This window comes from Agrobacterium leguminum (assembly GCF_005144435.2).
Lineage (GTDB): Bacteria > Pseudomonadota > Alphaproteobacteria > Rhizobiales > Rhizobiaceae > Agrobacterium > Agrobacterium leguminum.
In genome coordinates this window covers 2,310,332-2,368,002 of sequence record NZ_CP120211.1, presented here as the reverse complement: position 1 = coordinate 2,368,002, position 57,671 = coordinate 2,310,332, and the positions used below count along the sequence as shown (strand labels likewise).

General features: G+C 57.2%; 41 protein-coding genes and 1 pseudogene (2 of these 42 running past the window's edge). 21 read left to right on the top strand and 21 right to left on the bottom strand.

Annotated elements, in window-relative coordinates:
• Both CFBP4996_RS11460 and CFBP4996_RS11455 read left to right on the top strand, forming a co-directional pair.
• A protein-coding gene (locus CFBP4996_RS11460; protein ID WP_080850781.1) for an ATP-dependent helicase crosses the window boundary here: on the top strand, positions 1-247 show its 3' portion. The gene continues 1,544 nt to the left of window position 1, outside the view; the window shows 247 of its 1,791 coding nt (coding positions 1,545-1,791); its start codon lies beyond the left edge, outside the window; it ends in the stop codon at positions 245-247.
• Between the two features lie 154 nt (positions 248-401).
• On the top strand, positions 402-1,427 hold the full coding sequence (locus CFBP4996_RS11455; RefSeq protein WP_080853078.1) for a putative phage abortive infection protein: 1,026 nt from the start codon (positions 402-404) through the stop codon (positions 1,425-1,427).
• Positions 1,428-1,492: 65 nt separating this feature from the next.
• Here CFBP4996_RS11455 and CFBP4996_RS11450 read toward each other — a convergent pair whose 3' ends face one another.
• Both CFBP4996_RS11450 and CFBP4996_RS11445 read right to left on the bottom strand, forming a co-directional pair.
• Positions 1,493-2,653 carry a M20 metallopeptidase family protein gene (locus tag CFBP4996_RS11450; RefSeq protein WP_233282811.1) on the bottom strand — a complete coding sequence of 387 codons (1,161 nt, stop codon included), beginning with the start codon at positions 2,651-2,653 and terminating at the stop codon, positions 1,493-1,495.
• 126 nt (positions 2,654-2,779) lie between these two features.
• Entirely contained in the window at positions 2,780-3,673 is an 894-nt protein-coding gene (locus CFBP4996_RS11445; protein ID WP_162935804.1) for a LysR family transcriptional regulator, read from the bottom strand.
• Between the two features lie 192 nt (positions 3,674-3,865).
• On the opposite strand from CFBP4996_RS11445, the gene CFBP4996_RS11440 reads away from it, so the two are divergent.
• The 5 genes from CFBP4996_RS11440 to CFBP4996_RS11420 all read left to right on the top strand — a co-directional run bounded on the left by CFBP4996_RS11440 (position 3,866) and on the right by CFBP4996_RS11420 (position 10,966).
• The gene (locus CFBP4996_RS11440; protein WP_080850783.1) at positions 3,866-5,461 is read left to right on the top strand and encodes an ABC transporter substrate-binding protein; all 1,596 of its coding nucleotides are present in this window, start codon (positions 3,866-3,868) and stop codon (positions 5,459-5,461) included.
• 176 nt (positions 5,462-5,637) lie between these two features.
• Complete coding sequence (locus tag CFBP4996_RS11435) at positions 5,638-7,026, top strand: MmgE/PrpD family protein (protein WP_080850784.1); 1,389 nt, start codon at positions 5,638-5,640, stop codon at positions 7,024-7,026.
• A gap of 174 nt (positions 7,027-7,200) precedes the next feature.
• Positions 7,201-8,181: an ABC transporter permease gene (locus CFBP4996_RS11430; protein WP_080850785.1), complete on the top strand. Its 981-nt coding sequence runs from the start codon at positions 7,201-7,203 to the stop codon at positions 8,179-8,181.
• 101 nt (positions 8,182-8,282) lie between these two features.
• A complete protein-coding gene (locus tag CFBP4996_RS11425; RefSeq protein ID WP_233282830.1) occupies positions 8,283-9,104 on the top strand; it encodes an ABC transporter permease in 822 nt (273 codons plus the stop codon).
• Positions 9,104-10,966, top strand: coding sequence for an ABC transporter ATP-binding protein (locus tag CFBP4996_RS11420; RefSeq protein ID WP_080850787.1), 1,863 nt, complete (start codon positions 9,104-9,106; stop codon positions 10,964-10,966). Before CFBP4996_RS11425 ends, CFBP4996_RS11420 begins: the two co-directional genes overlap by 1 nt.
• 291 nt (positions 10,967-11,257) lie before the next feature.
• Here the strand turns inward: CFBP4996_RS11420 and CFBP4996_RS11415 are convergent, their stop codons facing one another.
• The 4 genes from CFBP4996_RS11415 to CFBP4996_RS11400 all read right to left on the bottom strand — a co-directional run bounded on the left by CFBP4996_RS11415 (position 11,258) and on the right by CFBP4996_RS11400 (position 14,533).
• Positions 11,258-12,451, bottom strand: a complete 1,194-nt coding sequence (locus CFBP4996_RS11415; RefSeq protein WP_080850788.1) for an MFS transporter — start codon at positions 12,449-12,451, stop codon at positions 11,258-11,260.
• A gap of 72 nt (positions 12,452-12,523) precedes the next feature.
• Complete coding sequence (locus tag CFBP4996_RS11410; RefSeq protein ID WP_080850789.1) at positions 12,524-13,123, bottom strand: NADPH-dependent F420 reductase; 600 nt, start codon at positions 13,121-13,123, stop codon at positions 12,524-12,526.
• Positions 13,124-13,183: 60 nt separating this feature from the next.
• Positions 13,184-13,933 (bottom strand): 3-oxoacyl-ACP reductase family protein, encoded by a 750-nt coding sequence (locus tag CFBP4996_RS11405; protein ID WP_080850790.1) that lies wholly within the window; start codon positions 13,931-13,933, stop codon positions 13,184-13,186.
• Positions 13,934-14,002: 69 nt separating this feature from the next.
• Complete coding sequence (locus CFBP4996_RS11400) at positions 14,003-14,533, bottom strand: ester cyclase (protein ID WP_205529273.1); 531 nt, start codon at positions 14,531-14,533, stop codon at positions 14,003-14,005.
• A gap of 108 nt (positions 14,534-14,641) precedes the next feature.
• Between CFBP4996_RS11400 and CFBP4996_RS11395 the strand changes: the two genes are divergently transcribed.
• On the top strand, positions 14,642-15,571 hold the full coding sequence (locus tag CFBP4996_RS11395) for a LysR family transcriptional regulator (RefSeq protein WP_080850791.1): 930 nt from the start codon (positions 14,642-14,644) through the stop codon (positions 15,569-15,571).
• Positions 15,572-15,657: 86 nt separating this feature from the next.
• Here the strand turns inward: CFBP4996_RS11395 and CFBP4996_RS11390 are convergent.
• The 5 genes and pseudogenes from CFBP4996_RS11390 to CFBP4996_RS11370 form a co-directional block, all read right to left on the bottom strand.
• Positions 15,658-16,260: pseudogene (locus tag CFBP4996_RS11390) on the bottom strand (IS6 family transposase); the annotation flags it as partial.
• 157 nt (positions 16,261-16,417) lie between these two features.
• Entirely contained in the window at positions 16,418-17,734 is a 1,317-nt protein-coding gene (locus CFBP4996_RS11385) for an HlyD family type I secretion periplasmic adaptor subunit (protein WP_080850792.1), read from the bottom strand.
• 41 nt (positions 17,735-17,775) lie between these two features.
• Entirely contained in the window at positions 17,776-20,127 is a 2,352-nt protein-coding gene (locus tag CFBP4996_RS11380; protein ID WP_162935805.1) for a calcium-binding protein, read from the bottom strand.
• 46 nt (positions 20,128-20,173) lie between these two features.
• On the bottom strand, positions 20,174-21,913 hold the full coding sequence (locus CFBP4996_RS11375; RefSeq protein WP_080850793.1) for a type I secretion system permease/ATPase: 1,740 nt from the start codon (positions 21,911-21,913) through the stop codon (positions 20,174-20,176).
• 174 nt (positions 21,914-22,087) lie between these two features.
• Complete coding sequence (locus CFBP4996_RS11370) at positions 22,088-30,565, bottom strand: peroxidase family protein (RefSeq protein ID WP_080850794.1); 8,478 nt, start codon at positions 30,563-30,565, stop codon at positions 22,088-22,090.
• 417 nt (positions 30,566-30,982) lie between these two features.
• Here CFBP4996_RS11370 and CFBP4996_RS11365 point away from each other — a divergent pair, with 417 nt between their 5' ends.
• Entirely contained in the window at positions 30,983-32,467 is a 1,485-nt protein-coding gene (locus CFBP4996_RS11365) for a sensor histidine kinase (RefSeq protein ID WP_162935806.1), read from the top strand.
• 42 nt (positions 32,468-32,509) lie between these two features.
• Here CFBP4996_RS11365 and CFBP4996_RS11360 read toward each other — a convergent pair whose 3' ends face one another.
• The 3 genes from CFBP4996_RS11360 to CFBP4996_RS11350 all read right to left on the bottom strand — a co-directional run bounded on the left by CFBP4996_RS11360 (position 32,510) and on the right by CFBP4996_RS11350 (position 36,086).
• Positions 32,510-33,181, bottom strand: coding sequence for a response regulator (locus CFBP4996_RS11360; protein ID WP_080850796.1), 672 nt, complete (start codon positions 33,179-33,181; stop codon positions 32,510-32,512).
• A 393-nt stretch (positions 33,182-33,574) separates the two neighbouring features.
• Complete coding sequence (locus CFBP4996_RS11355; RefSeq protein ID WP_080850797.1) at positions 33,575-34,195, bottom strand: response regulator transcription factor; 621 nt, start codon at positions 34,193-34,195, stop codon at positions 33,575-33,577.
• Positions 34,185-36,086: a PAS domain-containing sensor histidine kinase gene (locus CFBP4996_RS11350; protein ID WP_080850798.1), complete on the bottom strand. Its 1,902-nt coding sequence runs from the start codon at positions 36,084-36,086 to the stop codon at positions 34,185-34,187. Before CFBP4996_RS11350 ends, CFBP4996_RS11355 begins: the two co-directional genes overlap by 11 nt.
• A gap of 303 nt (positions 36,087-36,389) precedes the next feature.
• Between CFBP4996_RS11350 and CFBP4996_RS11345 the strand changes: the two genes are divergently transcribed.
• Both CFBP4996_RS11345 and CFBP4996_RS11340 read left to right on the top strand, forming a co-directional pair.
• Complete coding sequence (locus CFBP4996_RS11345; protein WP_080850799.1) at positions 36,390-37,373, top strand: MBL fold metallo-hydrolase; 984 nt, start codon at positions 36,390-36,392, stop codon at positions 37,371-37,373.
• Positions 37,374-37,496: 123 nt separating this feature from the next.
• Entirely contained in the window at positions 37,497-38,120 is a 624-nt protein-coding gene (locus CFBP4996_RS11340) for a pyridoxamine 5'-phosphate oxidase family protein (protein ID WP_080850800.1), read from the top strand.
• Positions 38,121-38,237: 117 nt separating this feature from the next.
• Here the strand turns inward: CFBP4996_RS11340 and CFBP4996_RS11335 are convergent, their stop codons facing one another.
• Together CFBP4996_RS11335 and CFBP4996_RS11330 are read right to left on the bottom strand one after the other, a co-directional pair.
• Entirely contained in the window at positions 38,238-39,935 is a 1,698-nt protein-coding gene (locus CFBP4996_RS11335; protein WP_233283548.1) for a recombinase family protein, read from the bottom strand.
• Positions 39,847-41,232, bottom strand: coding sequence for an MATE family efflux transporter (locus CFBP4996_RS11330; protein WP_080850803.1), 1,386 nt, complete (start codon positions 41,230-41,232; stop codon positions 39,847-39,849). Before CFBP4996_RS11330 ends, CFBP4996_RS11335 begins: the two co-directional genes overlap by 89 nt.
• Before the next feature lie 165 nt (positions 41,233-41,397).
• Between CFBP4996_RS11330 and CFBP4996_RS11325 the strand changes: the two genes are divergently transcribed.
• A complete protein-coding gene (locus tag CFBP4996_RS11325) occupies positions 41,398-41,874 on the top strand; it encodes a MarR family winged helix-turn-helix transcriptional regulator (RefSeq protein WP_137396244.1) in 477 nt (158 codons plus the stop codon).
• Positions 41,875-41,909: 35 nt separating this feature from the next.
• On the opposite strand, the gene CFBP4996_RS11320 is transcribed toward CFBP4996_RS11325, so the two are convergent.
• The 4 genes from CFBP4996_RS11320 to CFBP4996_RS11305 all read right to left on the bottom strand — a co-directional run bounded on the left by CFBP4996_RS11320 (position 41,910) and on the right by CFBP4996_RS11305 (position 45,272).
• Complete coding sequence (locus CFBP4996_RS11320; protein WP_020808437.1) at positions 41,910-42,098, bottom strand: hypothetical protein; 189 nt, start codon at positions 42,096-42,098, stop codon at positions 41,910-41,912.
• A gap of 65 nt (positions 42,099-42,163) precedes the next feature.
• Entirely contained in the window at positions 42,164-43,171 is a 1,008-nt protein-coding gene (gene ftsZ, locus CFBP4996_RS11315; protein ID WP_080850804.1) for a cell division protein FtsZ, read from the bottom strand.
• A gap of 51 nt (positions 43,172-43,222) precedes the next feature.
• The gene (fabF, locus tag CFBP4996_RS11310) at positions 43,223-44,518 is read right to left on the bottom strand and encodes a beta-ketoacyl-ACP synthase II (RefSeq protein ID WP_080850806.1); all 1,296 of its coding nucleotides are present in this window, start codon (positions 44,516-44,518) and stop codon (positions 43,223-43,225) included.
• Between the two features lie 166 nt (positions 44,519-44,684).
• Positions 44,685-45,272, bottom strand: coding sequence for a TetR/AcrR family transcriptional regulator (locus CFBP4996_RS11305; RefSeq protein WP_080853082.1), 588 nt, complete (start codon positions 45,270-45,272; stop codon positions 44,685-44,687).
• 98 nt (positions 45,273-45,370) lie between these two features.
• Between CFBP4996_RS11305 and CFBP4996_RS11300 the strand changes: the two genes are divergently transcribed.
• From CFBP4996_RS11300 to CFBP4996_RS11285, 4 genes are all read left to right on the top strand, one after another.
• Positions 45,371-46,480 (top strand): efflux RND transporter periplasmic adaptor subunit, encoded by a 1,110-nt coding sequence (locus CFBP4996_RS11300; protein WP_080850808.1) that lies wholly within the window; start codon positions 45,371-45,373, stop codon positions 46,478-46,480.
• Complete coding sequence (locus tag CFBP4996_RS11295; protein WP_080850810.1) at positions 46,480-49,593, top strand: efflux RND transporter permease subunit; 3,114 nt, start codon at positions 46,480-46,482, stop codon at positions 49,591-49,593. The genes CFBP4996_RS11300 and CFBP4996_RS11295 overlap by 1 nt, the downstream gene beginning before the upstream one ends.
• Before the next feature lie 143 nt (positions 49,594-49,736).
• Complete coding sequence (locus tag CFBP4996_RS11290) at positions 49,737-50,324, top strand: glutathione S-transferase family protein (protein WP_080850812.1); 588 nt, start codon at positions 49,737-49,739, stop codon at positions 50,322-50,324.
• Positions 50,325-50,556: 232 nt separating this feature from the next.
• Complete coding sequence (locus tag CFBP4996_RS11285; RefSeq protein WP_020808430.1) at positions 50,557-51,369, top strand: oxidoreductase; 813 nt, start codon at positions 50,557-50,559, stop codon at positions 51,367-51,369.
• Positions 51,370-51,665: 296 nt separating this feature from the next.
• On the opposite strand, the gene CFBP4996_RS11280 is transcribed toward CFBP4996_RS11285, so the two are convergent.
• Complete coding sequence (locus CFBP4996_RS11280; RefSeq protein ID WP_080850814.1) at positions 51,666-52,700, bottom strand: LacI family DNA-binding transcriptional regulator; 1,035 nt, start codon at positions 52,698-52,700, stop codon at positions 51,666-51,668.
• Positions 52,701-52,862: 162 nt separating this feature from the next.
• Here CFBP4996_RS11280 and CFBP4996_RS11275 point away from each other — a divergent pair, with 162 nt between their 5' ends.
• The 5 genes from CFBP4996_RS11275 to CFBP4996_RS11255 all read left to right on the top strand — a co-directional run.
• Positions 52,863-54,434, top strand: a complete 1,572-nt coding sequence (locus tag CFBP4996_RS11275) for a sugar ABC transporter ATP-binding protein (RefSeq protein ID WP_080850816.1) — start codon at positions 52,863-52,865, stop codon at positions 54,432-54,434.
• A complete protein-coding gene (locus tag CFBP4996_RS11270) occupies positions 54,434-55,444 on the top strand; it encodes an ABC transporter permease (protein WP_031233325.1) in 1,011 nt (336 codons plus the stop codon). The genes CFBP4996_RS11275 and CFBP4996_RS11270 overlap by 1 nt, the downstream gene beginning before the upstream one ends.
• A gap of 90 nt (positions 55,445-55,534) precedes the next feature.
• Positions 55,535-56,485 carry a sugar ABC transporter substrate-binding protein gene (locus tag CFBP4996_RS11265; RefSeq protein ID WP_080850817.1) on the top strand — a complete coding sequence of 317 codons (951 nt, stop codon included), beginning with the start codon at positions 55,535-55,537 and terminating at the stop codon, positions 56,483-56,485.
• A gap of 110 nt (positions 56,486-56,595) precedes the next feature.
• The gene (locus CFBP4996_RS11260; protein ID WP_080850819.1) at positions 56,596-57,600 is read left to right on the top strand and encodes a Gfo/Idh/MocA family oxidoreductase; all 1,005 of its coding nucleotides are present in this window, start codon (positions 56,596-56,598) and stop codon (positions 57,598-57,600) included.
• Positions 57,597-57,671, top strand: partial view of a sugar phosphate isomerase/epimerase family protein gene (locus tag CFBP4996_RS11255; RefSeq protein ID WP_080850820.1) — the 5' end (the start) only. It continues 885 nt past the right edge of the window; the window shows 75 of its 960 coding nt (coding positions 1-75); its start codon is at positions 57,597-57,599; its stop codon lies beyond the right edge, outside the window. Before CFBP4996_RS11260 ends, CFBP4996_RS11255 begins: the two co-directional genes overlap by 4 nt.

Below are 57,671 nucleotides of genomic sequence, written 5' to 3'. Positions count from 1 at the left end.
TCGCATTAATCTCAGCACCTTGCACAGCTCGAAGGGCCGAGAGTTCGATGTCGTAGTGATGTTCGGTATCGACGAAGGCCGGATCCCTCGATCCAATCCGACACCAAGGGACATCATCGAACAGCGTCGTCTTTTCTACGTGGGATTCACTCGCGCACGCTCGGAGGTTCACCTAACATTCTCGTCCACCCGCCCATCGAGATTCGTCCTCGAAGTAGATGAGCGCATTCAGGCGGAGAATAATTAAGTGTCAGAGATCGATCGATTGCTCCCATGCGATCCTGCCTAGTGGCGAACGGCAGACAGTAAGTGTCAATCCCCTTTGCAAGGGAAGCGCGTGCAGAGGAAAATCCGTCCGAGGCGGCAGTCGCAGAAATTCGGAGTACACAATGAGGGAACTAATGCAGAAATATGTGACTGCTTTCAGGGGGCATTTCGACCAATTCATAGGGGTCGAAAAGGCTCAGAAAAGTCCCACTGGACTGTTTTACCTTTTCATCATCGCGATAACTATATCGCTTTCCATTTTTCTAATGGCAATCGCAGTCGAAGCCTTCGGAAAGGATCTTGGAACCTTCGGCGATTTCATTGGGGGCACGTTGAACCCCGTCCTAACGTTCTTAACGTTCATGGGTCTGCTTATTACCATTGTTTTGCAGCAAACCGAATTGCGCGAATCTCGTATGGAGCTTGGCCGATCGGCAACGGCTCTCGAAAGCCAGCTCGCCGCCACCGATCGACAGAATTTCGAGTCAACCTTTTTCCAGATGCTCACGCTGCACAACACAATCGTAAACTCGATTGATCTCTATTATGGCGGGCGGGAGCGCGCCATGGGCCTCGACATCAACAAGGCGGCACGAGAAACCAAGGGCCGTGATTGTTTCGAGCAGTTCTTCCGCAATTTCGAGGCCGCTTATGCTCAAGCGGTGGGGCTCCCCGATCGCGATCGCCTGCAGCAGGCCTACGATAGCTTCTGGAGCGACCGACAGCAGGACCTCGCGCACTATTACCGATATCTGTACAACGTCCTCAGGTTTGTCCACGAGGCTAAGGGCATTAAGGACAGGGGGCCTTACGTAAAACTTTTGAGAGCACAGCTTTCCGATTATGAGCTCGTTATGCTGTTCTACACGGCCCTGAACAAACACGGTATCAACTACTGGCTATACATTCATGAGTACCAGTTGTTTGATAATCTTCCCGAAGGGATGCTCATCGAGGGCAATCACCGCGCATTCTATTCTGAAAGGTCATTTGGTGAACCTAAACGAACACCACCTGCTGAATGGCCTCCCGCGATCCTTGCTTTCCACTTCGATGCGGACAGAGAGAAAAAGAAGCAACGGGCGGCGGCAGGCTTTCCCGAGGTCGAAGAACCGACGTCTGACGAAATTCTGGAGGCGGAATTAAAGCGCGACCTCTAGGTCGCGCGCAATCCTGCTGCAGAAGGTCAATGCTTTCGTACAAGATCGCGCTGCGAAGCGTGAAACTAGGCCGCTTGAAGCCGACTGGCAGCGATCGCGACAAACATGCCGCCGGCGATCGGCAAGATATGATCGCGGAAATCATATTTTGGATCGTGCAGATACGCGCTGTCCTCGCCGTTGCCGACAAAAAAGAAGCACCCTGGAACTTGTTCGAGATAAAATGCGAAGTCCTCGGCGCCCATCGTCGGAAGTACCTCGATAGTCCCGGCGCGATCCTTGCCGAAAGTGTCGATAGCAATCCGCACAACCATGTCGGTTTCCGCTGCGCCGTTTACCACTGATGGGATTCGCATAGTTTGCTCTACACCTGCTTGCGCACCGTGGGCAGCGCAGATATTCTCGATCACTCGCCTCATCTCGCGATCGAGCAACATAAAAACGTCAGGCGAGCCGTCGCGTAAGCTTATCTTGAGCTTGACGGCGGTCGGTATAACATTTCCGCCGCTATTGCCTTCAAAACTGGTCACCGTTAGTACGCCGGACTCAAGAGGCGACAATCGCCTCGAGATAAGGCTTTGCAACCCCTGCACTACCGCGGACCCAACGAAAATTGGATCGATTGCCAAGTCCGGGCGTGCCGCATGCCCGCCATGGCCGGTCACGGTGACTTCATAGCGCGTGCTGCCCCCCATCGCAGGACCAGCTTTCGCGAAAACGCGGCCAAGTGGAAAGCCGGGCCGATTGTGGAAGCCATATATGCCTTCAACGCCGTCGAGGGCGCCGCCGGCGATCATGCCGACCGCTCCGAGTCCACCCTCTTCTGCAGGCTGAAATAGCAGCTTGACCCGACCAGAGAGATGGTCGTGCTCCTCGGCGAGTTTGCGGGCAGCTAGAAGCAAACTGGCCGTGTGGCCGTCATGCCCGCATGCATGCATCTTTCCACTGTTTCGCGACGCGTAAGGAAGCCCTGTCTGCTCCTCGATCGGCAGTGCATCCATATCAGCGCGGAACGCTATGGTCGGCCCAGGCCGACCAGTATCCAGGACGCCAACAACTCCTGTCGTAGCGATGCCTTCGGTCACGTCATAACCGAGTGTCCGGAGCCGGCTAGCCACCAAATCTGCAGTCCCAAACTCTTCGTAACGTAACTCAGGATTGGCGTGCAGATGCTGCCTTGTCTCCACAGCCTCGTCGATAGACGCCTTCGAAAATACTGACACCATGTTTCCTGAAACCCTCTGGCTGATCCGTGTTGGTCTCCATGGTAACTTGCAGGAACAGATGCCACAATTATCAATAACTGCATCCATCATTGCCAAAATAGCAACTAATCACAATCGTGATGTAGATCAGTCTCCGCTCCGAAGTGCACTGACGACCAACTCAAGAAACTCCCGGGCCGCGGAGGGAAGCGTTCGCCTTTCCATGACAATGACGTGAATCACCGATTGCGTGATCCCGTCGTCATGGATGGGTACGACCATGAGCCCTTCGGCATAGGCCTCGTCCTCCTTGCGAGATGAACTCAACACGATGGCCCCAGAGCTTTTCGCAAACTGCCTCATGGCCGAGACCGAATTGCTTGAGAGAACCGGCTCAATGGAGATGGCGTGCATTGCAAAGGCGGTGTCAATCATCTGCCGCTGAGTTCTCGACTTGTTCGGCAGGGCGAGGGGATATCGTGCTACGTCCTTCAACGACACGCTTGATCGTGTTGCAAGCGGATGCTTCATAGGAACGACGATACTTACCTGTCGGCGGCTGACATGTACGACCTCGACACCACGGGGTGCCGGATGATTGAAGATCACTCCGATATCCGTTTCACCATCCTTTACTTGCCGCGAAATCTCGAAAGAATCGCCCAGCCACAGATCGAAAGTCACTTGCGGATGAGCGCTCCGAAACTCGGTCATCAGGCTTGGCAACGGATCAAGGGCAAAGCCGTCAAAGGCCGCTATCCGCACATGCCCTCGATGTGGCCCACGCAACTCATTGATTTCGTGGATAGTACGAGCTGCTTCCAATTCCGATCTCCGGGCATGGGCTACGAAGATTTCACCTGCCGCGCTCGGAACCATGCCGCGAGAGCGCCTTTCAAACAGCTCGACACCGAGCTGCTCTTCGATCTTTACGATCTGACGGCTGATTGCTGACCCGGCAACGTTCAGCCGAGAAGCTGCTTCGGCAATTGATCCATACCGGGCTACGGCCAAGACGTACTTCATAGTAATGGGTTGCATTGTTACCTCCATTCATTGCCAAATTGGCAATGGCTTCTGCGAAATTCGATAATTGTAGCACTTCATCGGAATTGGTATCAATGGACAGGGAACAAAACCGATCGTGAGAACAGAAATCAGGGACGTGCGATAGCTTCCGGAAGAGGGGCGCACAGACGGACCTGTTCTTGCCAACCAAAAGGGAGAACCAGAATGCAAGAATTTATCTCTAGCCGTCGCGCAGTACTGAAATACGGTTTGGGAGTTGCGGCCGCGCTTCCGCTGCTAGGCGCCGCCCGAACTGCATTTGCTCAAAATACAACGCTTCGGATTGCCTTATCGGGTCCTCCGACGTCGCTCGACCCGCATCTCTACAACGCAATTCCCAACAACGCGTTGGCGCGGCACATTTTTGATCCGCTCGTACTGACGGACGAGAAGGTTAAGTCCATCCCTGGCCTTGCTAGTTCGTGGCGCGAAGTTGATGCCACCCACTGGGAGTTTGACCTTCGGCAGGATGCCAAGTTCAGCGATGGATCGCCGCTAACCGGTGAAGATATCGTGGCGTCGATCGAGCGTGCGTCGAGCATTTCGAGCCCAGGCAACTTCCAGATCTACACGCGCTCGATCAAGTCGATTACGCCCGACGGCAACAAATTGCTCATCGAAACCACGCGTCGGGACCCATTGCTCCCAAACTCGTTCAGCCGGATCGGAATTATCAAAGCTCAGTTCAGGAACGCCACGACAGCCGATTTCAACAATAGATCGGCCGCTATCGGCACAGGCCCTTTCATAATTGCTGACTATGTGCCGGGTGACCGCATCAACCTGGTCCGGAACGATAGCTACTGGGGCCCAAAGCCGGCCTTCGAGCGCGTTGAAATGAAGATCGTATCCGACGATGCGGCACGCATTGCGGCTTTGCTGTCAGGCGACTACGACCTCGTGGAGGATTTGCCCCACACCGGGATTGAACGTGTGGAAGCGTCGCCCGACCTTCAAGTCATTCGCGGCATGTCAGGTCGGCTCATCTATCTGGCAATGGACCAGCACAGCGAGATATCTCCCTTTGTTAAGGACAAGGCCGGTCAACCGCTTAAGTCGAACCCCTTTAAAGACCTGCGAGTGCGCAAAGCGCTCTCGCTGGCGATCAACCGTGAAGCGATCGTTAAGCAGGTAATGGCTGGCGAGGCGGAGGTGGCGTCGCAATTTCTGCCAGTCGGGCAGCCGGGAACGTCACCGGATATTGAGTCCGATCGCTACGATACCAAAGCGGCACAAGCGTTGCTCGCGGAGGCGGGATATCCCGACGGCTTCCGATTGACGCTTCATGGTCCGAACGACCGCTACATCAACGATGCAAAGATCGTCCAGGCGGTAGCACAAATGTTTTCTCGCATCGGTATCGCGACGGCCGTAGAGGTAATGCCGTGGTCCGTCTATTCAAAGCGCAACAATAGCGCCGAGTTCAGTGTATCTTTGTCCTCGTGGGGAACCAATACAGGGGAGACGTCGAACCCTTTGTCGGCTACTATCGCCACAACGAACGCTGAAAAAGGATTTGGTGGATCCAACCCTGGCCGCTATTCGAATCCGGGCGTCGATGAGAACCTCGAAAAAGCGGCGGCTGCCAAGAACGACACTGAGCGTTACGCCATACTTGCCGAGACGTCCAAGATTGCTTTTGAGGACAAAGCGATCCTCCCGCTCCATCGTGAAGGAATCGTGGTCGGCGCCAGAAAGACCATTCAGTACACCCCACGATCAGACCAGTTTATCTCGGTCGCGGGTGCCAAACCCATCTAGGCCCCCAGGCTCATGGTCCAGCCTCCGCGTTGCTGCCGAACATAAAGCGGTAGCAACGCGGTGAAGTCACTATCTGGACAGTTGCGCTCTGCAATGGCGCGCGGGTCGCGAGGCTAAAAGCGGCACAGGGCAGCTATGTACACGTCAAGTAAGCGAAGAACAAAAGGAGACGCCACTTGTCTCAAAAGAACGCCGGGGCGACTGAAGCCCTAGGCCACTGGACCGCCTTGACTTCGGGCCAATGGCAACCCGGTGATCTGGTCGCCGCCGGCCAACTCCTGATCGACACCATCGCATGCATCGCGAGCGGAGGTTCATTGCGCCAAACAGCCAAAGTGCTCAAACCCTACCAGGGACGCGGCCCTGCCCGCATCGTCGGCACGAACCACACCGCCAGCAACGAGGCCGCTGCGCTGGTCATGGGAACCTGGGGCCATTGGGAAGAACTGGACGAAATGCACTACGGTGCGGGTTTGCACGCAGCGGTCGGGACCGTACCCGCACTCCTGGCGATCTGCCAGGGACGGAACGCAACTAGCCGCGATCTGCTGGACGCCCTCATCGTGGGCGTGGAGGTCAACACCCAGATAGGCATCGCCATGGGGCTGGCTCACGTCAACAAGGGTTGGCATTCCACGCAGTCCATCGGAATCTTCGGAGCGACGGCCGCTTGCGCCCGTCTACTGCGCCTCAGCCCAGAGGCTTGCGTCAACGCCTTGGCCCTCGCGGCATCGATGGCTGCCGGTCCTAAAGGCCAGTTCGGTACGGAGGCGAAGCCGTTCCATGCTGGTGTGGCGGCGCAGGGCGCAGTCAACGCGGTCTATCTGGCTCAGGCCGGTCTCCAGGCCAGCTGTACCATCCTCGAAAAGAAAGACGGCTTCGGCGAGTTGTACGGTGGAGCACAGCCTCCGGATTGGACACTCATAGACCTGCCCGCGGACGGTGCGTCGACGGCCATCAGCGGTTCAGGGCTGGCAATCAAGTGGCACGCAAACTGCGGCAGCACCCATCGCGCAGTGGACGCGGTGCACGACCTCCTGCTGGAGCACGACATCTCCGTCGATATGGTGACCCGCGTCGAAACGTTTGTCGGCATGACCAACACGGTGAACTTGAAATACCCCGACCCCAAGACACCCAAGGAAGCCCAGTTCTCCATGAATTGGGCGGTGGCTCGCGCGTTGCGCGGTAGCCACCAGCAGCTCACTCCGAACGATTTCACAGAAGAGGCGCTAGCGGATGCACCGGCGCGGGCCCTCGCGCGCCTGGTGTCGATGAACCTCTTGGAAGACTGGGAGGACGAGAGGATGACAAATAGGCTGGCGCACAAGGTGGTCATCCACCTAGCCGACGGGCGCAGTCTCGCCAGGGACATGCTCTGGCCTCGGGGTACGCTCGGCCTCAATGCGCTCACGGACGAAGAACTGAACGCAAAGATCATGTCCTGCATGGCCTCGGCCCCCGATGGTACCGTGGCTGCGGTCAGAGCGATCCTGGCCGATCCAAACGGATCGGCGGACGAGCTCATGGCAGTGCTCAGCTACAAACCGATAGGATGGGCCTAAGCTTGGCATGCAGCAGCCTCGACATCGGAGACGAAGCTCTCGGCGCCGGGCCATAAAATAATCCACAGAGTTGCTTGGGCGGCGTGCCTGCCCGCAACCCAACCGCATGGCTATCGCGGTTTGACTTTGAAAGGCTCCCAAAGAGAGCCGCATCAACAACGGAGGTGAACGCTTATGTTCCTTTGGCTCAGCAGACGGTTGTTTCAGGCGATCCTTGTGATGTTCGCCATGACAGTCATCGTTTTTATTGGCGTTAATGTCATCGGCAACCCGATCGACATTCTCGTCCCGCCGGATGCCAACCAGGCAGAACGGTTGCGCGTCATCCAGTCCCTGGGGCTGGATCAACCGCTCTACGTTCAGTATTTCGAGTTTCTGAAAGGGGCACTGCAAGGCGACCTCGGCAACAGCTACGTCTATAACCAGCCCGCATTGCAGGTCATTCTCGATCGGTTACCCGCAACGCTGGAGCTGGCGATCAGCGCCATGGTTATTTCAGTGGCGGTCGGGATTCCTCTCGGCCTTTACGCCGGGTTGCGTTCGGATGGCTGGCTGGCAAAAACCTTGATGGCTGGCAGCATCATCGGCTTTTCGCTTCCTACCTTCTGGATCGGCCTGATGCTTATCATGGTTTTCGCCGTGCAGCTCGGCTGGCTGCCTTCGAGCGGTCGTGGTGATACTGTCGAAGTTTTCGGTATCGGCTGGTCGTTCCTGACGATGGATGGTCTGCGCCATTTGTTGCTTCCCGCGCTCAATCTTTCGCTATTCAAGACCGCTCTGGTCATGCGACTGACCCGTGCTGGCGTGCATGAGGTGTTACCGCAGGATTACATCCGGTATGCCCGCGCACGGGGCCTGAGCGAAAAGCGTGTCGTCGGCGTGCATGTACTCAAGAACATCATGATCCCGGTTGTCACCGTCATTGGCCTGGAATTTGGCTCAGTCATCGCATTCTCGGTGGTAACGGAAAGCATCTTCGCCTGGCCCGGCATGGGCAAGCTGATCATCGACAGCATCAACGTTCTCGATCGTCCAATCATGGTTGCGTACCTGATGATGATTGTTCTCGTCTTCGTATGCATCAATCTCGTCGTTGATCTTATCTACACGCTCCTTGATCCGCGTGTCCGTCTCAGCGCGAAAGGAAGCGCATAATGTCCACTGTTTACGAACCCGAAACAGGCCCGGTCATCATTGCCGCCGCCGATCAGCCCTGGAAGCGCTTTGCCCGTGATTTCAGGAAATCGACGGTTGCCATGACGGCTCTGGCCGTGCTGGCCGCGATCGTGCTGATTGCCGTTTTCGCGCCACTAATTGCGCCGCAGAACCCCTACGACCTGATGCAGCTCGACATCATGGACGGACTGATGCCTCCCGGAACGGTCTCGACGAGCGGTGGGTATACCTATCTGCTTGGTTCGGACGATCAGGGCCGCGACATGCTGTCCGGCATCATGTACGGCCTGCGCATCTCGTTGATGATCGGCGTCGTTTCGGCACTCGTTGCCGCACTCGTTGGGGCTTCCCTTGGCCTGTTCGCCGCCTATGCTGGCGGGCGTACCGAAAGCGTCATCATGCGCATCGTCGATTTGCAGCTTTCGTTCCCCTCTATTCTCGTCGCACTGATGATCCTTGCTTTTCTTGGCAAGGGTGTCGGCAACGTGGTGCTTGCGCTTATCATCGTGGAATGGGCAACATATGCCCGCACCGCTCGGGGTACCGCGCTGGTGGAAAGCCGCCGCGAATACATTGAAGCCGCGTCCTGCCTTGGCGTTCCTGTATATCGGATTATTTTCCGCCACCTGCTACCCAATTGTCTGCCGCCACTGATCGTGATTGCAACCGTGCAGATCGCCCGGGCCATTGCGCTGGAAGCCACGCTTTCCTTCCTCGGCCTTGGCGTACCCGTCACGGAACCAAGCCTCGGTCTGCTCATCTCTAACGGCTATCAATACATGCTCTCGGGACAGTTCTGGATGAGCTTCTATCCCGGTATCGCCCTATTGATCACGATCGTTGCCATCAATCTCGTCGGCGATCAGCTTCGTGACGTATTCAATCCGAAAGGTCGAGCATAATGTCCGCTCAGGCACAGCTTACAATCCAGGAAAACAAACCCCTCGCATCCATTGAGGGAATGAAGACATCGTTTTTGGTCAATGGTTCATGGAATCCGGTTGTCAGGAATATTTCCTTCGACATTGGCCATGGCGAGACGGTTGCAGTCGTCGGCGAATCTGGTTCGGGAAAGAGCGTCACGGCTATGTCCATCATGCGGCTCCTGCCGCAGGCGACCAGTCGTATAGAAGGCGCGGTCAATTTTGAAGGCCGCAACCTTCTTGCGCTTTCCAACGAGGAAATGCGCCGGATCAGAGGCAACGAAATTGCCATGATCTTTCAGGAAACCAGCCTCAATCCGGTCTACACGGTTGGTTTCCACATGATCGAGACATTGCGCCAGCATCGTAACATTTCGCATCAAGAAGCCCGCCGGGAAGCCATCCAGTTGCTTGAGAAAGTGCGCATTCCGTCTGCCGAAAAACGCCTCGACGAATATGCCCACCAGTTTTCCGGCGGAATGCGTCAGCGTGTGATGATCGCCATCGCGCTTGCGTGCAAGCCTAAGCTCTTGATCGCCGACGAGCCGACGACGGCCCTGGATGTCACCATTCAGGCCCAGATCCTGGAACTCATCAAGGAGTTGCAGGATGAGGAGGGCATGGCGGTGATGTTCATCACCCACGACATGGGTGTAGTGGCTGAAATTGCTGATCGAACCGTCGTCATGTACCTGGGTGATGCAGTTGAGCAAGGAAAAACCGCGCAGATATTCAACGCATCGAAGCATCCTTACACGAAAGCGCTTCTATCCGCGGTGCCACGGCTTGGCGAAATGGGCGCACGCGCACTGCCGATGCGCTTTCCCATAGTCAACAAGAAGACGGGCGAAATGGCCCCGCTTCCCGAAACGCCAGATACAGTGAGCAAGGCGCCGCAGCCACTGCTACGCGTTAGGAACCTCGTGAAAAGGTTCGATATTCATGGTGGCTCGCTCGGCGGTTTGACGGGCCGCGTTCATGCGGTCGAGAATGTCTCTTTCGATCTTCGTGAAGGCGAAACGCTTTCTCTGGTGGGTGAGTCCGGCTGTGGTAAATCTACTACCGGCCGCTCGGTCATGCGTCTCATCGAACCAACTGCTGGATCCGTGATGGTCGGCGATGCCGATATGGCGAAACTCGCCAAATCCCAGCTTCGCGATATGCGCAAGCGTATGCAGATGATTTTTCAGGACCCCGTATCGAGCCTCAATTCCCGTATGACGATCGGTGAGGCTATTGCCGAACCTTTCCTCGTGCACAAGTTGGGCAACCGCAGGCAGGCACGTGAAAAGGCGGCCAATCTGCTGGAGCGCGTGGGCCTTCGCGCCGATATGGCAAACCGTTATCCGCACGAATTTTCCGGCGGACAGCGTCAACGCATCAGCATTGCCCGTGCTCTGATCCTCGATCCCAAGCTCATTGTTGCAGACGAATCTGTCTCCGCGCTTGATGTCTCGGTGAAAGCGCAGGTCATCAATTTGATGCTCGATTTGCAGCAGAGCATGGGGCTGGCCTACCTGTTCATCTCTCACGACATGGCGGTGGTCGAGCGCGTTAGCCACCGGGTTGCTGTCATGTATCTGGGAGAGATCGTGGAAATCGGCCCGCGTGCGGCTATCTTCGAAAATCCGCAGCATCCCTACACGCAAAAGCTAATCGCCGCCGTTCCGGTCGCCGACCCGGATCGACGAACAGCCCGCCGCGGTGTTTCCAACGACGAAATCAAAAGTCCGGTGCGCCCGGTCGACTTCGTTGTGCCGCAGCGCCAATATGAGGAGGTCTCTCCGGGGCATTTTGTTCAAATTTGGGCGAATCTGGATCGTTACGGTGGAGAAACATAGGTTTCAAGGATAGTGTGTTGATTTGCGCTGAGAACTGACGCGGGATAGGCGCCTGGGCAGGCGTGGCGTCTCGAGATTTTTGCTCGAGCGGAACGTCGGTGATGGCCGAGTTAGCGTGAATGACGAAATCCATTGCCCGTGGATGGCGAAAGCAGCCCGTGCTTCGCATACTGCTATCCACCGTGACCTTTCATCAATCAGGTCCGCAATATTTTGATGGCTTCCCGGTTGCAGCTCAAGGCGTGTAGAGCGGTGGTGAAGCCTGCAACGGCATCGCCGCAGGCCCACGCTTCAACGAATTTTGCTGGTTGATGCGATGAGGCCTGCAGTCAGCAACGCACTCGCAGCACCGAGCCAGAGAGCACTCGGCACGCCGAAATTGTCGACCGCGAGGCCGCCTACCAGTGCGCCAAGCCCGATCGCCAGTTGCGCGATTGACACGAAGAGCGCGGCGATGCTTTCCAGCCGGTCGGGCGCGGAGGTGAACAGGAAGGTTTGCATGGCGATCGGCAGCATGCCGAAACCGAAACCCCAGGTGACAACCCAAGCGACTGCGGCAAGCGTGTTGCTGCCGGCCAGCAACAATCCCGCAACAGACAAGGCGATCAGAAAAGCTGTGCCGGCAAGGGCAAAAACGAAGTTCCGGCCAGCAGCCCAGCCCCCGAACAGGTTTCCGGCGAACCCCGCCGCGCCATAACCGAGCAGCACCATGCTGAGTGTGCCCGTATCAATCCCGGTTGCACCGATGAGGAAGGGAGTAATGTAGGTATAGGCCGCAAACTGCCCGACGAAGATGAGCACGGCTGCCGTCAGACCAATCTGGACTCGTTGCAATCGCAACACGTCTGGAACCTGTTTCAATCCCGACCCCTTCTGCGCCCGGATGGATGGCAGCAGAAACTGGAGCGCCGCCACGACAAGCAGTGCGACGCCCGACACAAGCAGAAAGGCGGTGCGCCAGCCGAACAGGTCACCGATCAGGGCGCCTGCGGGAACCCCCGCGACAGTACCCAGCGAAACACCGGAGAAGATCAAAGCCGTTGCACGCGGTCCTTCCGCGCCGGGGCGCAGACGCGGTCCGAGCGAGCCGCCGATCGTCCAGAAGCCGCCGACAGCGATACCGAGCAGCACCCGGCCGAACATCAACGCCGCAAAGCCGTGAGCGGTTGCCACGATGGCGTTGGAGACGACGAGCAGCATCAGCAGCGCGACGAGCACGCGCTTGCGATCGAAACGTGCGGCAAATCCGAGGGTCATCGGCGCGGCAAGCGCTGCGAGAAAGCCGGGTACGGTTACCATCAGTCCAGCCGTTCCCTCGCTGATGCCAAGGTCAGCCGCGATCAGCGGCAGAAGCCCGACGGGCAGGAATTCGGTGGTAACAAGAGCAAAAGCGCCGATGCCGATGCTGGCGACTGCGGCCCACGAGGCGAGCGGTTTGCTGTCCGCGTGGCCTGCTGAAATACTGCGGGAGACTGGCATGTCCATAGGAGGTTTCCTTTGGTGGAAAGCAGGGCGAACCGGCAAGGGGGATATCTTCCCCGGCTCGCCTGCGATGTTTCAACCGAACTTGACGAGGTTGAGGGCTGGTAGTGGGCCACCGGGGAACTGCACCAGTTTGCCGCCAACCGAGACCGGGCCGAGATCGATGCCGGTGAAGCCGAGTCTGGAGATCAGCGCCCCGACTTCCGCCTTCGCCCGTGCGTCGTCACCGGAATAGAACAGCACGCGTGATCCACCCTCGGCTTTGGGATCGCCGGATATCAGATGCGGTTGCAGATGGTTGAATGCCTTGACGACACGGGCGCCGGGAACGAGATCGGCGAAGATCTCGGTGGAAAGACGGCCGTTTAGTTCGGCCGGTTTGAACAGCGGCGCTTCGATAGGATTGTTGGCGTCGATGACGATGCGGCCGCCGAAGTCCGGCAGACTGGCGAGCGCCTTCGGCAGCTTCGACCAGTTGACGGCGACCAGCACGATGTCGGCGCTGGCCGCTTCTTCAAGTGTGCCCGCCTTGATGAAAGGCTTCAGTTCCGTTTCGAGGGCGGCAAGCGAGGCCGGGCCGCGGCTGTTGGCGATGGTAGCGGACATGCTGTTGCGAGCAAGGGCGCGGGCGAAGGCCGATCCGATATTGCCGGCACCGATGATACCGATAGACATGCTGGTTCTCCTTTGAAGTAGGGGGAAGTGGCGCTCCGACATCGGAGCGCCGGAGGCAGATCAGGCGGTGAAGCCACCGTCGGCGAGGATGTCAGCGCCGGTCACGAAGGCCGCTTCCGGGCTGGCGAGATAGGCGACGACGCTGGCGATCTCGTAGTCCTTGCCGTAGCGGCCGATCGCCATGCCGGGGCCGACGATCTTCGAAACAGGGCCACCATCGGGGTTCATGTCGGTGTCAGTCGGGCCGGGATGGACGGTGTTGACGGTGATGCCCTTCGGCCCGAGGTCACGCACCAAGCTGCGGTTGAAGCCGGCAACAGCGCCCTTGGTCAGCGTATAGAGCGAGGCTGTCGGGAAGGCGGCATAGCGGGTCATGGACGAGCCGATGTGGACGATGCGCCCACCCGGCTTCATGCGACGTGCTGCTTCCTGCGTGGCAACGAAGACGCCGGTGACGTTGACGGCGATCATCCGCTCGTAGTCCTCGAACTTGATCTCGTCGATCGGCCCGCCAAGCGCGATGCCAGCATTGTTGACGAGGATGTCAATCGAGCCGAAGGTTTCTTCGGTTTTTGCGACGGCGGCGCGGACGGCGGCCGGATCGCCGGCATCGGCCTGGATGGCGATTGCGCGGCCACCGGCTGCTTCGATTTCGGCGACCACAGCGGCCGCCTTGTCCGGCGAGGCGCTATAGGTGATGGCGACAGCCGCGCCATCGGCGGCCAGACGCTTTGCAATTGCCGCGCCGATCGAGCGCGACCCGCCGGTTACGAGGGCAGTCTTGCCGGTCAGGGAGAGAGTGTTTGACATGGGATGTTCCTTTCAAGTGTTGCAGGGGTTGGAGAGCCACCGGATGTCCGTGTGGCCCATTTGGAAAGTTCAGTTCTGTTGTTTGATTTGAGCCATCAGCCCTGCGCCATCGGCGACGGTCCAGTGGTCGGTGATCTGGCCATTTCGGACCCGCATCACGTCCATGACGTTGAAGCGGGTGGCGCCTCCGGTCGCGGCGATCCCCATGAAGGGACCCAGATGCGTGCCGTGATAGGTCTTGTAGGTGCTGACGAGGTCGTCTTCGGCGATCTGGAAATGCACCTCGGCATTCCAGTCCGGAAAAGCGGCGCGGAACGTCCGGTAGATTTGGCGGGTGCCATTGCGGTCCGGCGGAAAGCCACCGAAGGGCGTGTGATCCACATAGTTTTGTGCGAACAGCCGTTCGAGCAGATCGAAGTCGCCATCGCGCTGCACGCCTTCGAGTAACTGACGGATGACGGCCTTGTTGGCGCCAGGATCGTCCTGCACTGCAGCCAATGCGGGAACGGGAAGTGCTGTAGCGATCAGGCCGGCGATCAGGGTGCGGCGGCCGATATCCATATTGTCGATGGCTTGTGCTTTGTTAGTCGAGAGCGTCATGGCCGTTCACTCCAGTTCGGTTTTGATGGAGCGAATATCGCTTGCAATTTCCCTTTCGATTAGTGGTAATCTTCTGTCATTGGTTTCAATGAATGCTTGAAGGTTGATATGGAAACACTGGCCAACCTGGAATCTTTCGTTCGCAGCGCCGAGCTTGGCGGTTTTTCCGCGGCGGCACGGCGGCTCGGACTGACGCCTGCAGCGGTCAGCCGCAACGTTGCGGCGCTGGAAGGAAATCTCGGCGTTCGCCTGTTTCAGCGCTCGACGCGCAGTCTCACGCTCACCGAACCCGGCGAGCGGTTCCTGATGTCGATCCGCGACAGCCTGGAAAACCTGCAAGGCGCGATTGCCGAAGCTTCGGCCGATCAGGAGGAACCGGCAGGCACGCTGAAGGTTAGCATGAGCCCAACCTTCGGCATCGGTTACATTTTACCGCTCCTGCCCGAATTCTCGCGACGCTTTCCCAAGGTGCGTCCCGAATGGATGTTCGAGAATCGGCAGATCGACCTGATCGCCGAGGGCTATGACGCTGCAATCGGAGGCGGTTTCGAACTGACGGCGGGCGTGATCTCACGTACACTTGCGCCCGCGCACATCATTGCGGTCGCCGCGCCTTCCTACATGACGGGCAAAGTGCCGCCGCACGATCCTTCGGCGCTGCTGGAGCTTGACGGCATTGTTATGCGCTCGTTGCGCACGGGCCGCATCCGCCAATGGCAGATGCGCGATGCAGCAGGGAGGGAAGAACCTGCGCGGCTGCGCGAAACGGTGGTGGTCAATGATCCTGCCGCCATGCGCATGGCGGCGCTGATCGGCATGGGGGTGACGATGATCGCCAAGCCGGACGCGCTGCCCTATCTTGAAAGCGGGGACCTGATCCGGGTTCTGCCCCACTGGTATGCCGATGCCGGGCCGATCTCGATCTACTACGCCAACCGGACGCTTCTGCCGCTCAAGACCCGTGTGTTCGTCGATTTCGTCGTGGAAGCCTTCCAGCGGGAAAAATGGCCGGAACGTTTTGCTGGAAGCCTTGGATAGCCAAGGGAAGTTTGGGCTTTAGAAGAAGCCTGGGCTTGTCGCAAACTATCAAGTAGGCTGAGGTGATCCCGTGAGCCGTTGCATCTTCATGCTTCGTTAACCCTTTGCAGGCCGAAGAGACGCGCGAGCAGATCGTTCTGATCGTTGATGGTCCAATCGCCGATAAAGCCGAAGCCTTTCCTGAGCCAGAGCATCACTTCGAATCCGGCAATGGTTCGACGTGCCGTGTTGAAGGATTGGAAGCCGCCGATCTTGGGCATGTTTTTCTTCACCCGAAAATGGTCGCTCTCAATGCCTTGCTACAAATGCTTGGTGACATAATGGACCGGGTTGGGATGCAAAAGCCCATCATCGACGACAGTCTTGATCGTTGACGGAAACGTGTTTGCGCCATCGGTACCGATCTTTCCTGGCGATAGCAGCGGCTCGTCCCCGAGCATCTTTCGAAAGAACCGCTTCGCGGCATCAAGATCGCGCTTTGCGGTGAGCAGGAAGTCGATCGGGTTTCCATGCTTGTCGATGGCGCGGTACAGGTAACGCCAATTGCCCCTAATCTTGACGTAAGTCTCGTCAACTCGAATTGAACCACAACGCCGTTTGCGGAACCGGCGCAGCCGCTTCTCGATGACAGGTGCATAGGCGAGGACCCAGCGATTGATAGTGCTGTGGTCGACCTCGAAGCCGCGCTCGCGAACATTTCTTCCAGATGGCTACGCTCCGCTACACGGGGAGCGAAATTTCTCCAGGGTTGGTCAACATGCGGTTAACTACAAAAATTTGCGACAGGCCCCTCATGGGTCTACCATCTGGTTCTCTTTCACCTTCGCGTGAAGTTACATCGGTCCATCATTCCTCACGAAATGCTTTCATTACCTGATCTGTAAATGGCTTCGTTAGGTAAGACCACGCTGAGCGCTCAGCCGTGTGGACGAAAACCTCAATTGGCATGCCCGGCATAAGCTTGAGATCTCTAATGACTTCCTGTTGGTCAATCATATCAACTGTCGCCAAATAATAGGGTTGACCGTTCGTCTTATCTATCACGGTTGCTGCTGCGACGAATTCGACAATTCCGAAAACCTCTGGAGTCGTTGCGCTGTTAAATGCAGTCAGTCTCATTCTGGCGGCCTGTCCTGGTGCTACTCGATCGATATCTGCCGGCGCGATCCGGAATTCGACCTTCATGTCATCAGTTTTGGGAACGACCGACATTATAGTTGCGCCTGCGCCTATAACGCCGTTGATCGTATGTATCTGCAGATCATAGACAAACCCATCGACGGGCGCACGAATTTCCATGCGTGAAAGGCGGTCATATGCGGCGATTTCGCGCTCCCCCAGTTCGGCGAGCTTGGATTCTATTGAGACAATCTCTTTTTGACTTTCGGATCGTGTCGTCTGGTCAATGGAGAGAAGCTTGATGCGCAACTCGCTAATCTCTCCTTCAGCCTCGGCCACACGGGCTGCCACTTCGCCGCTGGTCCCATCGATGCGGGCTACCTGCTTCTGCAGGTCGCGAAATTCCGATAACTTGATTAATCCGCCTTTGGCGAGCCTCTCACTGACGCCGATCTCTTCGGTAATTATCTTCTTTTCAACGTCGTTTGCTTTCCGTTGCGAAATCAGTCCGTCAATCTGGTCTTCGAGTTGGGATATTTGCATTTCCAGCTGCTGTTTCTGGTTCAGGATCATACGGCGGTTTTCTTGAAACAGCTTCGTTTCGTTACGCGCAAGTTCGTGGACGATAGAGCCGTCGGAAAATGAAATGGTGTCCTTACCGTCACGTTCCGCCTCAAGCCGGATTTTCATCGCTCGCAACTGCGATAGCTGGCTTCGGATGATGGTCAACTCTACTCGAGTCTGAGTTTCATCAAAGCGCAGAAGCACATCACCAGCCTTCACAGCGTCTCCATTGGCCACGGGAATGTCAGCGACAATCCCGCCGTCACGGTGCTGGATGGTTTTGACCTGATCTGGCACGACAAGCTGGCCCTGCGCGACAACCGCACCGGCAAGTTTGGCCTGAACCGCCCATCCGCCGACTCCGAACACGAGGAGAGCCGCCAGAACGCCTGACACGACGATGCGTGGCGCGATGCCGAAGGATTCTACTTCTGGCGTGAATTGTTTGCTTGTATTTTTATTTTTTTGTTCGCGCGTCATGTCCCTAAGCTCCCCTTATGTGGGTTTTCGCCTTATTCCAGTTACGCCCTTGCCAGGCCTGCGTAGTCATCACGAGCCGAAAGAATGAAATCATCTTCAGTCAACGCCTGATGGCTGTAGATCAGTAACTCGAGATCGCCCTGCTCTCCCGCAAGATCGATGACGGCGCGAACGACGGCGGTCTCGCCGTCCGCAAACTCGCTGTAGAGTCGGATGCGCCGGACACCCTGCTGGTCATCGATCTCACCCATGATCCGGTCGAACATCAGCCCGCCGATTTCATCTGCGAGATCAGACAAATCAATCCGGTCGCCGATCTGGAAGTCGAGAATTTTGTCCCTTCCCTGGCCATCGTTGAAGACGGCCTCCACCGAGCGGAAAATGAAGACGTCGTTGCCTGCGCCGCCGGTCAGGAAATTAATGTCCGAATTGGCTACCAGCACGTCGTCGCCGAGCCCTGCGATGGCGACTTCGAAGCCCTCCAGTTGATCAGTCCCGATTTCAACGCCTGTCGCCGTACCCCCTTCGAGATCGATTATAACTGCTGTGATCGTCGCTGAGGCGTCGTAGGTATCAACGCCTTCGCCACCTGAATATTGATCGTCGCCATCGTTCGACCCGTTGGTTGTGAAGAGAACGACGATGGTGTCATCGCCAGCGCCACCACTGACTGTATCGTCGCCGTTGCCAGCGATAAGGCGATCGTCCCCATCTCTTCCAATCAGGAGATTAGACCCGTCATCGCCGGTCAATGTGTCGTTTCCACTGCCGCCAATAGCTGCTTCAAATCCGTCGAGGTGGTCTGTTCCAATCTGCGAACCCGATGCAATTCCGGCTGCGAGGTCAATTTCAACAGCGTCTGAAGCAGAGCACGCGTCATATGTGTCGAAACCGTCACCGCCTAAATATGTGTCGTTCCCGTCGTTGACGCCGAGAAGCTGTACCGATGCTCGCGCCTCCTCGGTTCCAGAACCTATGACGACGGTGTCGTTGCCCGCGCCTGCGATTACCGCATCGTGACCGAGGCCGCCCGCAAACACGTCGTTGCCGTCTCCTCCATCGAGCAGGTCATCGCCGGCATCGCCGGAAAGACGATCGTCGCCGGCCTCTCCATACAAACGATCATTTCCCGCTCCACCGCTGGCAATGTCATCACCGTCACCGCCGGCCACAACGTCGTCACCTTCCTCGCCATAAATCTTGTCGTTGCCTGCGCCACCAAAAATGACGTCGTTGCCGTCGCCACCGAAAATCCGGTCGTGGCCGCCCTCGCCATAGATCGTGTCGTTTCCACTTCCCCCCATCAGGGTGTCGTCGCCGTCGCCACCGTAAATAACGTCGTTGCTCTCGCGACCGTAGACGACGTCATTTCCGTCAAGTGCCGCTATCACGTCGTCCCCGGGCGTACCCAACAAGATGTCATCGTTATCGGTTCCTTCGACTGGATGCGGCGCTGCTTTAACGAGGTCCAGCATTGCCGTCGCCGGCACGGAACCGATTCCGTCGCTGACGCCATAGGTGAAGGTGACTTCGCCGATGTACCCACGGTCGGGCGTGTAAAGCCAGATACCCTCGCCATAGGTCTGTATGACGCCGGAAGAAACCTGAAGAGTTCGAATTGACAAAGTATCGCCGTCTGCGTCGGTTGCGGCCGAAGCCAGGTTGTCGAGAAGGATGAGTGCTGAAAGGTTCATCAGCCCGCTTCCAAGAAACACCCGTCCAGCCACAACCGGCAATCGATTTGGACGTACGTTGCCTGCCGGAGGAGTGCTTTCCGCGGCGGGCGGCCCGTCATGGTTTCTCGGATTTTCATCTGGATCTGCACGAGGCGCTTCAGGCTCATTGGCGTTTTCGCTCCGCTGATCTTTCTCGTGCCAGATGATCGGAGTCTCGTTGCCAAGCGCGCCGAGTGGTGTCAGGGGTGCGAAATATCCGTTGATCCGATGGTTGTCGTTTGCGGACAGGGACTGCAGGAGCGACCGAAAGGAGTGATTATCAAGGTTCAGGTCGACCCTCGCACGGAAGGAGGAGGGAAACGTAGTGGTTTCAGCCAAAAACCTTACCTTGCGTTCGGCATTGCCGGCTTCCTCGGCGACCTGGCGGAGATACGCGGCGACCTCTTCAATAATGTCGATGTTCGTAGAAGCGTCGTTCGAACGCGTTTCCGTTTCGGCCAGTGGACCTTGAACGAAGGGGGCATGCGGGGCATTTGGTCCGTCTACTTGCGTTTCGGAACGGAGCTTTCCCAAAAAAGCGCCGATCGCGGCAATAGCGACGGCCGGGTTCACTATGCTCCAGTAGCGCGGGGCCGGTTTGTCGTGAAGTTCAAAGCGGTTTTTGGGCGCTATGGAGGCTGCCACGTCAGGCAATCCCAGAACAAGTTTATCTTCCATTGTCTGCTCTCCTCCTGTTGCTTCTGAGCGTTGCAAAGGAACACGTCTATTCTGCTGCCAGAGTATTGCCGGACGATGCCTGTATGCGTGTGTGTTCCGAACGAAGCAGTTGCGGTTGGGGCCCTTTCACAATTTCGTCCTTCGGACCGAACGCCACGAGTTTTCCGCTCTGGACAACGCCGACCATGTCAACGGATTGCAGGGCGCTTGGGCGGTGGGCGACAACCACCACGATCCCGCCGCGACAGCGAACTGCGGCAATCGCTTTCATCAGTGCCTCTTCACCTTCGGCGTCGAGGTTGGAGTTGGGCTCGTCCAGTACCACCAGGAACGGGCTGCCATACAATGCCCGCGCAAGGCCAATGCGCTGGCGCTGACCAGCCGAAAGCGACATGCCATTTGGTCCCAGGTCTGTTTGGTAGCCGTTCGGCAGACGAACGATCATATCGTGGATGCCTGCCGCCCTTGCAGCCTGCAAAATCGTATGTGCCTCCGGTGTTTCGGCAAAACGGGAAATATTCTCGGCGATTGTTCCGTCCATCAAGCAGACATCCTGCGGCAGGTAGCCGACATGTTCGCAGAAGAAGCTTGAAGGCCATTGCTTGAGATCCGCGCCGTCGATACGCACTGAACCGCGTAGTGTCGGCCAGATGCCGAGAATGGATCGGGCAAGGGTCGTCTTCCCGCCGCCGCTCGGACCGATCAGGGCAAGTGCCTGGCCAGCCTTCAGCTCGAAGCTTACGTCACTCAACAGGACTGCGCCGCTGTGTGGCGCGACCGTCGTAATACCTTCAACCGTGAGAGTTTCCTTCGGCGCAGGAAGATTCAAAAGTCCGGTCTTGTCGTCCAGAACGGCCAGCGTTTCCTTAAGACGAGCATGACTGCGCCGGGCCGAAACCATTCCCTTCCATTGCGCGATCGCTTGATCCACCGGTGCGAGGGCGCGTGCGGTCACGATTGAAGAGGCAATAATGGAGCCGGCCGACAATTCCCCCTTGATTGTAAGGTAGGCGCCAAGACCAAGAATCGCTGACTGCAACATCATCCGCAGAACCTTGGACAGGCCTGAGAACGTTCCGGAGATATCGGAGGTCCTGGTTTGCGTATCCAGGTGACGTCGGTTGGCACGCTCGAAACGGCTCACAGCACGATCGGCAATGCCCATTGAGTGCATGATATCGCTGTTTCGAGCATTGGAATCGATGACTGCATTTCGCAGTACAGTTGATTTCAGCATTTCTTTGGCGTGACGCCGTGTCAGAAGTTCCGTGCAGAGCGTCAAAAGGCCAAGCACAACGGCCCCGCCAACGGTTAACATGCCCAGCATCGGGTGCAAGAGCCAAACGAATACCAGGTAGATTGGCATCCAGGGCAAATCGAAAAGCGCAATCAGGCCGGGACTTGCCAGGAAACCGCGGATCGTATCGACATCGCGGCCGCGCTCCGTCGCTTCAGACGTGGAATAACCATAACGCGGCATATCGATGACGACTTTGTGGGCCAGCGGGGCCAGTTGCGTATCGAGTCTCGCGCCAAGCCGAACCAGGATCTGTGAGCGCAGAATATCGAACAGGCCCTGGAAAAGATAAAGGCCGATTGCCAGGCCTGACAACGCGACAAGCGTCGACACGCTTCCGCTGGTCAGCGCACGATCATAGATCTGGAGCATGTAGAAGGCGCCGGTCAGGGCCAGAATATTGATGATGCCGGACAGACCAAAGACGAACATCATCAAGCCACCCATGCCATTTATCTGGTTTTCTTTTTTGTTGCAGGTGCCACTCATCTGAAAGTCCCCTTGGAAACTTTGCCGAGATTCGGCGTTAAGTCCGCGGCATGTTCTGGAGTGATCGCGTTCACCCAGGACATCCCATTTCACTTGCAACGCCGGTGCCAGTACTCACCGGCGTTGGGAGTTTGAAGCGAACGGGAGGCGCTGCTTCCGTTCGTTCGCGGTTGCTCAGGAAACCCCGGAGAAGTCACTGTTGGTCAGGTGGTGCTTTCCGGAAACGGCCAGTTCGAAGTCAGCATTCCCGTCTGTATCGGTGTGACCACGAATGACCGTGAAGTCCTCTCCGTCACGAACTTCGTGTGTAATCGCAATTCCCCCCGTCGCAGTCAGCGATGCTGGACTGTTGATGGTAAAGGTCTGCTTGCCCGAAGCACCCGTGTTGGCGTCGATTGCCGCGAAGTCGATCTTGTCGCCAGGCTGGAAACCGTAGATGGAGTCGCCATTGGCTGCACTTGTCGTTGTGAACCGGAAGGTGTCGTTGCCAAGACCGCCATCCATCACGTTCGCCGCATTCGAAGCTGTGATCACATCATGGCCGGAGCCGCCCACGAAGTTCTCGAAGCTGTAGAACGTGTCGTTTCCTGTCGTTGCGCTCATGACGGTGCCGTGTCCCATAAGGCCCGTGCCTAGATTTACGGTCAGATTTGACGTGGCAACTGAGTAATCGAGCGTATCCTTGCCGCCATCGCCCCAATACCGGTCGTTGCCGTCGCCGGCTGTTGCAAGAACGATATCATCCCCGTCGCCACCCCAGGCCTGGTCGTCACTCGCACCACCTTCGATGATGTCGTTGCCGGAATCTCCGAAGAGAAGATCCGCCCCGCTATTTCCGAAGAGCACATCGTGGCCGGCGCCGCCATGCAGTTCGTCATCGCCGCTGCCACCGCTCGCAACATCGTTGTCCGCTGCTGCGACGATGACGTCGTCACCGTCTTCGCCCCTCAGGATGTCGGAACCTGCATCCCCGGAAAGGATGTCCGAACCGCCACCCGCGAGGATCGTATCGTCGCCTCCCTGGCCGGCGAGCACTTCACCAGACGCTGTACCGATCAGTGCAACGGCTGCGATCGGGATCGAGACAATCGGTCCGTCGTCATCGTCGTCTTCGTGCGAGCAGGTGTCATCACCGTCCTCCTCGCCGTTGCCATCGTCGTCTTCGTCTTCGTCTTCGTTGCCATCGTCTTCGTCGTCGTCACCGCCGTTGCCGTCGTCATCGTCGTCGTTTTCCTCCTCGTTGTCTTCGACGCGTGGCGAGAAGATATCTTCTTCAAGATTCGTCAGGCCGGTGTTCCGGGCAATGATGTCGGCAAACTCCTCGCCGTCGATGAAGTTTTCATAGAAATCGAAATCGTCGAAACGCTCCGTGTAGTAGAAGCGGTCAGCTTCCTGCAGGCGATCGAACTGCTCCTGCAATACGACCCAGAATGTCTGTCCGACCATGCCGCCATTGATGTGTTTCTCGGCAAGTCCCCCGACCCACAGATCGACACGGTCGATCCCCTTGATCACACCAGTCCCATTGGACTGCATTGCAATCTCGATATCAGGATTGATTTCGCGAAAAGCTGCGATTTCGCCGGCTTCCAGAACGAGGTCCGGATAAGCCTGCCGGAACTGGGCGATCACGGTATCGGAGAGGCCGTTGCGGCTCTGGAAGTCGTCCCAGGAGGTGTAGGCCGTCATTGCTCCTGCATAACCCAGCGCTTCTGCAACATAGGGGTCGGTGGATGCTGCGAGGTCCATGCGAACCTGATTGAGCGTTCCAAGTCCGACGTCCCAGCCTCGGGCAACGTTGAAGGCGAACAGGTCCGCATTGATACGGACGAGGTCGTTTCGCACGGCATCGACAATGTTGAAATCGACTGCTTCAGCGGGTTGTGTCGCGATGCCGCCAAGGATCGCGCTCACACCAAGCTGCTCATAGCCTTCCTGCGGCACGTATCCGAACTGCGCAAGTGTGCTGAGCGGTAGCTTGAAAGCAGATGGGTCGTTGGTCGGGTTCAGGAAGGCATCGAACAATGCTACCTGGGTGGGGCTCCCATCTGCGTCAAGCACCGTCATGGTCTGGCCGATCAGCGAGTGGCCGACCCGGTAGACGGCCGCGGCGAATTCATGACTGATCGCAGCCGTGGCATTCGGATTGTATTCCGAAAAACCATGATCCCCATCTCCCCTGATCCCGCCGATCAGCTTGTCCGCAAACTCGGTGAAGACAACACGCTGATATTCGGCTTCATTGATCATCTTGGCGGCTTGGAACAGTTCCTCGGCTGTTCCATCAAAACCGGCCGCCTCAAGGCCTGCCACATGAAAATTGTGGTTTCGGGCCCAGATGGTGTGCATTGAGGTAAGGGCAAAGTTCTCGTTTGCCCGGCCATCGCCTGCCACGTAGTGATCGAGCAGGCTGATATAGGGGTTGGTGTCGAGAAGCAGTGCGTGCGTGCTGCCCATGAAGTCTGAAGCAAGTCCGGAAACCATGGCTTCGTTGATGACGCCTGCCGTTACGAGACCCGGAAAGTAGGAGCGGAAGCTCACCTGACCGCCTGCGAGAGTGGGCGAGTGGAAAACGGTGTCGTTCTCCCAGTGATGCAGGATGAGATCACGCAGCGTCGGCATCAGCTTGAAGTTGGGGTTGGATGGATCTGCGCCGCCCTGAAGCAGATGCGACCCGAGACCGCCCGATCCATCGCCCTCTCGCAGGAACTGGCCAACCAGATCATTGGAACCGTAAGCCTGGTTCTGGTCGACGAAGGGCGATGTCTTGTTTATGTGTTGTGGAACCCCATCGTTATAATAGGCGACGGTGGCACGCGTGAGGTCGGCCGGATTGCCGGAACCTGGGGCTCCGTTGCCAGGAGCACCGATCTGGATCGTGCCATTTCCACCTTTGCCGAGAAAATCCAGGCCGTGGTCGAAGTACTGCCCGAACGCCATGAAGAAGATATTGGCATCGGCTTTTGGCAGGCTTGCTTCCTGTGCGCCCAGAATATTGCTGATATTGCGAGGATCGAGTCCGGCAAAGATCGGATTGATGGCGGAATTTCCGAAGGCATCCGGTTCCCCATAGTGCGACTGGGTGATGCGGATGAAAGGCGTATCCACCGCACCTGCGTCCGGATCTGCAGCATTGTTGCCATGACCGGAAAGGGTGCGCACTCCTGTTGGAACAGGATCATCGCCATCGTTGGGCGAGAGGCCGTTTACGAGGGCTTTGAGACCAGCCAGGTCACTTGGCGTGTATTCGAAGATGCCGGAAATGTCGTCACCGTCTTCGCTTGGGGTGGCTTCCTGGAATTGGGGTACGACGGTGCCGGTAAAGGTGATCGAATGGGTTCCATTTGAGAAAGATTTCGTACCGTCGCCATTGTCGACAAGGGTGTAGCTGGAAAGCTGTTGTCCCGGCGCCAGTTCGATCACGTCCTGGGGACGCAGGGTCCCCACGATTGTATCGTCACCGCCATTGCTGCGGAAGAGGATACGATGCGCTGACATCAACCCGGCGATATTGACAGTCTCGTCGCCTGCTTCGCCGTTGATGGTGATCGTGTTGAAGCTGAGATTTGTCGGAGAAAAGTCGCCGATTGCCAAGACTGTATCGTTTCCCGCCCCGGTGTTGATGACGATTTCTTCGATGTCGGTCAGTTCTGCAATAATCGAGCCGTTGGTGGTGCCATTGCGCGTAATGACGATTTCCGTTGCCGTGGCGATCCCTGTCATTCCTGCGCTGACTGCCGCCGCACGGGTATAGACACGATAGGTCTCGGCAAGTGCGGAGCCGTTGACAACGAAAGAGTCTCCGTCGGGGCCCTCAGCGCCGCCGTTCACGCTGTCCCGACCATCGGGTAACAGCCCCAGGAGGCTCGCGCTCCAGTTAATAACGTCGTCACCGCCCAAGGCGTTGATCGTGTCGTTCCCACGGTTTCCGGTAATGATATCCGCTCCTGCGGTACCAGTGATGACGGTACCGACGTTGCTGGCGCTAATGACGTCGCCGACCACTTCGGTAGCCGCAGAAACGACTTGCTCAGCAGAGCCGAACCCATCGATGAAGCTGACGACCACCCGCACCTGTTGACCAACCTGCGGCTGCTGGGGAGTAAAGTTTGCCGAGTTAGCCCCAGCATTTGCCCAGGTCGTGCCGTTGGTCGATGTCTGCCACTGGAAACTGAATGTTCCAAGACCGTTTTCATCGGCAATTCCGGAGGTATCCGCAGTCAATGTCTGCGTCTCGGTGGGCGATGTGTCGCTGATAACCGGTGCACCGGTCGCCGCCCTGTTCACAAGGACGACCTCGACGCCGTCGGAAAATCGCGCGGCCTCAATGTTCCGCAGGGTATCGACACCGTCCGATACGAGATTTCGTTCGGTCAACGGATCCACAACGTTGCTGACGGTGTTATGGGTGACCGTGAAACTGCCGTCAGCATTTCTGACAATCGTGTAGTTTGCACGAACATCGTTGAACTCTGCGGTATCAGTACCTGCCAAGGGTGTTGTCGATGAGACAATCTCTCGCACGATATGCAATTGGCTTGGCACGATGGTACGGGAGATCATCAACTCAAAGAGCGACTTTCCAGCCCAGGCTGGATTCTCATCTTCGGTAAAGACATGTTTCAGGCTGTCCACCGTTGCAATCTGATTACCGTCCGAGTTTTCTGCACCGACAGGCGTGATGCGAATACGAACGTTGAGCCATGCATCGCCATCGAGGAAGTCATCTCCACCATTGCCCCGCAGCGAGTCACTTCCTGCTCCACCGAGGAGAATGTTGCCACGGTCGAAGGCAGTGATCGTTTCGGGATCAACATCAGCCGGAGCCGCTGCGATGAGGTTGCCAAGAAGCTCGCGCAGGCCCTCAATGCGATCTACGCCTGCCTGCGTCAAACCATCCTTGAAGAAGATGCCCTCTGTCGTGGCAACCGTATCGCCAGGCGCCAAGTCACCAAAGACCCGGTCGTCGCCAAGCAATGTGTCATTGTAGTTCCAGCCGGAAAGTGCTTCTGTTTTGTCGAACCGGTTGCGAAGGATATCTTCCTGTTCTGTGGTGAAAATCGGGATACGCATATCAGCGTAGGCGTTCATCTCCACGTCCTTGAAGATTGCCCAGTCGAAGCCGAACATGCCCTCATTGCGCATGACGCTTTCGCCCTGGACCATAATGTCGTCGCCGGATTCCGCGTCGAAATCGTGCTCTTCATTCCCGGCAAACATGACATCGTGACCGACGATAGATGAATTGAAGAACAGCTCGGAGTTGTCGCCGGCCGTCGTGTCGAAGCCGCCGCCCGCCTCCATCCAGTCGTCGCCTTCATTGCCCATGAGAAGATCGACGCCGTCACCGCCAAGAATAAAGTCGTCGCCGTCGCCACCGAAAACTTCCGTATCGTCGACACCGACAAAGACGACATCCTTACCGGTTCCGCCCATGACGATATCCATGCCGTTCGAATTGGCGATCACGTCATCGCCTTCATCGCCCTTCATAAAATCGCCGGTATCGCCCGAGTCGGTGATGATGTCGTTGCCTGCACCGCCGTTCACGAGATCGACGCCGGCGCCGCTCTCGATCCGATCGTCGCCCGCATCGCCCCAGATACCATCATCGCCGAAATCGGTAATGATGGTGTCGTTGCCGATAGTGCCGCCGACGACAACATGTTCGCCGCCCGTGAACCGTAGATAGTGTCCTGTGACGCCGCTTTGATCCGTGCTGGTGTCGGCGATGCTTTCGTCGACGTCGGCAGTGGTCATATCATCGCGCTGGACTTTACCGAGACCCAGTGCCGCCATGATCGGATCGTCCCCTACGGGATCGTCCCCGACCTGGTTCGCCCTGTTGATCTCGAGGACGAAATCGTAGTCGGCGAAGACGTCGACGCCGAGGTGACGGGCGATCACGTCGTCCCCGGTGCCTCGAATTCCGTCAGCGCCGGGCTGTGCGATATCGGTGTTCGCCATGATCATCTTGGCGAACGAATTCTGCTCCAGCATATTGAGGAAGTTTTGGCCCTGTGTGCGGGTCAGATAGTAGAACCTGTCACCGTCCTGCAGGTTTTCGAGCTGCATTTCGAAGATGGCATTGAATGTGGAGCCCAGCATGCCGCCGAACGGCATCTTCTTTTCCGCAAGGCCGCCGATCCAGAGATCGACGAGGTTGAGGCCAGTTTCCACGCCTGCCCATGTCCCGGTACCGGTCAGATAGGAAACGCGGTCGAGGGGGGCGCCGTCACCACCCATGACAAGGGCCGTTGCGGCAGCCCGTTTACCGGCCAGCGTGGCTTCGCCGGTGATCGTCCCGTGTGTGCCATAGGCCGCGATGAAGTTGATGACGGACGCCGAGTTTTTCAGATTGGCGGCAAAATCAACCCAGTTGTCATAGGGTTTGAGGAAGGTGGAGCCGCTTGCCGCATAAAGTTGTGCACGGGCGTCGTTGAGTGAAGGCACGCCCGTATCGCGACCGCGAGCGATGTTGATCGCACCGAGATCCAGCGGCAGGCCAAGCAGGTTGTTGCGCAGGGAACTGACGATGAATTCGTCGATTTCATTGCCATGCTCGACGACCATGCCACGTACGATGGCTCCAGCTGCCTGATCGGCGCTGATGGTGCTGTTGAGATCAAATGCCACTGGGTTGAGGAAGGCCTCGATGAGGTTCAGCTCAGGCTCGGTCGCTACCGTTTCCGTACCATCGGCATTCAGGAAAACGCGTGGCATCCCGTCGGTCAGCATGGAGTGCCCGAAGCGATAGACCGTATGGGCAAACTCGGCAAAGATTGACGAATTGACGTCCGTTACCGAATTGAAAACAAAGACGTCGATCGCCGGCTGAATCTTGCGTGCGAACTCTTCGAAGACAAGGTGCTGATACTGCATTTCTGTGGCGAACCGGGCTGCCTGGAACATGCGCTCGCCGTCCCAGTTCAGTCCTTGCGCATAGGCGAGCTGATCAATCACCGAAAGGTTTTCAAAGCCGGCTGGAAGGCCGCTGATATCCGTTGCCAGCCATTCGTTGATGAAGGCGACATCGCCGCTTTGCAGGATCGTCAGTTTCTGGGAATCGACCTGACGATTGTGCTCGGAGTGGAAAATGTGATGAACAGCAGTCAGTCCGATGTTCTCGTTACCGCGTCCATCACCCGTAATGAAATGACGCTCCAGCAACTCGTTGTCATAGACACCGGATGCAAGAGGCCCACTGTTGACAACATCATCTGTGTCCGCAGTTTTCAACGCACCCGTTTGGCTGTTGAAGGGGTTGGCGTTGTGCGCGATGTCGTCCAGGAAGGCATGGCCGGTGCGCAGCGCCAGCGACGCGAATGTGTTGACAGGTGCCGAGGGTGTACCTGAAACGACGGCATCGTCGGCAGTGTTTGGAATACCGTCTGCACCGATACCCGTTACAACCTGCGCATAGCCCGTCAAAGGATGGGGAATGAAATTGCCGTATTGGTCGGTGCGGATCAGAGGCAGGTTGACGACGTCAGCATCACTTAACTGGATGCCGAGGAATTGCAGGGCGTTGGCCTTGATGTCTGCCCATGTTGGAAGGCCACCATGTGTTCCGGCGGGAGAACTGGCTGGGGGCGGGCCATCAAGCAAACGACCTGTCGCGACAGTGATGCCTCCGATTGTTGCGTATTCACGCAGGAAAACCTGATGGGATGGATGTGAGGTGTAGGTCTGGTTTTGGTCCACGAACGGAGTTGTGGTGTTGCGGGCTTCGTGATGTGTGTCATCAGCCGTTCCAAGTACACCGTCTGCACCGGGGCCATCAACAGGGTCTGCTCTGGTGATAACCATGAAGCGCAAGCTTGGGGGCAAGTCGTCGGCTGTTCCAGGAAGCCCGTCAGCGCCGAGCACCAATGGATCGTCGCCCTGTAGCGGGATGAATACCGAGCCGTTGTTGCCCTTGCTGATCAGGTCAAGACCATGGTCGAAGAACTGGCCAAAAAATGTCATCCACGCATTGAACGGGGCCGAGAGGCCTTCGTCAGGTGCAATGTTCGGGATTGAAGCAAGGTCGGCATTGGTGAGGTACACACCGTTAGTGCCAAGAGGTTGTCCGGGTGCCACGGGCACCATGCCGGGGTTGGCCTCTTCCCATGCCGCTACCGCCAGAGGATTGTTGAACCAGGCTGATACAGCAGCCGGGTTGTTGATGCTCATGTCGGAAATCAGGTTCGAGATGATGCGCGGGTCTGCGTCCGCGACGTTGCCTGTATGACCGCCATTTGATGGGGAAGGCGTGCCGACGACGCTGTAATCGGTGTTCGTCACCACGGCGGGGCCTCCAAGCGACATCGTGTCGCCATCGGCATCGTTGCGGAAATTCGGATCAAGCGCACGCGGCATGGCCTGATCGGCGGCCCCCCAGAGTTCGCGGCCTGCCACGATGTTGTTGTAGGTGCCATCAACGGTACGAAGACCGACCGGCACATGCGGGTCGGGAATGGCGCGAGGCGTTGCCGGGTTGCCAAGGTAGAGACCTGTAACTGCATCGTATTGTGACCGGTCGGAAATCACCGTTCCATCAGGGTTGAGGCGGATTTCAGTGAGCGGAACGCCTGAGGCGTGGACTTCCGCGACCTTGATCTGGTGAAGCACAAACGCCAGATCAGCCTGGTTGAGTGTAAAAGCAGCCATTTTCCCCTCCGAAGCGCCTAAGCGCTAAAACGCCGTTACATTGGATGGAGGCTTTGAATGTTTCCGATTGGCCACCAGGCACAATCACAATCTCCTCCATTCGCTCGGAGGGAGATTCCCCTAGCCTTCATGATCTCAGGTTGCATGAAACGCTTGCGTAAGAACACTTCACATGGTCCAGTTCTTTCAGGCCCATTGGTCCCAACAGTTCATCGGACCTTGGTCTGGTGGTCCTCAGCCCAAGGGTGACGTGATCTTGCGAAATTCCGAATTTTAAGTTAAATTGCTGAAATAATTATATAATCGTAGCAGAGTATGCCTGCCTGAATCTTGTCGAAGCTTAAATCCGGGACCTTTCGGTCTCTCATGAATGCGAGTTCGACGAGATTTGTGCATCGAACATCAGCAGGTTGGGACATGAGACATTCGCTGTCTGACGATACTGGTGAAGAAGCAAAATCGCATAGTGGATCTCTTGGAAAATGGAGATCGTCCTTGCGACGTTTGACAGACTGGTTCCGGGATCTGCATCTTTCGACACAATTCATGATCCTGATGTCACCGATCGTGATTGTGTTGATGTCGTGCCTTACGTTCTGGGCTGCCGATCGGGTTGAACGCGCCATGCTCGCTGGAGCTGGCGGGGTTGGAGCTCTTTATCTCGAAACCTTTGTTTCTCCCCTTATCAAGGAGGCTGATCTCCACAAGGACACGATTGACCCTGTCCTGGTCTCGCACCTCGAAAACCTGCTCGGCACAGGGCCTATCGGTCAGCACGTTCGCACGATCAAACTTTGGCGGGCCGATGGCAGTATATTCTATGCGACAAACGATCAAAAAATCGACCATCCAAGAGTGTTCGATGAGTTGAGGTCTGCCTTGTCAGGTGAGATCGTTGTATCCCGTACGGAGGTGGAGAAACATGTTTATACCGGCGAGGAAAAGCAGAACCTTCTGTTAGAGGTCTACGCGCCCCTTCTTCGTGACCGGAATGGCAAGGTCATTCTCGTTGGAGAGTTTTACGAAGAACCGAATTATTTGATCGCTGAGCTTCGCTCTGCGCGGCGCGGAACATTCCTGATTGTGGCCGGCGTGGCTTTGCCAATGCTTGGATTGTTGTATCTCATGGCACTAACAGCAAGCCGGCTGATTGCCCGTCAAAAGCGGGCGATCGAGGCGAACCTCCTGAACGCCCTGGATCTGTGGGAGCAAAACGACAAGCTGAGGAAAGCAGCAGACTATGCCAGACTCGAAGCCGGCAAGCTGAATGAGAAGATACTCGACCAGATTGGCAACGATCTGCATGATGGCCCAGTGCAGGTTCTCACCCTTATAAGTCTTCGCCTGAGCGATATGATTGCAGAGCAGCGCTTAAGCGGAAGGAAGGTCAACCCTGATCTTGAAAAGCTGTTGAATTTCGTCTCAGGCGTTCTTGCGGATCTGCGCAAAATCTCCGCCGGCCTCTCATTGCCTGAACTTGACGAACTCAGCTTAAGTGAAACAATAAAGCTCGCCGTGGCACGCTACAGGGATCTCACAGCGTTTCCCGTTGAGATGGACGGCCTGATACCGCACGAGATGTACCAACCCCACCTGAATGTCTGTGTCTATCGCTTTATTCAGGAAGGGTTGATGAATGCATTCCGACACGCAGCCAATAACAGGCAGAGGGTCCGATACCGCATCCACGATAACAAACTCATTATCGTGGTGGCTGATGTGGGGGAGCGTGTTGTGCGTCCAGATCAAAATGCGGCAGCCCGAGTGAAACTTGGTTTGACCAGTCAGAAGCGACGTGTAAGGTCATTTGGCGGGAAAATGCGGATATTCAGGCGCGCGGCGGGAACAATCATTGTCGCAGTTTTGCCCATCAATCAGCTTTCGTCGGACGAGATGATCTAGCGGCCGTCTGGCGCAGAGGCTGTGGAAATTTTGGGCTTCATCCTAGTTGAGGAGATCGTGTGACCCACCGATTTTTTGTGCGGCGAGAACGGCCTCGACACGATTTCGTACGTCGAGCTTCTGCATCAGGATCGTCATGTAATGTTTGACCGTTTTTTCGCTTATGTCGAGACTCCTGGCTATTTCACGATTTGTCTGCCCTCTCATGAGGTAGGAGACAATCTGTTCTTCGCGAACGCTTAAGCGCTTCTGCTGTATAGCTTTCTGTCTCGCCTCTGTCGCTTTCATCGACATGATGACCCTCGTTGCGAAGCCTGGCGTCATATATGTCTCGCCGTTGTGCGCGGCAATAATTGCGTCGTGAAGGTCTGTCGAACTGCTTCCTTTAAGGACGTAACCGGAAACGCCACAATTGAGAGCTTTGATCGCTGTTTCGATACTGGAGGTCGCCGTGAAGATTACGACCTTGGTTCCCGGCATTGTCTGAACAATCACCTCAATCGCCGCCATCGAGTCGCCGGGCATGCTGAGATCAACGACGATGACGTCAGGCGAAAGCTGTTCAGTGATTTTGATTGCATCTACAGCGTTGTGGCCCTGGCCAACAATTTTGAGATCTTTTTTGTTCGAGTAAAGACTTACAAGCCCTTCAAGAAGAATAGGGTGATCGTCCACAAACGCGACGGATACAGGTACGCTGACAGGTGATGACATTGATGCCGCCTCACACTTATTTTGACTGAGAAGATACCACAATAGAATCGGCGTAAACAACTCGCTATAAGTGAATATATTTACGGAAAAGCGAGGCTAAAGTATTACCGCCGGATTAATCATTTCGTGTTATTTGATGGCAATTCCGTGGAATTGCGTGTCCGCGCGCGCGACATTTCCTGATGGTGCGGTTTGGCGTGTCCTTTGGCGCGGGGCGGTTGAACGTCGGCAACGCGCCCGTTTAACTGTCATAAGGCAAGTCGTTGCCCCTGCTTGGAAGCAGACATCGTCTTGGAAAGGAGCCCTGTCGCCTTCGCGCCAAAGGAAATCATATATGTGGCAGTCGCTCGCGAAGATGACAGCACCTGGTGAGCCAGCGGCCATCGATTTCACCTACAACAGGTCACCAGCGAGTTTGACAAGGTGGGCGACTGATGTTGCCTTCATCTTTCGCATCATGTGGCCTCTGTGTAGCTTCACCGTTGGCTCTGCAAGCTGCAGTTCTGCTGCAATCTGCTTGTTCAGTTTACCGGCGATCACCAATGTCAAAATCTGTCGCTCGCGTTCAGTCAGCGTCATATACCGTGCTTGGGTGGCAGCTTTCGCTACTTTTTCATCGCGGCGAGCGGCGTCATTGGCGATTGCGCGGTTGACGGCGTCTAGCAGATCCTGCTCACGGACCGGCTTACTGAGAACGTCAATGGCACCCGCCTTCATCGCCCGCACCGCCATGGGCACATCGACATGGGCGCTGATCAAGACTACGGACCGGGGAAGATCGCTCTTCGCCAAAACCTCCTGAAACTCCAGTCCGCTCTGACCGGGAAGGCGGATGTCGAGGACGATGCAACCGGCCTTTTCGGGATCGTCTGCAGCTATGAAATCCTTTATCGAGCCGTGTACCTCAGCGGCGAGCCCGACGGACTCGAAGAGGCCCTTTAGGGCTTCGCGCACGCTTTGATCGTCATCTATGACGATGACATTGGGTTGCCTGTTCTTCCTGTCATCGATCAACGGCTGCGTCCTTGGAATTCGAGAGCGTGAAGGTGAATGAGCTTCCGCGAGGATGATTGGTTGTGGCCCAGATCCGCCCGCCGTGAGCTTCAACAATGGAGCGGCAGATAGAAAGACCCATCCCTATCCCGTCAGATTTCGTGGTATAGAATGGCTCAAATACCTGCTCGAGCTGTTCCGGCGGTATGCCACAACCTGTGTCGGAAACACTAACCTCGACTTCGCCCTCTGGACCTTGCCTACAACTGACTGTCATGACCGCTTCGGCGCCACGAGGTGTTGCTTCAGCGCTGTTCATGATCAGATTGAGAAGAACCTGCTGTAACTGGGTGCGGTCGCCCAAGATATCGACGGGTTCTGGCGTGAGGTCCGTGACGATCTGCAAACCTCGCGATTGCAACTCTTCCCTAAGAAGAAAAAGCACATCACGTAGCGCCCGCTTGAAGTCGATCCTTTCCATCCGCACCGGCGATCTCCGGGCCATCCCGCGTATGCTGGCGACGATCTCGCCGGCGCGGTGGCCATCATGCACGATGCGTTCCGCGGCCAGACGAGCCTGTTCCAGATCTGTATGTCCGTCCTTAAGCCAGCGGAGGCAGGTTCCGGCATTCGTCACGATCGCCATGAGCGGCTGATTGATCTCGTGCGCAATGGAAACCGCTAGCTCGCCGATGGTCGTCAACCGTGTAACGTGCGCAAGGTGGCTCTGGCTCTGGCGAAGAGACTCTTCCGCCTGTTTGCGATCCTCGATGTCGACAACGACGCCGTACCATCGGACCACATTTCCTTCCGGATCGAGCAGGGGGCTTTGCTGCAGGTTGAACCACCTGTATTGGCCGTCGAACCGTCTGATACGGGCGTCTACTGGCTTAGGCTGTTTCGTCGCGACAACCTCTTCCCAACTCTCACGCATCCGTTCGACGTCATCGGGATGAAACATGCGATAGAAGCCGAAGCCGACAATCTGCTCGAAAGGCAGTCCGACGAAGTTGGTGAGATGCTGGTTCCAGTATTCGAGCTGCCCGTCGGGCGTACATGACCAGGCCATGGCAGGGATCGTGTTGATGATGAGCTTGAGTTTTTGTTCGCTCTCCCTTAGCGCGGCCTCACTCTCTTTTAGAGCGATCTCGGCCCGCTGCAGATTCTCGATGTCGATATTGACACCGAACCAGCGCACGACGCCATTCGCATCCGTCAGCTTTCGGCCTGAGAAATAGAACCAGCGGTACTGCCCATCAGCACCCCGAATGCGTCCTTTCAACCGGGTATGATCTGAACATTCTAGGTCGCGCTTCCAGATTTCCACCATCTCGGGAATATCGTCGGGATGATAGAGATCCAGAAAACCCCATTCGAGGATCTGGTCGGCAGGCCGCCCGGCATAGTCCAACCAACTCTGGTTGACGAAATCGGCGCTCCCGTCCGGGCGCGCTGACCACACGAGCACCGGAAGCGAATTGATGATGAGCCTGAGGTTCTCTTCGCTTGCCGCAAGCGCAGACTTCGTCTCCCTGAGCGCATCTTCAGCTCGTTTGCGATCTTCTATATCGAGAACGACCCCGTACCATTTGGCAACGTTTCCCTCAGAATCCAGCTGAGGTTTTTGCCGGAGGGAGCACCAGCGGTATTCGCCGTCCGCGCGCCTGAGCCGACCCTCAACTTCCCTTCCCGTCTTGGCAGCCATGATGCTCCGCCACTCGAAGGCCAGGCGGGTGGTGTCGGCCGGGTGGAACAGCCGATAGAAATTCTCCCCGGCTATCTCTGTGAGTGGCAAGCCGACATATTCGAGAAAGTGCTGACTGGCGAAGTCGAGCATGCCGTCGGACGTAGCCGACCATGCCATTGCTGGGATCAAATCGATGATCGCATCGGCTTCCTTGTGCTTGTCCAACTTTGTCCCTCACCGGTATGCGCGGCGCAACCGCCCTGCTTCAGGTTACGCGGTTTCGCGACGCCGCGTTAGGCGAGATTGATAGACGAAGGTCTATTTTCGCACTGCCTTGGTCTAGTTCTATGTGACCTAGATCGCAATTGAGAGCAGGCTTGAACCGGTCTATTCACAATAAAACCGAGTGGGTTAGCCCAAGTGGCCGCCCATCCCGGCCCAGGTTGAAGCGCCTGTTCCGACCGCAGCAGCCATACCTACGCATTTGCCAACACTACCAACATCGTCGATCGATCCGGAGGAACTCCCATGCCTCAACTTTCACGTCGCGCCTTCGGCACCCTGCCGATCGGCCTCATCGCGGGGAGCCTTTTCGGCGGCAGCCTGATAAGTTCCTCCTCTGTCCATGCGGCGACGCGGGAGGCGGCAAGCGCACCTGCTACGGTGACCCCGCTCGCACAGATCCGCATCGGACGGTTCACCGTGACGGCGCTGACGGACGGGTATGCAGACATGCCCTATGACTACTTTCCGGGACGCTCGGCGCCCGAGGTCGAAAAGGCGGCAAGCGCACAGTTTACCGCCCGGCCGAGTGGAGTTCGGTTCCTCTTCAATCAGTATCTCGTCGAGGATGGGGAGCGCCGCATCCTGATCGATGCTGGTGCGGCAGGCTCGATCGGACAGACCGGACAATTACCTCCGGCACTCGCTGCGCTCGGTCTGAAGCCCAGCCAGATCGACGTTGTCATCGTGACGCATATGCACCAGGACCACATGGGCGGGCTGGTCCTGGGAGGCAAGAACCAATACCCGGAAGCCGAGCTTTACATCGATCGTCGCGATGTCACCCATTGGACCGATCCGGCCAAACGCAACGGAGCGCCTGACTTTCTACAGACCAGCTTCAGAATGGCAGAGGAGGTCGTGCGGCTATATCCCAGGCTCCAGGCGATCGACGGAGAGCGGGAAATCGCGCCGGGCGTTTCGATCATCGATCTGACCGGCCATACGCCCGGCCATATCGGCGTGCGGATCGAAGATGGCGGCAAGAGCCTGATCATGGTTTCGGACATGATTTTTCCGGTCGTGCACCCGGCCGCGACAGATGTGTTCTTCCTGTTCGAGCAGGACCGTGCCGCTGCGAAGGCCATGCGCGATCGCTTCCTTCCGCGTGCCGCATCGGAGGGAGCGCTCATCGCCGCCACGCACATGCCGTTCCCTGGGCTCGGCCGTGTCGTCTCCGATCGCGGGCAGATGCGTTGGGAAGTCGCAGACTGGGCCTTGCAGGACTGACTTCCGCACTTGGCGACCTTGAAGGCAGAGATTGCCAAGCCCAGAATTCGGCTGGCCAAATGAGTAGATCCAGGCTCGCACGGGGGATGCCCATGAAAGCCTGGCTGAGCAAGGAGATTAGGCATGCCATATCATTTCCTTGAGGTCGCTGTGACGCCTAGCGTCAGGGCCGCCCAGGCTGAGATGGGCGTAGAGCAGATTTGGCTGGGCAGTGACAGCCGCCCTTCAGACACCTTCACCGAAGACGAGATCGCCTTCATTGCCTCATGTGACAGCTTCTACATGGCATCGGTCTCCGAAACGGGTTGGCCATATGTTCAGCATCGTGGAGGGAATGTCGGCTTCCTCAAGGTTATAGATCAGCGAACAATGGCCTTCGCCGACTACCGGGGCAACCGTCAGTACATCAGCGCCGGCAATTTTGCGGCCAACGATCGGGCCTGTCTGTTCCTGATGGATTATGTGCGGCGGGCTCGGCTCAAAATCTATGCCTATGTGGAGCGACTTGCGCTTGACGCTGACCAGGAACTCACGGAACTGGTGTCTGACCCGACGTACAAAGGAAGGGCTGAGCGGATTTTCAAGCTCCGGCTCGAGGCGTTCGATTGGAACTGCCCGCAGCACATCATTCCACGCTACACCGAGCAACAGATTGAACAGGCGGTCGCTCCTCTTCGTGAGCGGCTGCAGCGACTGGAAACCGAGAACGCCACCTTGCGCGCACGTCTCGGGAGCCCCGAACCATGATCGAAGCTGAACGATCACCTCTTCCCCGTTTTACAGTGAGGCAATAAGTTCAAGGTTTGATTCGCGTCACCTGCTCCGATATCGTCAACAGTGGGATTTTTACAAGCCTCCGTGCAATCAGGCCCCCGCAACCAATGAAACTTGTAAATTCTCCCATTCGGGATATTTGCACCGGAGCTCCTCCGCGTAAGCGTCGAGGAGCTTTTTTTGTTTCTGCTCCGTGTCGATCTCGCCGGATGCGATCTTCGCCATCAGATCATTCTGGGCGGCGGTGATGAACTGCTGCTCCATCAGGTCCAGGACCTCCATCGAGGCCATAATGTTGGCGATCGAGCCGTGTACCTGCAAACTGGCCGGTTGATGGCCCGGTGTCTTGCCGATCACGACGGTCTGGATGAGATCACGCACGATCGGCATCAGCCGCCGCTTGGCATGTTCGTCGGCGTTGTTGCGTGCGAGGAAGATCAGCTTGCGGACGCTGATCTCGATATTGGCGGGATTGAACTGCGCCTTCAGCTTCGCAATCTTCTCCTGGAAATCCTCGGCCGGCTCCTGCGAGTGGGCGATTTCCAGAACCAGCGCCTCGCGCGTGACTTCCAGTTCATCCAGTTGATCATCCAGGATGGCAAGCCGCGGCCGGCCGTCGGCATGGCGGTCCTGAATCTGCTGCATGAGACCTGACTGTTTCGACTTGATCGCTGCGAGCTCTGTGGCCAACTGGTCCTTGCGCGAAGGCAGGCTCTTCAGCTTGCTCACCTCATGCGCGACCATCTTCTCCGAAATCCGATCGAAGATATCCATCGAGAAGAAGGCCACGGGCAAGCAGTTGAGGACGCGTTCCTCCAGTTCATGGCGTGTGATGGTCTTGCTGTTACCACAGCAGGCACCGTCGAGGTCGTCGATCGGCAGGCGCTTCTTGCGGTTGGTGCAGCTATAGCGGTCCTTGCCTGAGATCGCGTAGGGACCTCCGCACTCTGCGCATTCGAGCATGCGGCTGAGCAGATACTCGGGGCGCTGCGTCGCGTTCAGCCGGTTGCCCTGCCCGAAATCGAACAGCTCACCGATCTCTTTCTGACGCTCCTTCACCCGCTGCCATAGGTCGTCGGAAACGATGCGCATCTCCGGCACTGCCGTCAGCACCCATTCGCTTGCGTCGTTGACGCGCGCCGTACGGCGCTCGGTCTCCGGGTTCTTTCGATAGTTGCGCTTGTTCCAGACTATGCGGCCGATGTAGCTCTCGTTATTGAGAATGCCCGTGCCACGGCTGACGTGACCGCGGATGGCTGTGTCGCGCCACTTGCGGCCGCGCGAGCCCGGGATGCCCTCCTTGTTCAAAAGCTGGGCGATGTCGCGTGGTGACATGCCGTCGGCATAAAGCGTGAAGATGCGGCGAACGATATCGGCCTTCGCAGGATCGATCTCGCGCAGGCCTTTGATGCGATCACCATTCACATCGCGCTGCTGCGAGATCATGTAGCCATAGGCCAGGCAAGTGGATGCCTTGCCCTTGCGCACGGCGGTCTTCATTCCCTCCCGGGTCCGGTAGCGGATCTGCCAGACAAGCTCGTGACTGAGCATTGCGCGGAATGACATCTCCATGTCCGTTACCGGGGAGCCAGCGTGGACCGTCCAGAGGTCGACATCGCGATAGCGCAAATCCTTGAGAATCTTGTGGCTGTGCTCGATGTCGCGCGACAGTCGATCGACGGTCACGCAGAGCACGACATCAATGCGGTCGCGCTTCACATGCGCCATCAAGTTCTGGATGCCGGGGCGGAGCTGGTAATCGAAACTGTCGAGGAAGGTTTTCGTCACAAGGCTCGCGCTCCTGAAACCAGATCACCGAAGCCCATCCGACAAAAGCTGCCAGGATCATCCTGACTGTTCCGGCAAGAACCGGGAGTAAAACGCGCTTCAGTCCCTGGCTTGCAAAATAAAGCGCCAGTCCCAATCCAACTGCGCCATAAGCCGGTGCGACAATTTGCAGATACTGGGAGCCTAGCTGCTGCACATCCGGGTCCGCCGTGAATAATCTCATCCAGGTCATGGGGAACAGAGTGGCGAGAATGCCGATTGTCTGCGTGATGCCGAATGCGATACCTGCGCCAACCCAGGCGACCCGGCGGGCGCGTTCGATCTGGCCCGCTCCGATATTAATCCCAACCATGGTGACGATAGCGGTTCCAAGACCGAAGATGATGGGAATTTGCAGATAATCAAGCCGCGATGCAATGCCGAACCCCGCAATCGCGTCTGCGCCGAAATGGCCGACGGCTGCCGTTACGAACGTAACCGTCAGATTGACCTGGATCGTGCCGACTGCGGAAGGCAGGCCGACACCCAGAATGTCCTTGAACAGTCGACCTTGCAGCGGAACAATTTTGAACTTTAGCGGGCTGCTTGACGAGCGCAGGTATAGGGCAAGCACCAGTGCCGCGATGAGATAATAAATGAAGACCGCAGCGCCTCCGCCTGCCACGCCGAGCTCCGGGAAGGGGCCCCAGCCGAAAATCAACAGCGGCGACAAGACGAGGAGAAGGAACGCGCCGGAGATGATGACGAGAGCAGGCACGTTCACGTTGCCAGCGCCCCGCAGGGCTGCCGAAAGCAAAGCCGTGATCCAGATGGGAATAGAGCCTGCGAACACAATTCCTGAATAGATGAGGGCGGCCCTAAGGGTTTCTCCAGTCCCTCCCATTGAGCGGTAGAGCAGGGGTCCAAAGAGGATTGCAGCGACTGAGAAAATGGCTCCGAATGCCGTAGCCAGAACAATCGAATGCCAGACAAGCCCATCGGCATCAGCGTGGCGGTTGGCTCCCATCGCTCGGGCCACAGCCGAGGAAACTCCGCCTCCAATCCCGCCATTCGACATCATTTGCATCAGCATGAGGACGGGAAAGACGAGGGTCACACCTGCTAAAGCCTCAGTCCCAAGGAAACTGACGAAGTAGGTTTCGGCGACCCCAACAAAGGTCTGGACGACGAGAACGACGACTGTGGGCAATGCCAGCCGGAACAGCGTGGCTGTAATTGGTCCATAAAGAATTCCATGTGGTGTCTTCTGTGAAATTGTTGAGACATGAGAATTTTTGCTGTCAGGCATATCGGCCATGGCTGATCCTAAAAAGTTCTCCGAGGCTCTGCTCCGTTCCCAAGGCCATGGGCTCGCAACCGGTTCTCAGAATTTGAAAATAGATTGTTTTTAAAATCTAAATTATATAGAGTTCATACGCAATCTAAAATATCATTTCCGAGCGTGAGACCGGAGCCCGTGCAGGTGTTCAAAACCCATGTTTCCGATCAAGGATCGATAAAAGCTGAAATGGTGGAAAACCCGCTTGCCGGGAATCTATGCTTTGCTGTGCAGCGGACAAACCGCATCATTTCCCGCCAGATCAACGATGCATTGCGTTCGATAGGACTAACCGCGGAGCAGATATTTCTTCTTTCAGCGATTGGTGAGGCAGGTTCCCCTAGGATATCGGAGGTTTCGCTACTTCTTGGCCTCGACCACTCAACCGTCGTTTCAAATATTAAACCCCTTGTGAGGAAGAACTGGGTGACGATGTCCGTGGATATCTATGATCGCAGGGCACGAAGACTTCTGCTCACCGACAACGGGAGCGCGCGGCTTGGAATGGCATTTGAGCGTCTTCAGGAACTTGGAGACGCGCTGATGAAAAAGGTTGGCGGGACGCAGAATACTCTTAGCCTGTGCCGGACGCTTAGCGAGTTATCAACAGCGTGCGCTTGACGTAGGCCGCGCGGCCGACTGCAAGGATACAGCCATCACCCCTTGTTTTCGGAGCTTTCTTCCCACACTACCTCTTCGCGGGGCTGTGCCTTTAATCCAGCCACTTCCGTCTCCAGCCGATCCAGCCGTTTTTCCAGCGCGATGAGGTAGTCTCCCTGCGGATCGTCGATACCCAGGACGGCATCTTCCCACGATCGCCATTTTTCTCGAAAACGCTTCAACATTTCAAATCTCCATGGCCATCAATTTTACAAATCGGCGCTTGCAGGCCCCACAGTATGAGCGAGCATCACGCCATTCGCTCCGAAAGGTGGATCACCTCTGCCGGTTGTCTCAATCCGGTGGCGACAACAGAGACTCTCAGCCGCCCCTCAAGCGCGTCATTGAATGTCGCGCCGACGACGATATTGGCGTCGTCATCGACTTCCTCGCGAACACGTGTTGCAGCTTCGTCGACATCAAAAAGGGTCATGTCCGGTCCGCCGGAGATCGAGACGAGAAGGCCTTTCGCTCCCCTGACGGACGCTTCATCGAACAGCGGATTGGCAATCGCTGCCTCGGCGGCATGTCGGGCGCGGGCGTCTCCCGTTGCCTCGCCCGTGCCCATGACCGCTCGGCCCATGTCACGCATGACTGACCTTACATCGGCGAAATCGAGATTGATCAATCCTTCCTTGACGATCAGATCGATGACGGAACTGACCCCGGCATGCAGCACATGATCTGCCATTTCGAATGCATCCGCGAAGGTCGTCTTCGCATCGGCAATCCGGAACAGGTTCTGATTGGGGATGACGATCACCGTATCTGCGCATTCGCTGAGACGCTCGATTCCCTGCCGCGCTGTTCGCATTCGCTGCGTACCTTCGAATGTGAAGGGCATGGTGACGACGCCGACCGTCAGTATGCCTGCCTTGCGCGCAGCATGGGCGATAACGGGTGCGGCACCTGTTCCCGTTCCGCCCCCCATGCCCGCCGTCACGAAACACATATGGGTTCCGTGGAGGTGATCCATGATCTCGTGAATCGACTCTTCGGCGGCCGCCTGTCCAATATCGGCCAATGACCCGGCGCCAAGTCCTTCCGTGACGGTCGGGCCAAGCTGGATAAGCCGTGGCGCTTTTGACATGGACGAAGCCTGGGCATCGGTGTTCGCAACGATAAACTCCGCGCCCTCGAGATCGTGCATGATCATGTTGTTGACAGCATTGCCGCCGCCACCGCCGACGCCGATGACGGCAATCCTTGGCTTGAGGAGCGTTATGCCGGGCGGTGAAACGACAGTCGTTGGTTGCATGGTGGGAGCGTCCTGGTGGAGACTTTGTTCAAAGGGGATCACGCGCCGGGGTTAATCAGCTAATGGCGTACGATTGCCTCTCCTCGGCCAGCGTCGAAACACTGCGCTGGCATTGACGCCGCCGAAGCCGAAGCCATTGGATATCGCATATTCAACATCAAGGTGTCGGGCATCGTTTGCGACAAAGTCGATGCCATTGGCTTCAAGGTCCGGTGAACTGAGATTCAAGGTCGGGGGCGCGATCTGGTGCTGGAGCGCCAGGATCGTGAAAATAGCCTCAAGGCCGCCGGCGGCCCCCAGCAGGTGCCCCGTCGCCGACTTCGTCCCGCTGACAGCGATCGACTTCCTTTGGCCGAACAGGCTCTTGATCGCTCTGAGCTCTCCGAGATCTCCAACCGGGGTCGAAGTCGCATGTGCGTTAAGATGGCCGATTTCGTGCGGCGCGATACCCGCCTGCGCGATGGCGATTTGCATTGCCCTGCGGGCGCCGCTTCCATCTTCCGGCCCGGAGGTAATATGATGGGCGTCGGCGGTCGTTCCATATCCAACGAGTTCTGCTATCGGCGTCGCACCGCGAGCAAGGGCGTGGCTTAGCGCTTCAATGACGAGGATGCCTGCGCCTTCGCCCATCACGAAGCCGTCGCGCGCGGTGTCGAAAGGACGTGACGCTTTGGCCGGGGTCTCGTTAAAGCCTGTCGATAGTGATCTTGCCGCTGCGAAACCACCAAGGCCGACAATGTTCATACAGGCCTCAGTGCCACCACAAACCGCAATGTCGGCTTCATTGGACCTGATCAGTCGCGCTGCATCGCCAATCGCCTGAACGCCGGCGGCACATGCCGTCACCGGCGCTCCCAGCGGGCCTCTAAAGCCATGCCGGATAGAGACTTGTCCGGCAGCGAGATTCACGAGAAAGGATGGAATGGTGAAGGGCGAGAGGCGGCGGACGCCGCGTTGGTCGACGGTACGCACCGCCTCCGTTATCGCGGGAAAGCCACCGATGCCCGATGCGATGATTGTCGCCGTTCTCAGTTTTTCTTCTTCGGAAGCTGGCTTCCAGTTCGCCTGCGCGAGAGCCTCTTCCGCCGCCGCCAGCGCAAAGATGATGAAGCGGTCGACCTTACGTTGATCCTTCGAGGACAGGGTCCTGTCAGGATCAAATCCTCCTTCAGGATCTTCTGCCAGCGAAGGGACCACGCCTCCGATTTTTGAAGGCAAATCCCCGACGATGTCGTCACCCAGTCGCCGGATCCCGCTTTTGCCAGCAAGGAGCCGGGACCAGGAGATATCGACATTCGCACCAAGGGGGCTGACGGCTCCCATTCCCGTGACAACGACACGACGCATTTGCATTTCCACCTGTTTAGGATCAAAAATTTGGCATGCCTTCGGCGTCCGACCGAATGACCGGTCATGAACTTTGGACATGCGGTTCGCGCTATTCTCTTCTGATACGCGTGCGGCTTTCGCTGAGCTTTGCCAGCTATCGGCGACGAATATCCAAAACTGCCTGTTAGTCGCCACCATCGCGGCCAGCAATGCGCCGGACCTCGCTGGCTGCCGCATCGAGTACACTCGTCGACAGCAGTTCATCCTCGATGATGCGGGACAGTGTCACCGCACCGATCATCATGGACAATATTGCCATGGCCTTTTCGCTTCGAGCTCTATCGTCACCCTCTCCGATGAGTTCTTCGAGCACCTCGAAATGCGCCCGGATACCATCCTCAAACGGGCGCCGAACTTCGGCAGTTTGACGCGCAGCGTCGGAGCCGAGAGCAACAAGCGGGCATCCTTCTGCCTTCTCGCCGCTATGATCTTTGGAGAGGTAGAACCTGATGATCGACTCCAGGGGATCTGACGTGTCTGCTGCGGCATCAGACCACCTCCTCGTGGCGCTCTCGAGAGCACGCCGTGATGCGAGCGCCGCAAGATCGTCCTTGGATGCGAACTGCTTGTAGAATCCACCCTGGGTTAGGCCCGCACCCTTCATCAGGTCTTTCAGGCCGATCCCGTCGAATCCATGCTCTCGAAACAACCGGCTGGCGACGTTGATTACCCGTTCCCGGTTTTCCTCTGCCTGTACACGGCTCACTCTCATGTGGACCTCCAATTAGATTTCATTTGACATCTATATGTCTTTTAGAGTTAAGATGCAATCTAATATTTTTGAACAGGCGGTCAAGAAGGGACGATGAAATGAAACGGAAACTTGTTGTCACTGCAGCAGCAGTGCTGGCGCTGGCCGCAGGCGGAGCCGCAGCACTGCTGCTTCCGGCGCAGGCGCCTGAGGCAAAGGCTGCCGATCCCCGGACCCTGGCACCACTGGTCAACCTCGCGACGGCCAGGCTTCCTGGCAATTCGAGCAGCAGCTTTACCGGAACCGTTGGTGCCCGGGTCCAGAGCAATCTCGGGTTTCGCGTTCCCGGTAAGATCGTTGAACGTTTTGTCGACGTCGGGGAGCAGGTAAGCGCTGGACAGCCATTGATGAGGCTTGACGAGACTGACCTTCGTCTTGCTCTGACCGCCAAGCGAAACGCTGTCATTGCAGCACAGGCGACATTTGTCCAAGCGAAAGCCGATGAGAAACGCTTTGCCATTCTGGTGAAGACCTCTGCTGCCTCGACGCAGCAATATGAACGATCGAAAGCCCTGCTGGATACGGCGACGGCACAGTTGGCCGCCGCTCAGGCTGAGGCGAATGTTGCCGAAAACGAGGCCCGATATACGGTTCTTGTTGCCGATGCAGATGGAACCATTGTCGAGACGCTCGGTGAACCGGGCCAGGTGGTAACCGCCGGGCAGCCGGTTGTCCGGCTCGCGAAGTCTGGTCCGCGCGAAGCCATTGTCTGGCTTCCCGAAACCATGCGTCCTGACATTGGAGTTCAGGCTTCCGCATCGGTTTATGGCAGAAACAATGCGGAAAAGGCCAAGCTGCGCCAGATCTCCGATTCTGCCGATCAGCAGACCCGCACCTATGAAACGCGCTGGGTGCTTGAAGGGGGGGCTGCAAATGCGCCCCTGGGGGCGACCGTCACCATCGAAATCGAGAACAGGGATGTGCAGAATCATGCCGAACTGCCGATAGGTGCTCTGTTGGATGACGGGACGCGCACTGGCGTCTGGGTGATCGATCAGCAATCGTCCGTCGTGAAGTTTCGTGATGTGAAAGTAGAGCGGGTAAGCGAAGAGAAAGTGGTCGTCACTAACGTCAAGCCGGGAGAGGAGGTCGTTGCGCTTGGCGCACATCTTCTGAAGGATGGAGCGCAAGTTCGCACCAGTGTTGGGACAAGAGAGGCGGCAAACTGATGAACCTCAATCTGTCCGCCCTTGCGGTTCGCGAACGCGCCGTCACGCTGTTCTTTATCGTCCTTCTGTCTCTCGCCGGCGTCTATGCCTTCGTCAAGCTGGGACGCGCTGAAGACCCCTCCTTTACCATCAAGACATTGACTGTCACGACTGTCTGGCCGGGCGCAACTGCACGCGAGATGCAGGATCTCGTTGCCGAGCCGCTGGAGAAGCGCATTCAGGAATTGGCCTGGTACGACCGTGTCGAGACAACGACGCGCCCGGGCTTCGCCTATCTTACCGTCACGCTCAAGGACAATACGCCGCCAAGCGCCGTCGCCGAAGAATTTTATCAGGCGCGCAAGAAGCTCGGCGATGAAGCCAGAAATCTGCCGCAGGGTGTTCTGGGACCATTCGTGAACGATGAATATTCTGACGTCAGCTTCGGCCTTTACGCTCTCAAGGCGCAGGGCATGCCGATGCGCGATCTCGTCCGGGAAGCCGAAAAGATCAGGCAGGACATGCTTCATGTTCCCGGCGTAAAGAAAATCAATATTCTGGGTGAGCAGCCGGAGCAGATATTCGTAGAGTTCTCGTATGAGAAGCTTGCCACGCTCGGCATATCTCCTCAGGACATTGCCGCAGCCCTTCAACGGCGCAATACCGTTACACCCGCTGGCTCGATAGATACGCAGGGTCCGCAGGTCTTCATTCGTCTCGACGGTGCCTATGACAGTGTTCAGTCTATCGCTGATACGCCCATCGTCGCTTCCGGTCGTGCGTTGAAGCTTTCCGACATTGCTGAGGTACGCCGGGGTTATCAGGAGCCGGCAAGCTATGTCATCCGTCATGACGGCGAGCCTGCCATTATGCTCGGTGTTGTCATGCAGCAGGGCTGGAATGGTCTGGAGCTTGGCAAGGCTCTCGAGGAGCGCTCCAGCCGGATCGCACAGTCGTTACCCCTTGGCATAACGCTGACGAAGGTCAGCGATCAGGCTGTCAACATTGATGCGGCGGTGGGTGAATTCATGGTGAAGTTCGCCATGGCCCTCGGCGTGGTGCTCTTCGTCAGCCTCATTGCGCTCGGCTGGCGGGTGGGCATCGTTGTGGCTCTGGCCGTTCCGCTGACGCTGGCTGTCGTCTTCATCATCATGCTCGAGACGGGGCGCTTCTTCGACCGCATCACGCTCGGTGCATTGATCCTGGCACTTGGCCTGCTTGTCGACGACGCAATCATCGCCATCGAGGTGATGGTCGTGAAGATGGAAGAGGGCATGGACCGCATCAAGGCAGCTGCCTATGCCTGGAGCCACACTGCCGCACCGATGCTGTCGGGCACGCTTGTGACCATTATCGGCCTGATGCCGGTCGGTTTTGCCGCCTCTGCAGCCGGTGAATATGCGGGCAATATCTTCTGGATCGTCGGTTTCGCGCTGATCGTTTCCTGGTTCGTGGCGGTGATTTTTACGCCCTATCTCGGTGTAAAGCTGTTGCCCGATATCAAGCCGGTAGCAGGTGGCCATCATGCGATTTACGATACGCCGAACTACAGACGCCTGCGCGGCGCAATCGAATTCACCGTCAAGCACAAGTTTCTGACCTGCGCCATTGTCGGCGTCGTCATGGCGCTCTCGGTCGTGGGGATGGGTGCGGTGAAGCAGCAGTTCTTCCCCACATCGGACCGCCCTGAGGTTCTCGTCGAAGTCCGCATGCCAGAAGGCACGAGCATCGAAACGACGACCGCCACGGTCAAGAAGCTCGAGGCCTGGTTGAAGCAGCAGCCCGAAGCGAAGATCACGACCAGTTACATCGGCCAGGGTGCGCCCCGCTTCTTCTTCGCCATGGCGCCCGAACTGCCCGATCCTGCCTTTGCAAAGATCGTTGTGCTGACATCCGACGCCCATGAGCGTGAGGTGCTGAAACTTCGTCTGCGGGAAGCCGTTGCGCAAGGGCTGGCGCCCGAGGCATTCGTGCGCGTCACGCAACTCGTCTTTGGCCCCTACACGCCATTCCCCGTCGAGTTTCGGATCAAAGGACCGGACGCGGAAGAGCTGTACAAAATCTCCGAGCAGGCACTTGCTCTCATGAGCTCTGTACCTGACGTCAGAAATGCCAACCGCGATTGGGGTAACCGCACACCCGTCGTCCGTTTCGTTCCTGATCAGGATCGCCTGAACCTCATCGGCATGTCGTCCGCCGAGGCTGCCCAGCAGATACAGCTCCTGCTGAGTGGTGTTCCCGTGACGCAAGTTCGTGAGAACATCCGAAACGTTCCTGTCGTGGCGAGAAGTGCCGGTGAAATCCGCCTCGATCCTGCAAGGCTAGCCGACTTCTCGCTCGTGACGAGAGACGGTCGTGCGATCCCGCTCGATCAGATCGGCCACACGGAGGTGCGCTTCGAAGAGCCGATCCTCAAGCGCCGTGACAGAACGCCTGTGGTGACGGTCCGATCCGACATTAACGAGGCGACACAACCGCCGGAGGTCTCGCAACAGGTGATGACCGCTCTTCAGCCACTCGTAGCATCTCTGCCTGCTGGCTACACAATCGAGATGGGCGGCAATATCGAGGAGTCACTCAAGGCGAATACTGCCCTGGTGAAGGTGTTCCCACTGATGATCGCGGCGACCCTGATCGTCATCATCCTTCAGGTGCGCAGCCTGTCGACGATGACGATGGTGATGCTGACAGCACCGCTCGGTCTTGCAGGCGTCGTGCCGACCCTGATCCTGTTCAACCAGCCTTTCGGGTTTAACGCGATCCTGGGTCTTATCGGCCTGGCGGGCATCCTCATGCGCAACACGTTGATCCTCACCGAGCAGATCAAGGAGAACAAGGCCGCGGGTCTGGACGACTATCATGCCGTGATTGAGGCTACGGTGCAGCGAACAAGGCCCGTCATTCTGACAGCGCTTGCCGCGGTCCTCGCCTTCATTCCTCTGACGCATTCGGTTTTCTGGGGTTCGATGGCCTACACACTTATCGGCGGAACGGCGGTGGGCACGCTCATCATCCTGCTCTTCCTGCCGGCACTCTATGCTGCATGGTTCCGCATCAAGCCACCCAAGGCAGACATGGATTCGACGGAGCACGGAAACGCGGAAACAGCTCAGCATTCGCTTGCTGCGGAATAGCCAACCCGTCCCTCCGCAGCAGATGATGCTGCGGAGGGATCATACTGCTTGGCGAGAGGTGGCGTGTGTTTTGCGTGCCCACTGGACCCTTCCGGAAGCCATGCCTTCGTCCCGCTTCAATTCTGCCAATAAGGAGTCTTGACATGAACCCTGTCGTATCCATCTTCAAACATCCTCCGGACGGGGGTAGAGGATACCATCGGGATATGCGCGTCAGGTGGGCTCTCGAGGAAGTCGGACAGCCTTACACTCTACGGTACCTGACTTTTTCCGAGATGCGCCGCCCCGAATATCTGGAAATGCAGCCGTTCGGCCAGATGCCGATCTACCAGGAGGGCGATCTCATTCTTTTCGAATCCGGTGCGATCGTGCTTCACATAGCACAGCGTTTCGCCGGCCTGCTTCCCGATGAAGCGAATGCTCGCTCGCGTTCCATCATGTGGATGTTTGCAGCGGTTAATACGATCGAACCCTGTATCGCCTCCGGCAGCGTTGGTCATCTCAGTCAGCGGCTCCAGCAACTGGGCGATACGCTTGGAGGGAAAGAGTGGCTTGAGGGGGCTCAGTTCAGCGCCGGTGATCTCATGATGGTGAGCGTACTGCGGCCGCTCAAGCACTCTGATATTCTGCTGGATAGCCCTGGCTTGCAGGACTACGTCGAAAGAGGCGAGCAACGGTCCGCGTTCCAGCGTGCGCTGGGCAATCCACCAGCGGACAGGCGAACGGCGTGACTTGACGGCATAAGCATCCGTCACACCTGTTACTCTTCAGGCGAGAACCGCCGCATTAACTCGACCGATGTTTCCCGCGTCGAGGCGACTAACCCACGTGTCGTGGGGACTGACCATCCGCCTCCTCAATTTCTGCAAATGCGTTTTATTTCGCTTGCAATCTAACGGATTTATAGATTACAAACGAAATCTAAATTGATTTCTAATCCAACGCTAATTTTGGAGAGCGTAGATGTCCACAGACAAGATTGTTGTGGTGACCGGAGCATCCTCCGGTATAGGGCAGGCGACCGTGAGGTTGCTGTCACAGAATGGGTTCAAGGTATTTGCAGGATCGCGCAATCCGGACAAAAGTGGACCGGTACCTGGTGTCGAGTACGGACGTCTCGATGTGGACAATGACGAGTCGGTGAGGCAATTCGTCGATTGGGTTCTGTCCCGTTCAGGCCGGATTGATGTCGTGGTGAACAATGCAGGCGTCTCTCTTGTCGGGCCGGTCGAAAGCACGTCGGACGATGAGGCGAAGGCCCTTTTTGAAACCAATCTCTTTGGCCCACTGCGCATGATACGAGCGGTATTGCCCGCGATGCGGCAGCAAAAGTCCGGTCTGATCGTCAATGTCAGCTCGGTCCTCGGCTTCCTCCCCGCACCTTATATGGGCCTTTATGCCAGCAGCAAGCATGCCTTGGAGGGACTATCTGAAACGCTTGACCATGAAGTTCGGCAATTCAATATTCGCTCTGTCCTGGTCGAGCCAACGTTCACGAGGACAAGTCTCGATGTCAATGCGAAGCAGACGGAGACGCGCATTGACGACTACGCTCATCAATTAGCCAAATCCAATCAGGCCGTTCTTTCCGCCATTAAGACAGCAAGCAGTCCTCAGACTGTCGCTGCCGAAATCATGGCAGCAATCACAGGCCCTCACAAAATGCGCAGGCCGGTTGGAAAACAGGCTACGCTTCTCAGTCGCCTGAAGCGGTTTGTTCCAGCCAAGGCATTGGATAGCGGCATCAGGAAGACGTTTGGGCTCTCCAGGCTGTAAGCATTCGCGGAGCTTGCGCGCCACAAACAGAAAGTAGTGCGTACGGTATTCGGAAACTTCACGGCTTGTCTCGGACACATTTGCTTACCTTTAGCTCCGAGGGCGGAGAGTCGATGACTGTGCGCCTGAAGGGCAAGACACCGATCGGACCCTGAAACGTCGAGGCGATCGGCCCAAAGGGCCCGGTTTACCGCTTTGGCGTCGATGGTCACGCGCTTGCATAAAAAAAGTCTCCCATGCATCCCGCGGATTGCAACGCGGACGGATCATCGCCGGCGCCAGCAATGAATGTTGCACTAGATGTTTGTCGCTGAATAAAACTCAAAGGGAAGAATGTGCTGAGAAAGAGTAGTTGGTCTATCAGCGTCAAGCGCTTCTGCCATGGCTCGGACCAGAGTCTCCGCAAGTAACCTTGCAGGATGGGATAGGACCACCTTGATCAACCCCTCCGCAAGACCTGCCCTCGTCTCGTTCGTCAACTCGTGAGCAATGACGACAAGGCGTTTTGCCACAGGCCCGCCGTTCTCGCGAAGGGCTTGCATCACGCCGGTGATGCCGCCGCCGGCGACATAAAGTCCGACCAAATCCTGTTCGGTTTGGAGAAGACGGCAAGTGGCTTCATATGCGATCTCGGGTTCCTCAAGAGTGGCGACCGTTTCCAGCATTTGAAAGCCGGGCGCGCTTTCTCGAAAATACGACCGGAATCCCATTTCGTTGAGCTCCTGGGCCAGATACCGATGGCTGCCAACGAAGACAGCGACCTTGCCGCCGTTGGCATTGAGTCCCGCTATGAACCAAGCGGCGGTCCGGCCCTTCTTGACGCAGTCGTTGCCGACATAGGCCGCGCGCGCGGCAGTTGAGAGGTCAGAGATCATCGTCACGACGGGAATGCCTTCGGCGGCAAGACCGTCTACGGCGTGGTTCACCTGCGGATGATCTGACGTAATTATCCCAATCACGTCTGCCTCCCGGCTGAGGGAGTAAATTGCCTCTGCAGCTTTGTCTGGTGCGAGATCGTTCATAAACCTCACGATCGGTCGCCCATGCGCATCCGGAAAAGCTTCTACGGCCGCCGTCAGCAGCTCCCCCCACATCTGGTAAAGCTTTCGATGCGACTGCTTGAGAAGGAAACCGAACTTGATAACTGGCTTGTCGTGTTCCAACCGCCGCTCAATCGCCGTGACTCCGTGATAGCCTATCTCCCGGGCGGCATTGAGAACCCGTTCGGCGGTCTGCGAGCGGACTGGGTCGCGGCCATTCAAAACGCGATCGACCGTTGAAATACTCACGCGGGCAGCTTTCGCAAGATCTGGGATAGTCGGTCGGGACATCGAAGCCTCTCATAAAATGAAATTAATTATGAGGGTATTTGAGAGTAAAATCCATCCTTAAGTTGACAACTAGGCCAGTTTTAGTGATTTGTTCCTCATGAAATACGGCCATTAAGGCAGAGAGGACTTGGGAGAGTCCTTTCATTTGGAGGAAAACCTTTCATGTCCGCGACCTTGAAGGTGGCGCCGCTATCGGGCGGCGACGGCGCTCGCGCGCCTATAAATGACGAAAACGACTTTGTCCTTGAGATGCGGTCGATCACCAAGGCCTTCCCCGGTGTGCTCGCGCTTGACGAGATGAACCTTCAAGTCCGTGCCGGCACCGTGCACGTGCTCGTTGGCGAGAACGGCGCGGGCAAATCGACCCTTATGAAGATTCTGAGCGGTATGTACGCGATCGATGGCGGCGAAATCTATTTTCGGGGTGAAAAGCTCGATCATCAGAATGCCGCAGCGGCACTCGATCGCGGTATTTCCATGATTCATCAGGAGCTCAGCCCGGTGCTCGATATGACGATCGCCGAAAACATCTTTCTCGGTCGCGAACCTGTCCGCGCCGAAACCTGGCTCCTTTCCAAGTTCGTCGACTTCGACAGGATGAACAACGAAACAAAGGTCCTGCTCGCCCGTGTAGGCCTGCGTTACAGCCCCGAAACGAAAATGCGCGAACTGTCGATCGCGACCATGCAGCTCGTCGAGATCGTCAAGGCAATCTCGCGCCAAGCCTCTCTCGTCATCATGGACGAGCCGACATCAGCAATCAGCGACACCGAAGTCGCGATGCTCTTCCGGCAGATCGCCGAGCTGAAAGCCGCTGGTGTTGCCATCATCTATATCACGCACAAGATGGATGAGATCTTCCAGATAGCCGACGACATTACCGTCATGCGCGATGGTCAATATATCGCTGCGGGACCGGCTAGCGAATACAATACAGGCACGCTTATCTCTCAGATGGTCGGGCGGACGATTTCCGAGGTATTTCCCAAAGAAGAAGTGCCGATCGGCGAGGTCGTCCTGTCGGTCGAAAACCTGACTCGCCACGGCGTCTTCGAAAACGTGAGCTTCAATGTTCGTGCTGGCGAGATTGTCGGCTTATCGGGTCTCATAGGTGCCGGCCGAACCGAGGTCGCGCGCGTGATTTTTGGACTTGATGGCGCCGACGCCGGAGTGGTCCGACTGAACGGCGCTGCTTTGAAGCTTGGCTCGCCGAGGGACGCGATCGCCAGCGGCATTGCCATGGTGTCGGAGGATCGCAAGTCGGAGGGCCTGATTCTGTGCCGGTCTGTGGGCGAAAATATCTCTCTGGCAAACCTCAAGAAGTTCACCTCGCGGCTGTTCATCAGCGAACGGCAGGAGGAAAGCGCTGCGCAGCGCATGATCAAGATGCTGCAGATCAAGACGCCCAACACAGCGATGACTGTGGAGAACTTGAGCGGCGGCAACCAGCAAAAGATCGTTCTTGCGAAATGGCTGCTGGGCGATCTGAAGCTTCTCATTCTCGATGAGCCTACGCGCGGGATCGACGTGGGATCCAAATCGGAAATTCACAGGCTCATGACCGAATTCGCCCGCCAAGGGCTGGCGATCATCATGATCTCATCCGAGCTGCCCGAAATTCTTGGGATGAGCGACCGCGTGGTGGTGATGAGCGGAGGCCGGCTGACCGGTGAACTTACAAGGAGCGAGGCGACGCAGGAAAGCATCATGCGCCTCGCCACGGGAGGACATTGATGAGTATAGATCCAGTAGCAGGAGCAGAAAAGCGGGAGGGACGGGTGTTGCGGGGTGTGCGGGAGATGAGCTTCTCCCAGATCTACCGCAAGTACGGCACCGTTCTGATCTTCGTCGGCATCTGCATCCTGGCCTCGATGTTGAGCCCGACGTTTTTGACGGAAGCAAATCTCACTAACGTCCTGAGACAGGTGGTCGTTGTCAGTCTTTTGGCGTGTGGCATCACCTTCGTCATCATCCTGGGGCATATCGACGTTTCCCTCGGCTCGGTTCTTGCTCTTTGCGGGGTAATCGCGGCAAGCGTGATGTCGATGACCGGCAGCATCGTACTTGCGGTGGCAGCCGGTCTTGTCGTGGGTGTCATAACCGGCACGATCAACGGCTTCGTAATCACGTTCTTCCGAATCCCCTCGTTCATTATGACGCTTGCCATGACGACGGTCGCACGCGGAACCGTTCTGCTCTACACGGGCGGGTCGCCCGTAACTGGCCTCGGTGATTTCAAGGTCATAGGACAGGGTACATTAGGCCCAGTCCCCATCTCCGTGCTCATTCTGGCGGTAGTGGTCGTCCTGTCGTGGCTTCTGCTCAACAAAACCAAGTTTGGTCGATACGTCTATGCCGTCGGCGGGAATCAGCGCGCCGCACTTGCCTCCGGAATCAACCCCGACAGCATCGTCATCAAGGCGTTCATTTTCAATGGCGTCCTCTGTGCCGTTGCCGGCATCGTTCTGATGTCGCGCATCAATTCTGGCCAGCCCGCAGGCGGCGTTGGCTACGAGTTTGACGCGATCACGGCCGTGGTTGTCGGTGGCACCAGTCTGATGGGGGGGACCGGAACCATCACCGGTACGATCATTGGCTCCATGATCATCGGCGTTATTAACAACATCCTCAATCTCATGAATGTCAGCTCCTACTGGCAGCAGATCATCAAGGGCCTGATCATTGCGATCGCGGTGATCCTTGATGTTTGGACGAAATCAGCCCGCGGCAAGAAGAAGGCATAAACCCGTTCCAGGGACCTCCGGTCCCGGAAATAACTCTGTGTCGGCGGGATTTCCGCCCCTGCACCAACACACACCCATTGGGAGGAAACCATGAAAGTTATCGCAAAATTTGCTTTCGCCTGCGCAGTCTCTCTGGCCGCGCTTTCCGCAACCGCCGCAACCGCCGCAACCGCCGCAACCGCCGCAACAGCAGCCGACAAGTTCGTCGTTGGTTATGCCAACATGGCCGACACCGACGTGTTCGTCATGGCACGTAAGAACGCTTTCATCGAGGCTGCCAAATCTGACCCGGCAGTGATGGTCAATTTCTCTGACGCGAATAACGATGTCAGCAAGCAGCTCGACCAGATCGATAATTTCATCGCGCAGAAGGTCAATGCCATCGTTGTCGTGCCGGTCGACTATCAGGGCATTGTGCCTGGAGTTGAAAAGGCCAATGAGGCGGGCATTCCCGTGATCGCTCTCGGGATCCAGTCTGCTGGCGGCAAATATACATTTGTGGGCTCAAAGAACATCGATGCTGGCCGTCTTCAGGGCGAATACATGAAGGCGAATCTGCCGAAAGATGCGAAGATTCTTTATCTCGAAGGCACGCCGGGTCTCTCCCACACGCAGGAGCGGAAGAAGGGGTTTGAGGATGCGCTCGGCCGATCGGATGTTACGACGCTCGCAAGCCTCTCGGGCAACTATGATCGCGCCGAGGGCATGAAGGTCACGGAAGACTGGATTCAGAGCTTCCCGAACTTCGATGCCATCGTTGCTGCCAACGATCAGATGGCGCTTGGTGCTCTCGAAGCACTCCAGGGAGCCAATCGCCTTAAGGGCGTACTGATCTCGGGCGTCGACGGCACGGCCGACGCGCTCAACGCCATCAAGGCCGGCACGATGTCCCAGACGATCTTCCAGGACGCAGCAGGGCAGGCCAAGGCTGCCTTTGAGGTTGTTGAGGGTCTGAAGAAGGGCGAACAGGCGCCGGCGGAAAAGCTGGTTCCGTTTGCCTCGATCACAAAGGAAAACGTCGATCAGTACGCAAAGAAATAACCCTCCCAAGGGAAGCGTGTCGGGAAACGAGGCCCGGCACGCAACGACACAGGCCGGTGCTCTGCTGGCGCAGGCCATCCCTTTCATCAGTTACAGGAAGATCATAGAAAATGGGTACCAGGATCGCAATCATCGGGGCGGGACTGATGGGGGCAGACCATGCAAAGATCGTGGCGGAAGATCTGCCGGGCGCAACGCTCCAGGTCGTGTGCGACATGGACGCTGATCGGGCGAGGAAAGTCGCTGACCGCTACGGCGCTCAGGATGTGGACGTAAACCCGGATCGTATCGCGGCACGACCGGACGTCGATGCGATCATCATCGCGAGCCCGGACTTTACCCACGCGACCCTTTCGTTGTCCTGCATCAAGGCGGGCAAGCGGGTCCTTTGTGAGAAACCTCTTTCACAATCGTCATCGGAGTGCCTCGATATCCTCAAGGCGGAGGAGCAGGCTGGCGAACGTTTCATCATGCTTGGCTTCATGCGCCGCTTCGATCAGTCGTACGTCGAGATGAAGCGAGCCGTGCAGGATGGCGCGATCGGCCGAGCCCTCATGATGCACAACTTCCACCGCAACGTGGCGACCCCGGCTGCCGACTTTACCGGTGCGATGGCTATTACCAATTCGGCACCCCATGAATTCGACGTGGTGCGCCATGTCCTTGGCACCGAATACATTTCGATTTCTGCATTCCAGCCGAAGCGCTCCGACTCCCTCGTCGCGCCCGTTCATATGGTGCTTGAGACGGCGGATGGCCAGCTTGTCAACATCGAGATCAACAACAACGCAGCCTATGGCTACGATGTTCGTGCCGAACTGGTGGGCGAAAAGGCGACCATAGCGATGAACCCGGTGAACTACACGCGGGTGGACCGCGATCTGGGACAGAGCACGAGTTACGAGGCCGACTGGCGTGGCCGCTACCATGAGGCCTACCGGCGTCAGAACAGGGCATTCCTGCGCTTCGCGGAGAGCGGCTTGTTCCCAGAGACGGCGTCCAGCAGCTGGGACGGGTACTGCGCCGCAGTCGTCGCCGAGGCGGGAGTGCAAGCGCTGAACAAGGGACACAAGATGCCCGTGGAGATGATCATGAAACCGGAGTTCTACGCATGAAGCTGGGTTTTGTTTCAGACAGTTTGGGTGGTCTGCCGTTCGACGAGATGCTCGACCATGCCCGCCGGCTC

Excerpts from the sequence above, each read along its gene's own strand:
- CFBP4996_RS11455 (WP_080853078.1), top strand. The coding sequence starts at position 402 with ATGCAGAAATATGTGACTGCTTTCAGGGGGCATTTCGACCAATTCATA.
- CFBP4996_RS11450 (WP_233282811.1), bottom strand. The coding sequence starts at position 2,653 with ATGGTGTCAGTATTTTCGAAGGCGTCTATCGACGAGGCTGTGGAGACA.
- CFBP4996_RS11445 (WP_162935804.1), bottom strand. The coding sequence starts at position 3,673 with ATGCAACCCATTACTATGAAGTACGTCTTGGCCGTAGCCCGGTATGGA.
- CFBP4996_RS11440 (WP_080850783.1), top strand. The coding sequence starts at position 3,866 with ATGCAAGAATTTATCTCTAGCCGTCGCGCAGTACTGAAATACGGTTTG.
- CFBP4996_RS11430 (WP_080850785.1), top strand. The coding sequence starts at position 7,201 with ATGTTCCTTTGGCTCAGCAGACGGTTGTTTCAGGCGATCCTTGTGATG.
- CFBP4996_RS11425 (WP_233282830.1), top strand. The coding sequence starts at position 8,283 with ATGACGGCTCTGGCCGTGCTGGCCGCGATCGTGCTGATTGCCGTTTTC.
- CFBP4996_RS11420 (WP_080850787.1), top strand. The coding sequence starts at position 9,104 with ATGTCCGCTCAGGCACAGCTTACAATCCAGGAAAACAAACCCCTCGCA.
- CFBP4996_RS11415 (WP_080850788.1), bottom strand. The coding sequence starts at position 12,451 with ATGGACATGCCAGTCTCCCGCAGTATTTCAGCAGGCCACGCGGACAGC.
- CFBP4996_RS11410 (WP_080850789.1), bottom strand. The coding sequence starts at position 13,123 with ATGTCTATCGGTATCATCGGTGCCGGCAATATCGGATCGGCCTTCGCC.
- CFBP4996_RS11405 (WP_080850790.1), bottom strand. The coding sequence starts at position 13,933 with ATGTCAAACACTCTCTCCCTGACCGGCAAGACTGCCCTCGTAACCGGC.
- CFBP4996_RS11400 (WP_205529273.1), bottom strand. The coding sequence starts at position 14,533 with ATGACGCTCTCGACTAACAAAGCACAAGCCATCGACAATATGGATATC.
- CFBP4996_RS11395 (WP_080850791.1), top strand. The coding sequence starts at position 14,642 with ATGGAAACACTGGCCAACCTGGAATCTTTCGTTCGCAGCGCCGAGCTT.
- CFBP4996_RS11385 (WP_080850792.1), bottom strand. The coding sequence starts at position 17,734 with ATGACGCGCGAACAAAAAAATAAAAATACAAGCAAACAATTCACGCCA.
- CFBP4996_RS11380 (WP_162935805.1), bottom strand. The coding sequence starts at position 20,127 with ATGGAAGATAAACTTGTTCTGGGATTGCCTGACGTGGCAGCCTCCATA.
- CFBP4996_RS11375 (WP_080850793.1), bottom strand. The coding sequence starts at position 21,913 with ATGAGTGGCACCTGCAACAAAAAAGAAAACCAGATAAATGGCATGGGT.
- CFBP4996_RS11370 (WP_080850794.1), bottom strand. The coding sequence starts at position 30,565 with ATGGCTGCTTTTACACTCAACCAGGCTGATCTGGCGTTTGTGCTTCAC.
- CFBP4996_RS11365 (WP_162935806.1), top strand. The coding sequence starts at position 30,983 with ATGAGACATTCGCTGTCTGACGATACTGGTGAAGAAGCAAAATCGCAT.
- CFBP4996_RS11360 (WP_080850796.1), bottom strand. The coding sequence starts at position 33,181 with ATGTCATCACCTGTCAGCGTACCTGTATCCGTCGCGTTTGTGGACGAT.
- CFBP4996_RS11345 (WP_080850799.1), top strand. The coding sequence starts at position 36,390 with ATGCCTCAACTTTCACGTCGCGCCTTCGGCACCCTGCCGATCGGCCTC.
- CFBP4996_RS11340 (WP_080850800.1), top strand. The coding sequence starts at position 37,497 with ATGCCATATCATTTCCTTGAGGTCGCTGTGACGCCTAGCGTCAGGGCC.
- CFBP4996_RS11330 (WP_080850803.1), bottom strand. The coding sequence starts at position 41,232 with ATGGCCGATATGCCTGACAGCAAAAATTCTCATGTCTCAACAATTTCA.
- CFBP4996_RS11320 (WP_020808437.1), bottom strand. The coding sequence starts at position 42,098 with ATGTTGAAGCGTTTTCGAGAAAAATGGCGATCGTGGGAAGATGCCGTC.
- ftsZ (WP_080850804.1), bottom strand. The coding sequence starts at position 43,171 with ATGCAACCAACGACTGTCGTTTCACCGCCCGGCATAACGCTCCTCAAG.
- fabF (WP_080850806.1), bottom strand. The coding sequence starts at position 44,518 with ATGCGTCGTGTCGTTGTCACGGGAATGGGAGCCGTCAGCCCCCTTGGT.
- CFBP4996_RS11305 (WP_080853082.1), bottom strand. The coding sequence starts at position 45,272 with ATGAGAGTGAGCCGTGTACAGGCAGAGGAAAACCGGGAACGGGTAATC.
- CFBP4996_RS11300 (WP_080850808.1), top strand. The coding sequence starts at position 45,371 with ATGAAACGGAAACTTGTTGTCACTGCAGCAGCAGTGCTGGCGCTGGCC.
- CFBP4996_RS11295 (WP_080850810.1), top strand. The coding sequence starts at position 46,480 with ATGAACCTCAATCTGTCCGCCCTTGCGGTTCGCGAACGCGCCGTCACG.
- CFBP4996_RS11290 (WP_080850812.1), top strand. The coding sequence starts at position 49,737 with ATGAACCCTGTCGTATCCATCTTCAAACATCCTCCGGACGGGGGTAGA.
- CFBP4996_RS11285 (WP_020808430.1), top strand. The coding sequence starts at position 50,557 with ATGTCCACAGACAAGATTGTTGTGGTGACCGGAGCATCCTCCGGTATA.
- CFBP4996_RS11280 (WP_080850814.1), bottom strand. The coding sequence starts at position 52,700 with ATGTCCCGACCGACTATCCCAGATCTTGCGAAAGCTGCCCGCGTGAGT.
- CFBP4996_RS11275 (WP_080850816.1), top strand. The coding sequence starts at position 52,863 with ATGTCCGCGACCTTGAAGGTGGCGCCGCTATCGGGCGGCGACGGCGCT.
- CFBP4996_RS11270 (WP_031233325.1), top strand. The coding sequence starts at position 54,434 with ATGAGTATAGATCCAGTAGCAGGAGCAGAAAAGCGGGAGGGACGGGTG.
- CFBP4996_RS11265 (WP_080850817.1), top strand. The coding sequence starts at position 55,535 with ATGAAAGTTATCGCAAAATTTGCTTTCGCCTGCGCAGTCTCTCTGGCC.
- CFBP4996_RS11260 (WP_080850819.1), top strand. The coding sequence starts at position 56,596 with ATGGGTACCAGGATCGCAATCATCGGGGCGGGACTGATGGGGGCAGAC.